The following is a 57,671-nucleotide window of genomic DNA, read 5'->3' as shown; positions in this document are numbered from 1 at the left end:
GAAATGCTCTTCTCTGAAAAAGCAAAATATACCACCCTTACCCGCGCGTTTAGCGGCCGCCTGGGCCGGGGTATCAGCAACCGCATCTCCGCAGCCACCATCGGTAAAGAAGATCAAATACTTCCATTTCCATTACAACGGCAGTTCATGTCTTCCCTTCGGAAAGGAGCAATAGACAAACAAAAATGGGATATGTTATTCTTCTGGGGCGGGCAAATAGCGCCTATTCTAAAACATAGGAAAGCAGCCGTTTTGATGGAAGCATTGATAAAAGAAGCAACCGCATTGTTCACGACATAAAATTCATTCATTCATTTCCAAATAGGCTGCCCGGGTTTTCTTTGGCAGCTTTCTCACTACCTGCTCCAATGAATGTTTAATCCAATATTTCACTGTTTTATCATTCATATCTCCGTTCAGCGTAATACTGTTCCAATACTTTTTATTAAAATGCCATGCAGCCTCAACACTTCTGTATCGTTCACGCAGCTCTATGGCCTCATCAGGATCACATTTAACAGAGATTTTCAACGAAGCATCATCCATAGGAATTACGGCAAACCATTTGTCATATATTCTGAAAATAAGATACTTATCCCCAAATGGCATGTACTCCGTCGCACCTTTTAATGAAAGGCAATATGCCTGTAATTGTTCAATATTCATACCTACAGGTTTAATATTCAGTTAAATGATTGCCGATATGCCACGGGGGTAACATTCGTTTTATTCTTAAACATTTTATTAAATGACTGCGCATATCCAAATCCCAGACTATAGGCAATTTCACTCACGGAAAGGTTCGTCGTTGTCAGCATATCCTTTGCCGTTTCTATCAGCTTATCCTGAATATGCTGCTGGGTACTTTGTCCTGTCAGGTTCCTGAGCAGATCACTCAGGTATTTGGGAGATAAATGTAGCCTGTCAGAAAAATACTGAACAGCAGGAATGCCATTCGCCCGAAGACTTTCATCTTCAAAATATGCCGTCAGTAATTTTTCAAATTTAGTCAGCACATCATTACTGGCGGCTTTCCTTGTGATGAACTGCCGGTTATAGAAACGGTTACAATAATTCAACAATTGCTCTACCTGGGAGATCAATATATCCTGACTGAATTTATCAATATTGAAATGATATTCCTGACGGATGGCATTCATTATTCGTTCGATGATAGCAGACTCTTCTTCAGAAAGGTGTAAAGCCTCATGCATCTGATAGGAGAAAAAACCGAAATCCTTCATCCTGGCAGCCAACGCATACCCCCGCATAAAATCAGGATGAATAAGCAATGTCCATCCTTTTAATTGCAGATTTTCAGACAATGCTGAAACAATTACCTGCCTGGGGCCATGAAACACCATCACACCATCATCAAAATCATAATAATGCTGTCCGTATTTCATGGTACCTTCATATCCGCATTTTCTGCTGACAGCATAGAAATCATACACTTTCGACTTTAATTTCTCATCTGAAAAACTCCTGATGTCTGCATGGTCTATTACGCTGAATAAAGGATGTCTGGGCTTATCTATTCCCAACAGTCTGTGGTATTCAGCAATTGTTTTTATATGGTAAGGTATCTCATGGCTCATTATACAGCATTTTCAATCTTAATTTAGCTATAAATTGGTGGACATGGTAATTGATTTATAAGCCTCAAATTCTTTCAGGTCCTGTTCTCTTTTATCCATAATCATCTTATATGCATCAGGCCCCAGTATTAAATGAACGGGAGGATTTTCCATATGACTGAGACGCACCAATGCCGCTACCAGTTTGCCAGGATCTCCGGGTTGCGTTCCTGCTCTGGCCGACATTCCCTGCAACACCTTGTAGCTTTCATATTCACCTATAGGATGCCGGGTATAGGTTAAGGAACCTTCTTCCAGGAAATTTGTTCTGAAAGACCCCGGCAATACTACCGTTGCCCTCACCCCAAAAGGCGCCACTTCCTGCGCCAGGGCTTCTGTCAGGCCCACCATACCAAATTTGGAAGCAGCATAACTCCCTATATTCCCTACTGCAACGTATCCTCCGGCTGATGCTATATTAATGATATGCCCCGATCGCTGCTTCCGCAAATGAGCCATGGCAGCCCTGATTACATTCGCCGTACCAAATAAATTTACATCCATAGCCCTTCTGAACTCCTGATCTGTCAGCTCTTCCATACTTCCAACAAACGCGAAACCAGCATTGTTTACAACGATATCCAAACCGCCAAAATGAGCGACAGTACGGTTGATGGCCTCAGTAACAGCATCGCTGTCAGTAATATCCAAAAATATTGGCAAAAAGCGCTCACTGGCATCCTCTCCTACGGCTGATATCAATTGTTGCAAATTCCTGGAAGCTGCTGCTACGCAATATCCTTCCTGTAATAGCAATCTTGTTAATAGCAACCCTATTCCTTTTGAGGCCCCGGTAATAAACCAAACCTGTGTACTATTCATAAAATATTTTTTTTCGGTAATACAAAGTTGGCACATTGTTTTTTCCGATGATTATCCGGATTACCGGAATATGTATCCGGATAGCCCTATACTGAAAAAAGCCCCGTAGGGCTTTTCACACATTAATTTCCACGCGCCAGCTGCACTTCAATATCTATCCAGACATCTTCCCCTACCAGCACACCACCTGTCTCCAAAGCCGCATTCCAGTTAAGTCCCCATTCTTTGCGGTTTATCTTCCCTTCGATATTAAAAACCGCTTTTTCATTGCCCCATGGATCTTTCACGATACCATTGAATTCTACATACAACTTCACCTGCCTGGTAATACCTTTGATCGTGAGGTCGCCATAAAGGTAATAGTCATTGCCTTTATCCACCTTTTCATAGGTATTTCCTTTGAAGGTAATTTCCTTGAAATTTTCCACATCAAAAAAGTCAGCGCTTTTCAGATGCTCATCCCTTTTACTATCGTTGGTGCTGATAGAAGCAGGATTAAGCCAGAAATCAATTTCAGCGGTAAGAAAATCATATCCTGTAGTATAGATACTTGCATCATATTCATTAAAATGTCCTCTGACATTGGTAAACATGAGGTGTTTAACTTTAAAGCCGATCTGGCTGTGCATGGGATCTATCACCCATTTTGTCTGTGTAGGTATGTCCTGCGTTTGCATAATTTTATTTTATGTAGATGAATAATTATTGATTTTATTGTGCTTGCTGTTCATATTTTATGTGGCCATATTTCCCTTCATAGAAATCATTATAGGCCGTTGCGATTTCCTTTTGTGTATTCATCACAAAAGGCCCCTGCGCCACTATTGGCTCTGTATAAGGCGCTCCTCCAAACACAATAGCGGTAAGCAGACTATCCGTAACATTTTGTATGTCGATCTCACCTGCTGCAGTATCAAACACTAACAACTGCTGTTCCCTGTATGCAACATCATTGATAACGGCACCGGATACAGGCAGAAACAAGGCATACTCTCTACCTTCCAAAGCGTTTAATGAAAAAGATTTACCAGCCTCCAGCTGGATATGATAGATAAACTGCTCGCTGTAGGCCGGAATAGGCGATGTCTGTTGTAGGTATTCTCCGGCAACAACTTTCAGCCATCCGGCGTTATCCGCCAATGCTATTTTAGGCATTTCAGCTGCCTGCACCGGCCGGTAATCCGGCTGTTCGGCTTTATTTTTAGCAGGGAGGTTTACCCAAAACTGAAAACCGTGGGTAAGCCCGTCGTTCGTATTGGGATCAGGATTCATCGCCTCATCATGGATAATACCGGTGCCGGCTTTCATCCACTGCGCTCCGCCGGAATATACTTTCGCATGATGACCATTGCTATCGAAGTGGTCCGCTTCTCCGTTCAGCACATAGGTTAGCGTGGCTATACCGCGATGAGGGTGGGCGCCGCTGCCGTTCACGAACTTCCGGGGCTCATCAGCAGCGTGAAACACTGGTGGCACATAATCCAGGAAAACAAAAGGTCCCACTGCCCGCACTTCATGATCAGGAAGTACCCGATAGATTTTATATTCGCCAACATCAGCCCTGTGGCCTTGCTTTATGTTTATTACTTGCTTTTTCATGATATTTCTTTTTGTGTGTAAGTAAAATTGACCATACAAAGATGCGATGGATGCGGGGCCGGAAACGATGACAAATCGTATAAAAGGTTGTTGATAAATATCAACGTTTCCAGCCCCACAAGCTGCTATGGATGTGTATTGTAATAACCACCGAAATATTTCACCGGCGACCATGCGGGCTGTATTTCAGGAAGCCGTGGTGCAAGACCTGCATAATTTTCTGTACCAAAAACCACACGTCCATCTACCACAGTAAGTACAGCAGAGATATTGCGGATCTCGTCTTCGGGCACCGTAAAATAATCAGCGCTGAGCAACACAAAATCTGCCAGGTTGCCGGGAGCGATTTTACCTTTTTCATTTTCCTGATGCTCAAACCAGGCAGCACCTAATGTATAGAGCCGCAAGGCTTCTTCTCTTGTCAGCCGGTTGTCAGCGGCCAGCACTTCTGTACCAGATACTGATTTACCGGTAACCATCCATCCGATGCCTATCCAGGGATTATAGGAAGAAGCACGAAAACCGTCTGTGGTCATGGCCACCGGGATCCCTTTTTCGAGAAGGCGGCGCAAAGGCGGTGTTTGCAATGCCTTTTCCCTGCTATAGGTTTTAATAAAGGCGTCTCCATGCAAAGCCATCTTATCATCCAGTGCAATACCGCCTCCCAGCCTTTTTACCCTGTCCATATTTTCAGGACTGATGGTTTCTGCATGTTCTATACTCCACCGCAGGCCATCTAAGGGCGTCTCCTGGTTTATTTTCTCCAAGGCATCCAGGAATGGCGTAATATTTTCATTGTAGCTGATATGCATCCGGAAAGGAATTCTTTTCTTTACCAGCTTACTCACATCTTCTTCTATATAATGGCGCATAGAATCAGGATTGATGATAAATGCCGGCATATCAAAATTCTCATGGTCGTGTAATTCCTGTCTCAGCACTTCTCCGGCACCTTCATACTCGTGTCCGTGCGCCATGGAGGGGTGCATATTCTCTCCCGGACTGATCGGTGTTTTTGTTACCATATTAATCTCTGCATCTACCAGGCTCCGACTGCTGGTGTCTCCAAATTGAAGATCAATAAACGGGAAACGGATGTTTAACTGATTATTGTTAATTAAGGTCTGTAGCGGAACATGTCCCTGTGGATAACCAACCATACTTGCGCCATCAATCACAGAGGTAATACCGAATCGATTGAGGTCGTTGATAACATACCTCAGTGAATTGACTTCTTCTTCAAAAGAAGGCTGCGGCGCAAAATACTCCATGGCTATGAAAGTAAAAGAGTAGCCATGTATGATCCCTGTATACCTGCCTTGCTGGTCCTTCTCCAGTACAGTCCCCGGATACATGGGAAACTTGTCAGTACCGATACCTACCGCCTTCATGGCCAGGTCATTGAGAAATGCCTGGTTATAGGCATATTGGACTATCAGAGGCCGGTCCGACACTGCTTTATTGAGTTCCGCCATCGTTGGGAACCTGTTTTCTTTAAACTGATACGGCGACCAGCCGCCTATTACTTTCACCCATTGTCCTGGTGGTGTTCTTTTAGCCTGTTCACTCAGCATCTCCAGGGCACGCTTCAGGGTAGGCACACCATCCCATCTGATGTTATAATTGTAGTTTTTTTCATTCAGTACGTGGACGTGAGCGTCATTAAGTCCAGGTATTAACCTTCTGCCATTGGCATCAATTAACCTGGTGTTGCTGTCTTTCAGCAGGAGAATATCTGCATCAGTACCAACGGCATATATTCTGCCTCTCTTTACTGCCAGGGCAGTAGCATTGGGTTGCGAGCGATTTTGTGTAGTGACCTTCGCATGATAGACGATCAGGTCTGCGCCAGTGAAGGGGCCTTGCGATTGCGCGGATGAGATAGTGGCAGATAGTATTGCCAGCGAGATTACAAATAGTATTTTCATTTTTCTTCCTTTTTAAAGCGACGGATAGTTTCAGGCCTTGGTAGCCCAGTTTTTTTCTTCTTCACCTTGTTTAGCCCAGTTGGGTAATGGGAAACCTTTTCTCTTATAAACTTCCACCAGGTATTCCGGGAAGATTTCGCGGGCGAAATTCGCTTCGGGTTTGGCCCAATCGCGGAACCATTCGGTAATCATCGCCACTGTATTATTAGGTACTGCCCCCGCCTGGATGAGTCGCGCCACTGCCATGTCATGTTCCTGCTTCGACCGGTCTCCTACTGCATCTTCAATAAACATCACTTCATAGCCTTCTGCCAGGGCTTCTACGGCAGGGTAAGTCAGACAAACAGAAGTCACAATACCTCCCATGACCAGCTTCTTACGCCCAGTAGCCTTAACTGCATTCACAAAAGCCTCATCTTCCCAGGCATTCATGGTTGTACGGTCAATTTCTTCAATGCCAGGCAAGGCATTTTTTAAAGCTGGAATAGTGGGTTTTTCTATCCCCATTTTTACGGCTACAGTACTTAATACAACGGGGATATTTAATTTGGTAGCCATTTGAGCCAGCGCTACTGCATTCAGCTCAATTAATTTCAAGTCCCTTTCATGGATATTATCCATCACTTCCGGTTGATAATCTATCAGGATAAGGGCGCTGTCTTCGGCTTTCCAGATGGCATTTGATTTCATAACATTATTTTTTGTAGTGAGAAATATGTGTGATTAATTCTCTACAAAGATGCTATGATGGCAAGGCTGGATACGATGACAAATCGTACAAAATACTGTTGATAAATATCAACAGACAGCTTTCTAAAAAACATAGAAAGCCCCCGCGCGATGCACGGGGGCTTTTAAACCTATTTAATAAAAACATTATTTAACGCTTAGTCCTTACCCGGCTAAGTGTTTCCTTGGTTACGCCAAGATAGGATGCAATAATATGTTGTGGGAAACGCTGTATAAATTCAGGGTAAGCATTCGCCAGTTCGGCATAGCGTTGTTCTACAGACATACTGATGGCCGCATTAATCCGTTTTTGAAAAGCAATGGAATGCATTTCATCCAGGTTGCGCGCCAGCTCATTCAAGGCAGGAATTGTATTAAATTCTACTACGCTGGCTTTGGTAATGGTAAGTATGTCAGTATCTTCCCAGGCGTCGATGTTATATTTGGAAGGGGTCAGCATGGCAAAACTTTCACGATCCCCTGCCCACCAGTTTTCAATATAAAGGCGAACGATATGTTCATTCCCTTTGTCATCCACGCTGTATTGCCGCATGGCGCCTTTCACGATAAACCCCATATACTTGCTTACATCACCTTCCTGCAGGAAATACTGGCGTTTGCGTATCCTGCGAGGCGTAAAGATATTTTTAATGATATCTATATCACTGTCTGTCAGCGGTGTTGATGTATGGGTATTTATGTACTGAATAAGGGCCTCGTGCATTGCGGTTTAAATAAATAAATGGTGAACAAACCTGATTAACCTACAAAATAGGAAATTTTAATCATTTTGCCCATGGTCTGTCAGGAAGGCTCATAGACAAGTTCCACCACGCCGGATTTAAAAACACGGGTGCCTGTCAGCTTCAGATTGATTCGTTCCTTTACCTCTTCAAACAATGGCTTGCCTGCGCCAAGTACCACCGGATGTACATACATTTTATAGACATCAATCAGTCCGGCTTGTATGAAGGTTTTAATAAGGTTTGCTCCGCCATACAGCCAGATATCCTTTCCTGCCTGCTGTTTGATGGCAGTCACTTTTTCAACGATGTTATCGCTGATTAAGGTAGCATGTGGGTACTCTCTTTGCTGCCTTGAAAAAACATATTTCTGTTTGGCATGAATACGGTTCCAAACAGCTGTCTCATCAGCACTGGCATCAGAAGCCGGCAGATAATTCCCCCATGCATCATAACTTACACGGCCATAGAAAATCGTATCAATATCTGACAGAAAACCTTCAAAGTTCATATCGTCTTCCAGTATACACCAGTCAACTTCTCCGTTAGGCCCTTCAATAAACCCATCTAAGGTCACAGCTAAGTTCAGTACTATTTTTTTCATGCTATCAGTTTTAACAAAAGTAATTACAAGACAGTATATATCTTTTGGAAAAAAGCGACAAAATCATAATTGAGCAGGGGTGTGTCCGGTATAATATTTCATTTCATTTGTGAAATGTGCCTGATCATAAAATCCGCATTCAAAAGAAATATCTGCAAGGCTATGCTTGTTATTGTCGGCTTTCATCATTGCCAGTGCAGACTGGAAGCGGATGATATTTACATATTCTTTGGGGGGCAGTCCGATGTGCGTATTAAACAGCCTTTCCAGCTTCCGCGGGGTGATAAAGTTTTTTTTAGTAAGATCATATATGCTTATTTTCCCTTTGGAGAGATGAATTTCCTGCAGAACAGATTGTAGTACCGGATTCATATCCAATTTCCTGTCCAGGAAATAGCTATTAAGATACCTGACAGGATCTGTATATATCTTCCCAATCTCAAAGGAATGGGCTACATCGAAAATAGTTGTATAATTGACTAATTCCTGTTGCGGAATATATTTGTATAAAGATGAAAAAGCAGCAGGCTTAAAGCAAACACCTAACAGGTGTGTCTGCTTATCTATAAAACTATCTTTAAATGAATGCATGGCGCCAACCACATACGTTTTGCCATGTTCCATGATAGTCTGGCCGTTATCAGTCTGGCAAGACTCACCAAGATTTACAATAATCCCGGGACAACCATCCGGGAAGATTCGCTCCCATTGGCCGTCTGTATCATCCCCTTGTAATTCCCAGAAAGAATGAATATGGGATGATAAAGTGGAAATAGGTGTTGTCTCTGCATATTTCATTAATGGAAAAGTTTACTATTATATTCCAGCAACGCGGCCTGTAATCTTGCTACTGTCGGAAAATTCCTCTTCACATCTTCCCTCAACAAAATACATCCCGGTGCTTTCTAATAAATCATGGGTGATCATATCAGGCTCGTAGGCTGTAACATGAATCCCCCCATATTGGCATAAAGTAAAAGCCATCTTTTCATTTGTATCACAGAAAAAAATAAATGCAGGAGCTCCCGCATCACAGCGTCCTATCCAGAACATGATGTCAATCAGCGCAGGCATGTCAGTTAAACTTAATCTGAATGCTTCTTTATAAGCCAAATCCCGGGTGATATGATGAAACTTGCTGACCGCCTGTTGAAACGGTTCAAATTTATTGCCAGGGTTCCCGACAAATCGCTGTTTCACTTCTGCCATTACGATTAAATCGCTTATCTGAAGTCGGGTACATATCTTTGTGAGCTTTTCCGCAATAGCAGCTGTAAATGTATTAATATTATCGTGATCGAACGTAATAACGCTATTATGTTTGATAATATCAGCAGGTACCAGGTCTATCGCATCATGCATTTCGATATACCGTTGTTTATCATCGGCTGTTTCAAACAAATCATCCGCATCAAACATAGACTGCTGCATGTTTATAATCTGGGCAGTCAATTTCCTGTAATTATCAAATACGTATTGTCGGGTAATTAGTTCGATCATAGGTTAATAATTTGTATTGTAAATTTCAAGGTAATAGATTTTAACGCAGATACAAAAAACATTTCTGAACCACCAGATAACTTTTCCACAAAATCAAAAAAGATGTGACAAAAATATCCGGATAACTTTCATCGGTTATTTTAGTTTTGCGACTCTATCTACCACAAAAATCCACATAATGGCAAAAGCTAATAATCTGCATATTTTATCTGTTTTAAAGAACCGCAATTATATGCTTTACATTGGCGGAAAAACGATCTCGCAACTAGGTACCTGGATGCAGCGTACAGCTGTCGTATGGCTGGTATATTCCATCACACATTCTTCTGCCTTGCTGGGTGTAACTGTTTTTGTGGAAACATTTCCTTCATTTCTTCTCTCCATTGTTGGCGGTGTTGCTGCCGACAGATGGAACCGTTATAAAATAATACAGATAACCCAGATCGCCTCCATGATACAATCGGTGATACTTGCGCTGATGGTATTTCTCGGACACCCGATTATCTGGTTAATACTGGCACTAAGCGTACTACTTGGTATTATCAATGCATTTGACATACCCGCACGGCAAACACTGCTAAACGATGTAGTAACGGATAAAAATGATTTGCCCAGCGCCATCTCCTTTTCTGCTGCCACCGCCAGCATAGCTCAGTTATTAGGGCCGGCACTTTCAGGAATTGTACTGAATGCATTTGGTGCTTCCGTTTGCTTTATCAGCAATGCCGCTACTTTTATAGCGGTCATTATCTCATTACACTTCATGGATTTACCGACGTATGTCCCGAAAAAATCGGATAAGAAAGTCCTGGGTGATTTTGCAGAAGGCTTTAAGTATATCATCGCCAATCCAAATATTGGTATGATTATCTTGCGTATGGCACTGATCAGCTTATTGGTATTACCTTTCAGTACTTTATTACCCGTATTTGCCAAAGTAATATTTAAGGGAGATGCCTCCACATATGGCTATATCAATAGCGTTATAGGGATAGGCGCGGTGATCTGTACCGTTTTCCTTACTACCCGCCGCCCTGATGCCGACATGAAAAAGCTGCTGTTCGTAAGTACTTTATTATTGGGGGCTGGATTAATCGTGTTTTCACAGCTAAACAGCTTTCCTGTAGCAATTCCATTTATCTTGCTTGCCGGTATCGGCACTGTCTCCCAGTTTAATATTTCTAATATTATTGTACAGTCAGAAGCAGCCCCTGAGTTCCGTGGGCGCTCCATCAGCATATTTTTAATGGCCGCTTTCGGCATGATGCCTATCGGTAGCCTGCTCATCGGAATGGTATCAGAACATACCGGCGCGCCAGCAACCGTTCTGGCAGCCGGGATATTTGCATTTATTATTGCACTGGCTTTTGCCTGGATATCGGTAAAAAAGCTTAAAAAAGCCACTACAGAGGATATGGTTGAAAGTATTTAATTTTATGTTATTTCATAAAGTTGCCAGAACATAATCTGATCAATTTGGTTATAGGTATCAATATTTCGTTTTCCTACTGAACCTTTAAAACCTTAAAATTACAATTATGGCAACATGGAAAATTGATCCGGTACATAGTGATATTGAATTCAAAATCAGGCATCTGATGATCACTAATGTAACTGGCTACTTTAATAAATACGATGCTACCGTAGAGAGCAACAACGACGACTTTTCAGATGCTAAAATCTACTTCTCTGCCGATGTAGATGGCATCTCTACAAAAAACGAACAGCGCGACCAGCATTTACAGTCCGAGGACTTCTTTCATGCGGCCCAGCACCCTAAAATAACTTTTGAATCTACCAATATTAAAAAAGTAGATGAAGAGGAATATAAAATCAGTGGAGATATTACCATGCGTGGTGTTACCAAACCGGTGGATTTAAATGTCACCTACAGTGGCATTGTAAAAGACCCTTATGGTCAGACCAAAGCCGGTTTTGAGCTTAGTGGCAAGCTAAACAGAAAAGACTTCGGCATCACTTTCAATGCCGCAACAGATAGCGGCGGCGTAATGCTGAGTGATGAGGTTAAGTTTTATGCAGATGTACAATTGATTAAACAATAATATTTTCTTACTAACCCATATAAACAATAAAGCCTCCGATCGGAGGCTTTATTGTTTATATGTTACTTCTTTTTAAAATCAAACCCGATATTAGTAATGTTCTCCCGATATAAATCACTATCACCCCCAAAAACCACATATCCGTTTTCTGCAGCCGCTTTAAGCGACGAAGCAATCACCTCCTGGTTATGTCTCGCCTGCTCTCTGCTTAAAAATACTTCATACTGCCCCTCGGGTTCCTCCATAAATACATCCGTCCATAATCCAATCCCATAGCCCAACTGCCCCCATCGTCATAGGATATATATAATATCACACAACGATTGTCCGGGTAGATGAATGTATTATCTTCATACCTCATCTTGTAAGATAAACTTACTACAGACAAGACGCCACCTATTTCACTTTCTTCTTTCACAGAGGCATTTTCAAACCATTTATCAATAGACATTTCAGCCGAGTCTTCTATACTCCAGTAACCTTCTTCAAAAACAGAGGTAAAGCCTATTATTTCAAGCCAGGGAAAAAAGGACATGAAACGGTATAGCTCCTTCAGGAAGATGGAGGTAGTCACCACATCATAGGAGGCCACCGTCCTAACATCCCATGACCCTACATGGTAACAATGCAATATTTTTGCTGGTGTCAAAAAGAATTCTTCTGTTACAGCAAGGTATGATGACTGTTTTTCTATCAGTGCAACCATCAGGGTATAGGTCTTAAATAATTTCTTTCAACTGAGATAAATGCCGGATAGTATAATTTGGTTTTACTGGCAGAAGATTATGTTGATCACCAGGGTTATACCAGCAGGTGGCTATATTACAGCCAGCCGCACCTGTGATGTCTGCCTCCAGACTATCTCCCACGAACAGTATTTCTTCACTTTTCAGTTTACTACGCGTCATTACCTCTTCAAAAAAGCGGCTATCAGGCTTCTCGAATCCTACATTATCTGATACATAGAGATCAGCAAATGACTGGAAGAGCCCTGCTAATTTCAGGCGGCTCTGCTGCATGGCCAGGAAGCCATTAGAAGCTACATACAATGGATATTTAGGGCTTAAATACTTTACCACTTCCAATGCTGATGGTTCCAGCGCATACTCATTGAATAAATTCTGCTGATACTGCTCTTTCATCTCCTCCGCCGAAGCATCAATGTGCAAACGCTCAAAGAACTGACCAAACCTGATATCTGTTATTTCCTGCACGGAGATTAAACGTTGTTTCTGTTTAGCCCACAGTGCCTGGTCCATCTCACGGAAAACTTCGAAAATATTCTCATTAAACGTTAGCCCCTGTGCATCGAAAGCCTTTGAAAGTGCAAGTCTGCTAGAGGTTTTAAAGGTTAATAAAGTATCATCTACATCAAAAAAAATCGCTTTATACATATTAAATTTTCGCTTTATCACTACCTGAAATGAGTATGCAAAACTAAGAAAATACCCGGTCAAAAGAAAGCCTCATCTATCGGGCAGACGAGGCTTTACAGGTATCCTTTCTGAGGGCCATAATTTTTACTGTGAGATTTCTTTTGCTAAATACTCCTTCTCGCGCATTTTTAAGTGTTCCAGTATATATTCACCAGGAAAGCCTTTAGATTGAAGCCACTTAATCTTCATTATATCATTGGTAAGAAGCTTGTACGCCAAAAAGCCTTCATCCACATCACCGGGAAAGGAAAAGCGATAGGCCCATTTATATAATAAATTTTCCGGTTCTAACTCCATCGCCTTCTTTTGAAAAGCAATAGCTAACGTAGTATCCTCTAAACCAAAATACCATTCAGCGATATGGAGAATTTTTCCAATAAAAAATAAATACTCCGCATTATCCGAAAATTTCTCCTTTGATCTGTTGAACCATTTTTGAAGTAAATATTCCATACCAGCCTGTTCTTCATCGGGGTAATCTTCTTCTACTAAAATATTATGGAATATATAGATCCCTCTAATGTTTAATTCAACATCGTTAAGATTTTCTGTTAACAGTTCATCTACTAACCGTACCGCCGACTTCCAATCTCTCTTTTTATGAAAGCCAAAGTCATTTTCTATGTTCGTTAAACTTTCTTTCCAATTCATCAATAGGTGCTATTTTTTTCAGATATGCTGCTTCTATTCCTGATCACCCCATTTTTCAGCTGGGACTCGTTCGGTAAAATCAGCGTACGCATAGGTAGCGTATTCGGCAATATGCCGTGTATATTCTGTCATGGAATCGATCTTATCTCAGAAGAAATCTATTAATTTCTTAAAATCGTTAATTAAAAAGGTAGCACCTTGTTCACGAAGCTGGGTTTCGCTATGGTTGCCATAAGTTACACCACAGGTGGCACATCCGGCTCGCTGTCCCATCTCTATATCGAAAATAGTATCTCCCACTACCAGCGCCGCTTCAGGCTGGGTTTTAGTAATTTCCAGGATACGCAAAACCATATCTGGTGCAGGCTTCTTATTTTCCACGTCCTGCTCTCCAAATACCAAAGCAATATATGCTGAAATCTCCAGCTTCTCCAGTAATACCTGGAGTGCTTCTTTGCCTTTGCTGGAGGCCACTGTAATAGATATACCTTTGGAAAACAACGACTGCAGGGTATTTTTCACATTGGGGTAAAGCACCACCATTCCGGCGCTGATTGGGTTATAATGAGCCCTGTAAATACCGATCGCCTTATCCAGACTCACTTCATCAGTTATACCTAACGCTTTGATAAATGTCTCCCGGATGGGAAGACCAATCAGATATTGTACGTCTTCATCCCTGATATTACCGAGCCCCAGCTCTTTTGCAGTTAGCTGAACAGTTTTAATAATACTGCTCCTGGTGTCAGCAATGGTTCCGTCGAAGTCTAATATCAGTGTTTTCATAATAAACGTGGTCTATCACTATTCCGGTGAAAACAGAGGAATTATCATTCAGGTTATCCAAGCAAATCTGGCTCATATGTCCTTACGATCTCCACTATTTTCAGTCCTGTTTTTATAAGGTTTTCGGGCAACCCGGATTCACCGTTCATTATACTTTGTGCAATTGCGACAGAAGCAGATTGCTGACGGCTGTTTAACAAACCGGAATCCCTTCCCCATTTACCAACGGCCTGCCACTGTCCAAAAGTAAAGTTAATGAGACTTTCTTCTTCAAACCTTCTTTGTTCTTCCTGCCCATTAGCTTCTATTTCACTTGCTCTTAATTTTTTTTCAGCCAGACTTAATATATCTGCCTTTATATCTTGCAAATCAACATTGAATCTCTTATCTCTGACAACAAACCAGCACCCCTCTTTTTTGGCCCATTCTCCAAATAATGCACCGGGAGCATTTTGCTTAATAAATGCTTCTATTTGCTGTAACAAATCATACAATAATTTTTGAAGATTTGCTGAGATATTCTGGGCCTTCCAGATCTTTCTGAAATCTATTCTGTTATTTGTTTTATGACATAGCCAGGCAATAGCATAAGGAACGGAAATATATCTCATATCACCTATGGCGTTAGGTTTGGTTCCGTAAATCTTCTCTGCTTTCCGGAATAATATTGCCTTACCTATCAGCTCCTCAAAAAATAATGAATTTGGAAATCCCGGGAGATTATAGGCAATAAATTGAGAATAACTTTTCTGACTACCTCTCACAACCATATGCGGTCCTGATGTTAGCTTAGTACCATTATAAATTTCCTGGCAAACATTTATATACTTTGCCAATTCTTCCTTTGTAAATAATTGCGACCTTGGATTTATTTGATCAAAATTCTGTATTTTTCTTTTTGGCGAACCATATTTTGGTCTCTCATTTTTATACTGTCCCCTGGCTCGTTCATAAAACCACTTCGTTTGTAATGCTTGTCCTCTGGCTGGAGGAGCCCAAATACTTCGTGATAGTTTTTCGATCTCAATATGAAACGGTGTATTTGAACTTAGGTCAGATATAGAAACTTTATTCTGTGTATTGGCGTATTCTGCAATGCGACTGACAGTCTTACTGAATTTTTCTTCATCCCCTATTACAGATATTTTCATTTGAACATACACATTAGAAAGGTCGACTTTATCCTTCACTGAAGTATGATAAATTGCTGCAGTAGTCTGTCCACCATTCACAATCTGAAGATCATCAATGGTTTCAATTAGCAGCCCTTCGTCTGATAATTTTAACCTTACTCCATTTGCTGTCGCCGCAATTCCATTATTGAACGCAAGAAACATATGTGGCTCATTCATAATAGTAGAACGTATTCCCTTATTTACCTTACCAGTAAATTGCAAAAATGCCCTTACATTCTGCTCAAGAAGCCTGGCCCCATATTTCTCATAAGTTGCAGCAAGAGCTGCAGCTGGAATAATTGCAAGATAGGATTGATATTCCGGGTTATTTATGTTTGCTTTTATGCAGGGTACCTTAAAGCCTCCTTTAAGGAAATCTATAGCAATTGGGGTACGTTCTTTTTTCGTTATGTTATACAGATAATTAATATCAACGATTTTAAAAAAAACCGGCCATGCAAATAATTCTCTTTCATCAGGTAGGTCACCTTTAAAAAAGCCATTCGTGAGAATGGTTACATTTAACCTTACCAGTTTCTTTCGCAGATCTTCAGATTCGCTAATAGTTCTGGCAAAATCGAAGATTTCGGTAGATTCTTCCAGATCCTGAGCATATCCAGAGGACTGTACCTTTTTAAAAAAGTTAACCGCAAGTTTGGCAGCACTTTCGATTTCCTGCTTCGAAATTCTCTGTATAGGATCTGAGTGTACAAATCTGGTTATAAATAAGTCAATTGTTTCATAATTATCAGAGATAGCATATGCATTTATCTTATGTTTATTGCGAGGTACAATACACTCATCGAATGCTACATGGTAATTCTCTGTTTCCCCACTTTCTGAAAGAAGACTTAAGGCATGATTGGTAAATATTTGTTCCAGAAATGCACCATCCTCAGCATCAATCTGCTCTCCTTCCAACTCTTGCATTAATTGTTTATAATACGCATGAAGATCTATTTGTTCCATAGCTCAAATTTAAATTAGGTCCGATAGTTTTACACCCTCTTCAGTAAAAACACAATCATAAATAAAATTCTCATCTGATTTCCTATCCTTTCCGCAATCAAAAATAACGGAATCACAAAGTTTGCGCAGTGTACCATACTCAAATTGCATTACTTCAATTTTTCCATATTCGGTAACTTTATAGAGAGACCTGCATCTTGCATTAAAAAGCATTCGAAAGTTTTCATATTGAAAGTACCTGATATTGTCCAAAGCCTCGAACCGATAACAGCAGCACTGACTAGCCCCATTGTCTATCATACAATATAACTGGATAGATTCAACTCCGTCAATTGGAAGTATAATCTTCGAATTAATTTTTTCAATTTCTTCAAGAATTGCAAAAGCAGTCATAAGCTCTCGCTTGAAAACCGAAGAAGTAAAATCATCATGAGAAAGCGGATTTAACAGCCTGTTCTTGACCGCGCCTAATTCATCCAAAAAAGGGAATGGAATATTATATTGATTTACCAGACTTTGAAATTGATTAATAAGGCTCTGAAGGTTCGCAAATTTCAGAGGGTTAATTAACTGACCATCTTGTGGCTCTTTCACCCTAAAAGACCAGACATCATCATTTTGCACCATATCAAATCTATTCCTGGCCAATATAATGGAGCCATTATCGATTCCACCCTTCTCAACTCCCGGATATAATAAATTACCAGGCAAAACACTTCTCAATATTCGCTCAAACTCCTTTCTCAGATAATTGGCACTGGCCGGATAGTCGCAATGAATGAAGTGAAAACGAGCCCGTTCTTTATAAGAGTCGGAATTCCGGATGAAGGGTCTATCCGGCTGTTGAGCATGATTATCGACATAAAATTCAATATGCTTCCATCCCTTTCTCAGATAACTCTTTGCTACCCCAAACCATTCCCTGTCATATGTCGTCAAAAAAACCTGGAAATCCTTAAAAGATGTTCCATCTCCAAGATTATCAGCTAATAAGATATCTATTAATGGTAATCTGTTTGACATATCCAGCCCAATAAATATATCATCCAAAAATAGAATCCTGATACTTGAAGGAGGTAGATTAAGTAAATGAGCAAGATAAACAGAGATTGCCATCGACGTTAGTCTTGCCTCATTAAGAAAATCATGGTGCTTAGAAATATTTGTATCAAAAAAGCTGATATCAAAGGATATTTCAGGATTGATCAATATGCCATCTTCAATCCTGCAATCATTATACTTAATACAAATATTACATTCTCTGTGAAACCTGGCGAGTAGTAAATTAGCTTTCTGCTGCAGACTTTCAAATATTGAGTCAAGATTGATATTGTAATCGTCTATATCAGTATCATCTTTCTTTTCCAATATCTTCTGCCACAATTCTCCAACAGAAATCTTATTTGAAGGTTTTTTGGGAGCGGGAATTTCAAGGTGACTGAAAAGTCCGTTTTTTCCAAGAAAAAAAGAGACAAAATCCGGAGCATCATCATTATCCCGGAAATGTAACTTTAACAAATCCCGATAACTAATAAAACCGCTAAGTATACCTGCCTCCTTAATAAGCTGACTGCTTGTAGTGTTAGTCAGATCTTCGTCGGAAGAGAAAAAAATATCCTGCCCGTCATCCAATTGCATGTGAACGCATGGCGGATCAGATACATTCTCCTGACGAAAAAACAGATTCTTGCTAAAAGTATGTCCCAAAGTCCTTCCAGACAGAAACACATCCTTAAGCGCTCGGTAAAGCGATGATTTTCCACTGCCATTCTCCCCATATATCAACAAATTTTCTCCCTCAGGCAGCTCTATTCTATATCGATCCTTTTCCTCATCGTTGTGATTCAGAAAAGCACGATAGTTACTAACGTGAATGGATTTAATTTTCATTTTGGGTCAGCTACAGATTCCTGTATATGTAGTTAATTTTATCAATTGTCGTAACTGCGTATACCGCTTTTTTGATAGCACTATCAGGCCTGTTCATTGTTTCATAGAATTCCTGAAGTTGCTTCAGACTATTATCAAAAGGGGGCAACATCGTGAGCTCAGAAAGAACTGACAGATTCGATTCCTTAAATTCCTCTGGAAAATAAATCTCAAATATCGCAGCATCCAGAACGTTAATAAAGTAGGAAGACAATTTGCTTGACTCACGGGTATTATAGGTTGAATTCAGCATTTGAATTCCCCAAACAAGAGACATAATCCCTACATTATCCGATCCACTTCTGTCAATAGGAAATTGTCTTACAAGCTCACCTGTTTCAGCATTGGTTTCAGGGTTCAAGCTAATAACATAGTATGCAAAAAATACTGAGTTTAACAATGCACACAAATATGGCGCGGGTATATCAGCAATTCCGATCTGAATACAGTCATCATCTATCATGTATTTTCCAGAACACAATCCAAAGGCCTGACCAGAATATATACGAGGGGCAATAACCATATCTTCCTCTATAACTGCAGTATCTGGATCCGCTATCCAAAAATCGGGACTTCTATTAACATAATACCTCGATATATCCTCAGCTCTGAAGTACGGGATACTATCATCTGGTTTCACGTTCATAGGTATTGCGGTAGGCTGTCCTGTCATTCGTGGCGAGGCACTGAACCTAACTTTAACTCCTCGTTTGAAAAACTCATCCTGCCCAAGTAACTTATTAACTCCCCCTTTGTTTTCCAGAAAACTATCCAGAGATTCCTTGGTCGTATACTGCTTATCATCACTGATAATACCATCATCCTCCACATCTCTTTCATCAAGTTCTTCCGGATAATCCAATTCTTTGAGGAATTGCTCGTTGACCGCATATTCAATAGGAACATCTTTGATAATTTGAGGAAAGCTAATTGCCAACCCTGCAAGAGGCACATCTGCAACAGAAGCCTTGTCCTTGTCTGGCTTGTTATCAAGCAGATAAATAAGCAGAAGCGCATTTGATGGCCTTCTGACTGCCCTGATGAGCGGAGGTGACGGGATTTCCGTTAACCTGCCATTTCCTGAGTCTTCCGCAATCTTTTGGGCTCTTCTTATCTCTTCATCAGTCAAATCAATGTATTCATGACGAGGGTCGATAAGTCGTGACTGTGTTATTACATAATCTGTATCGTCACCAACATCTGCCCTTGAAGTTAAACCAATTTTAACCAGGTTGTTGATCGGAACCAGAGAAGCATCTTTTGTATTATTAATCAGGACGATTGTCCAGTTGCATAAATGATTTTTCTCTACCTGGGCAGTAATATATCTTGTGATAAGTACCTTATTAAATGAAGGTTGATCTGTAGTGTAGGCATTTAAAAAATCAATAACCAGATCAACATTATTTTCCTGGCTCCATACGAAGTGATTTCTAAAGGCCGGATCAGAATTCCGAAGCTTCCCTGGTACGCCAAGGTCATTTATCAACTGAATTGTTCGGTTATAATTCTGAAGCTGACGCTGCCTGTCTCCTTTTTTGAATTTATATGTTTCGATGAGCCTTCCTGAAAAACTCAAGGTCATTATCTTTCTGTAGCCAAATTTATTAGCTGCTGTTATTACCAACGCCCCAGGATGTGTCCTGACTTTAAGTCCGTAATCCTGTGGACTACGTCCCAGATCACTCATATGATCAAACTCGGCACGCATTTCTTCTGTCGCAACGGTTATATGACGATACCACTGAATCATTTCACTACTTGTAAAAAGCCTGCATAAATCCAGATACCCGGGCCTGTACCCAAACCACCGTCCCATTTGCATCAGCGTATCATACATTTTGGAAGCACGTAAAAAATAACTAATGGTGAGACCTTCCAATGTAAGACCACGTGACAATTTATTTCCTCCTATCGCAATAACTGACATACCGGATTCACGGTTGTCATAATAATCCAAAGGGCGGATATTCTTATGTTCAAGCCCCTCGATTCTTTTGTCTCCATGTATCGCCCTTACTTCAATTTTAGATACTGCAGGATGCAGATGCGGTAAGAGATCAAGCCACTCTATGACCGTTATGTTGGCATCGTTTACAAGCCTTTCCTCAATTACCTGTTTGGTTTTGGGCATAAATTCATCACGCCAGCATATTTCAAGCTCTCTCAAAAAGTATGGATCATTAAGTTCTACTTTCCCCGCATAATCCTTTACTACTTCAAGTACAATGTTTGCAATTCTATCCTGCCAGGATACAAATCTTGACATATGAATCAGCATCGAATTATGCTCCTTAAACTGCCCCCTTGCCCTTCTTGCCGCGCATACCAGGAAAAAATATTTTATTGCTTTCTTCAGAGTTGGAGGAATATCTTCCATTCTCGTGTCTGCCTGTTTCTTCTCCGGATTAAATGGCTTATGGCCTTCTTTTATATATGGCAGATAGTCAGTTACAATCTCATAAAGTCTGACAAACTCCTTTTCGGTAGTTAACCCATTTCCTATATTGATTGAAAAAATTTTTTCAGGACCAACATAGTTTGAAGGAGCCGGTATATTAATGATAAAATTCTTGGGGAAAATATCATCTCCCATTGAGAATGATAAATTATTTACATTTAATAACCCTTTTTCATCGTCTCGCGCGCCTCCTGGCTTAATAAAAATATTTGCAAACGGGGTTGCTGTATATCCGATATATACACTTTGCTCAAATAGTTTAATCAGCGCTCTTATACATCCATTTATTCCGGAAACCTTACTTTTACTGATATTAATGGATGCATTATCCGCCTCATCATCAATGATAAGCAATGGGACATTCCTGATCAGCTTAAGGTTATCACTCATTGTTTCACCACGACCATATAACCAGCTGAGGAGGTTTTTTAAAACAGTAGCGTTTTTCTTAACCGTAATGATAATAGGGTCATTTCCCCGAATATTTACTCCCGCCTTTTCTGAAGCCTGGCGACTAAAATCTCCGTCAATAGCATTTGTTGTGAGTGAATGTGCGACTACTTCAGGCGGAAACTTCCCCACTCCGATTCTGTTATTTGTTAAATTCAGACTTCGCGCCAATTGTGTATCAAAGCCTAGAAAACCTTCATCAATCCTTAGCTGGGTTTGGGATCTCAAACTATTGTGTACGCCGGCCAAAACAATAATAATCTTATAGCCAACATCAGCCGCTTTGCATATGAGCCCTATGTAATTTCCGGTTTTTCCGGACTGCACCTGCCCCACAATCAACCCACGTTTATCATATCGTTCTGCTGTTCCCGGAGCTGGTAATCTGTCTAGAATATCATCAGTGAGATTATCCAACTTATTAATTGTATCCGGCGCATAATTTTTCTTCTCCAGGAGGCGCCTGTAGCGATTCCAGAAGCGCCACTGAAATGCAGCCCTGGCATTTTTCACCCACGGCTCCGGACGGCTACTGTCATCCAGTGCTTTGTATTGGTTTGAAAACACAGCATACATCGATTCCAGCTCCTTTTGCAGCTTTTCCCTGTCCACATTTTCCAGATTAAATAAAGGACCTACTCTATCCAATGTATTACGAATAGATTCAGCATTAACAGCTTCAATCTCATCAGAAAGCAGGTTTAAACAAATACTTTTTGCCTTGCCATAGTTATTACTCATAGACTCGCAATTATTTCCGGATACTCATTAAAAGGTTCAATCATAAAAAGTTGCGACCTGGCATCATCTGAACTACACGTCTTCATTAGTGACTGATATATTTCCAGCATAATCTCCTTTAGCTCATTCAGTCTCTCTCCTTCGAAGGGCCTTGAAACCGTGTTCTCAGAACCAGGCTGCTGTATATTCACTGGCACTGTCTCTTCAAGAAGCTTCAGTATTTTCATAAAATCCTGTGGCTGCGCGTTGACTATAATGGGGTGATGTCTGTTGATTTCGTAAAACCTATTGCCAAACTTCTGCTTCTCCATCCAAACTGGCTGGAAATCAAAACTGGAAGTTCCTCTATTTCGAATAATTGCCCCTTTATTTGTGAATACACCCGAAGATCTAGAACATACAGCATTCGCATATGCCTTTAACCTGTTAATATATCCCGGAGGAAATCTTGCAGTCGATTTCTTGATATCAATCTGCCATTCGGCATCCAGAGAAGCAGGAAAGTCCAGCGAGATCCGTGCCAGTCTATACATTGGGTTCTTCCGCAAAAGACCAAGCCAGCTCCCCCCGATAAGTAGTCGCTTATTCCGGTAAATGTAAAAACCCTGCTGGCCATTCCACCCCTTCCCCCCCTCCATTCTGTTAAACTCATTTACTGTTAGTCTGGATTGGTGCGGAAGAATGAATCCCCTGAGTTTAGTTCCCGATAGATCAAGTATTTCTTCTGGTAAATGTTGAGTTGCAGAATGTTCTGTCAGGAATGGATTCCAGGGTTCAATCTCTCTGCCACGCAGATAGATTTTAACCTGCCTGTCTTCAATAAACCTATGAAAAACCATTGCGAGATGATCTTTCGCCTTAAGTAAAGCCGCTTCTAAATTTCTGCTTATTTTTTCATAGCTGCCGGCTTTAAAGTCAATTATCCTATCTAATTTCTTCCAGAGAACCGTTGTGCCTTTTTCCCGACTGCCAAACCTGTTGACCCAATCACCTTCGGGCATATATTCCAAAAGCTCCCATTTTTTAGAAACATTACAAATAAAGTCCAGGTCCCATGTCAAATATGCAGCCTGCTCACCGTTCTTCTTTGACATTACTGATAAACTTTTACATTGAGATAGTGATGCCGTTTTCAATCCCATCCCAAACCGGCCTAAATCATCCAAAAGACGCTCATCATCAGGTATTCTGCTACCTAGTCTCATAGCCTCTTCCAATTCCAGATCATTCATTCCACGACCATCATCTTCAATCGAAATAAAAGATTCCTGGTCTGAATAATTGAAATCAATCCAGATATTCTTTGCTTCTGCTGAGATAGAGTTATCAAGTATATCAGCAAGGGCTGCTCCAAGGGTATAACCTACCGCACGTAAGGAATTTAACATTCGGGGCGCCACAGGATCAGCTATACGGGTCTTATAACGGGAATAATCCTCTTTCATTACAATGATAATTATAACATATATAGGAAATTCATTTATAAATCTATCTTGTAAGTTATTTATTCAGTTTACACCTACCCTATTTATCTAAAATAACTGATTTTACCGGGTAATGACAAACACAATCAGACAATTAATGAAATACATCCTGAACAATCTGGGCAATCTGCCACGCCAGATAGGGAGGTACAGCATTTCCCACCTGATGGTATTGTTGGGTGCGCTCTCCACAGAAATAATAATTATCGGGGAAAGTTTGAATTCTGGCTGCTTCTCTAACGGTCAGTGTACGGCACTGTAACGAGTCGTAATGAATAAAATAGTGACCATCTTTTGCTATATGACTCGTAATTGTTGTAGCCGCAGCATTAGGAACCTGTACTCTGAAACGATCTGCAAATTTACCTGAATCAGCATTTTCATGATCAGGCAATAAGTCTGCTCCGGCTTTCTTGTAATCTTCCATTCTGGGGAAAGAACCATTTAACGCTGTATATTTCGCAGCAAACAGATACCGCTTCAGGTCCTGTACCAGGTGCTTTCGGGATACATGCTGTAATACACCATTCAATCGGGGATCCGCATACCACTTCTTTAAAAGGTGTCCCACTCTCAGGTTACTTTTTGCGGAAACACAAAACTCAGTCCCAAGTCCTGATGGATATTCAATAATATCTGAATCCGGCTCAATTCCAAGTATTCTGTTTACTTGCTTTGTATATTTATGAATATATTTTAACCAATTTTCGTCATTATCCTCTACAGTACTATAATGCCTCTTCTTAACCTCATTACCTTCATTATTTTTAATTGTGGTAATATGCGAAAATTTCTTTGTCATCCCACTTCGTATGGAAGGCAGATTACCTATTACAGATTGTAAAGTTATCTCTTCTGTCCGTTGTAAAGTTTTTTCCGGAGCCCGGACATCCTCTCTGATTCCAAGTAATATTACCCTATGTCTTTTCTGAGGCACTCCATAATCTTCTGCTTTTATTATAAAATCCTTAGGAGCAAAAGTAGGAGCACCACTATACATATCATACTGTGAAGCCTTGGTTGTGAGGGAATATATGCGGTATTTTGAAGCCTTTTTCTTCCCCACAACAGCCTCTCCTTCTGACTGACAGGCCGCTACCGGATCTGACAAATCCTTAAGTATCCTGCCAAATATATATTCCTCCTCAGTTTGAGCAGACAACAATCCTTTCACGTTCTCCATCACAAAAACAGCAGGATTATGAACGGCTATAATCCGCAAATACTCCTTATAAAGACCTACTCTTTTATCCTTAGTCTCATCAAGTTTTTTCTCCTGCCTTCTTGATCGACCTGCCAGAGAATATGCCTGACATGGCGGCCCCCCAATTAATACCCAGTCACCGGCATCCTTCAACATCTTCGTGATCCGCTTATCTATTTCTTCGTTACTAACTCCATTTGTATCACTTTCGTCAGGCTCACCCAATGTTGCACACCAGGCTTCTGCCTTAGCATGGTCAGCCTCCTCTGGAAACGCATCATATAATTCATCCAGAGAAATCTCCCCACGCACAAATGCATAATATTCTTCCGGAGCTTTCCCTACGGGAAATTGCCGGAAAAAGCTTCTCAGCTGCAATGTCTGATGCGCATGGTAGTCCTTCTCAATCGATAATTTAATTTTAAAAACCCTTTCTTTATTCTGATCAAGTACTGATGAAAATCCTTCACCTAATCCTCCCGGCCCTGCGAAAATGTCAATAATTGGTATCATTAGATCTTATATAGTACGATTTATATCCTGGATTATACTTAAGTAAAGATTGTTCAATGTTGCTGGCTGGTTTCCTTTCTTCAATTCACATTCCCAAACTACAACCACTTTCCATCCAGATGCCTGTAGTTTCTCAATTGCGGCCAGGTCATTAGATTTATTCTTCTCAATTTTATCAGTCCACCATTCGGTTTTTGTTTTGGGTATAACAAAATACCTGCATCCGGAATGACCATGCCAGAAACACCCGTTAATAAAAAGTACTGTCTTTTTTCCAGGGAATACCAAATCCGGTTTGCCTGATAACTTTTTGTCATGCAGCCTATACCTCAGACCTTTAGAAAAAAGAAACCTTCTCACTATCATTTCAGGTTTGGTATCCTTCCCCTTGATTTTACTCATGTTGTAGCTCCTGCGCTCTCTGGAATGCACGTCTGCCATATCTCCTCAATTGATAACAGTTTCAGTAGTTTAATGCTAAAATAAACTTTTACCGATTAAAATCCTGCATTTGAAACAATCAACATTGACGATTTTATGCAAAAAGAGAAAGGGGATAATCATAAAATGATTACCCCCTTTCTAAATTTCTGCGGAGAGTCAGGGATTCGAACCCCGGGACCTGTTACAGTCAACAGTTTTCAAGACTGCCGCAATCGACCGCTCTGCCAACTCTCCTGATGGAGCGCAAAGGTATGAAACGAATCGATATCACCAAAATAATTTTGAAAAATATTCTTAAATCCGCTACCACACTGCTTTGCGCCTCAAACAAAGGATGTACGAACCAGGCATTTTATCTATTTCCTGTCTGTTTTATGTGGGTCTTCGTGTATGGCTATGACTGATTCATCACTCTTACCTCCTGGCCCGTACTTCCTGAGTATCTTATTTCCAGCCGCCGCCAAGGGCACGGTATAAGTCTACCATGGCAGACAAACGCTCCCTGTCGATGCTGGCCTGATTTAATTCTGATTCCAGCGACCTGCTCTGCGCAGTAATCACTTCGAGGTAGTTAGCCATTCCACTGCGAAACAGCATCTGTGCCTGGCTGATTGCCTTCTCGGTGGTCTGCACCTGAACCGCTACCAGCTCCTGACGTACTTTCACCTTGTCCAGCTTTACCAATGCATCACTTACTTCACCAATCGCATTCAATGCCGACTGTCGGAAAGTAATCGCTGCCTGGTCACGTTCTATCCTGGCCACCTCTAATTGCGTTTTTAAAGCCCTTTTCTGGAAGATCGGCTGCGTAAGCCCTCCTGCCACTGTACCGAATAAAGAGGCCGGAATATTGAACCAATTGCTGGTTTTAAAGGAATTTAACCCGCCACTGCCGGTAATCGTCAGCTGAGGGTACATATTACCCTGTGCCGCCCCTACTCTCGCATTAGCTGCCACCAACCCCATTTCATTTGCTCTCACATCCGGACGACGACTGATCATATCCGCCGGAATACCAGTAGGCAAACTTTCAGGTACTACGAAATCACGCAGCTTACGGTCACGCGCCACTTTGCCAGGCAATTCCCCAGTCAGGATCTGAATGGCATTCTCCTGGATGGCAATAGCCTGCTCCAGCTGAGGTACCAGCAACGCCGCGGTCTGCTGTTGGGATAAAGCCTGCTGAATAGCCAGCTCCGTCACCTCACCGGCAGTCTTCTGCAGTCGCATTACCTGCACGATGGTATCACTCAGGGCCACATTCTTCTGCGCCACCTCCAGCTGCTTGTCCAGCATCAGCAAATTGAAATAGCTGTTGGCTATACCGGCAACAATGCTCGTCTGAACAGCATGTGCCCCTTCATAGGTTTGCAGGTAACTAGCCAGCGCCGCTTCTTTCTGACGACGGATCTTTCCCCAGATATCTATCTCCCACGACATATTCACGCCAAGGGTATAATCTTCTATATGATCTCCCAATCCGAAGTTGGTCATACTTACCCCATTCAAACTATTCTTGGACGGGAAACTGGTAGAACCACTCAGGTTACCGGTAAAAGACGGCAACCAGTTCACTTTCGCCTGTTTCAGATACTGCTGCGCTGCATCTGTACGCTTCATCGCCAGCTGCAAATCCAGGTTACCCTTTACTGCCTTATCTATCAACGACTGCAATACCGGATCGGTAAAAAATTGTCTCCACTCCATCCCTGCTATACTGCTGTCTGACGGCGCTGCGCCGTTAAACTGCGCAGGCAGCGGCATCGGGGGCCGCTCATAATTGCGACCCACCCGACATGCTGCTAAACCTACAACTAAGGAGAACAACAAAAAGTAAAATAAGCTATATCTTGTTTTCATTTTTCTTTTTATCTAATTCTGATAATCGATAATGCTAATATTCTAGTGTACCAGCTCTGCTTTATGTGCTGCTTCCACTTCCTCTATCGGCTTACGGCTGATTTTCTCTTGCAGGAACTGGAAGATTACAAACAGCACAGGTATGATGAATACACCCAGGACTACCCCGGTAAACATACCACCTACAGTACTCCAACCAATTGAATGGTTTCCTTTGGCAGATGCACCTTGGGTAAAGATTAATGGCAACATACCAACAATGAAGGCAAAGGAAGTCATCAAGATCGGACGAAGACGAAGCTGTGCTGCTTCCAGGGCAGCGTCAATAAGCTTATAGCCCGCCTTTCTGCGTTGCAGCGCAAACTCCACGATCAGGATCGCATTTTTAGCTAATAATCCTATCAGCATGATCATACCAATTTGTACGTAGATATTGCCCTCTATACCGCTAAAGCCGATGAAACTATATACACCTAATATACCTGTAGGTACAGTAAGGATTACCGCCAGTGGCAGGATATAGCTTTCATACTGTGCAGCCAGCAGGAAGAATACGAACAATACACTCAATAAAAACACGAACGCAGTTTGGTTCCCTGCTCTTATCTCTTCTCTTGTAATACCCGTAAACTCATAGGCATATCCTTGTGGTAATGCCTTTTTCGATACTTCTCCAATGGCTTTAATTACATCACCGGTACTATAACCTGGTTTTGGTGTGGCATTAATGGTAACAGCAGTATACAGGTTGTTTCTTGTAACTGTTTCCGGGCCATATACACGTGTGAATTTGGCCACTGTACTTACCGGCACCATTGTACCCAGGTTGTTCTTTACATAAATAGCATCCAATGAACCTTTATCCATCCGGTATGACACATCTGCCTGCGCCATTACGCGGCTATATTTACCGAAACGGTTAAAGTCCGACACAAAACTACTACCATAGTAAGTTTGCAGTGTACCCAACAGATCACCAACAGATACACCCAATTGTTTCACTTTTATTTCATCTATATCAATTGTGTATTGTGGATTACCTGTATTAAAAGTAGTGAACGCACTTGCCACTTCCGGCCGCTGACTTAACGCCCCAACAAAACCCCATGCGGTTCCTGCTAATTTCTCCAGCGATCCGTTTGTTCTGTCTTGCAGCATCATTTCTACCCCGCTCACATTACCGAAACCTTGGATGGTTGGAAAGCCAACAAAGAATGTCAAGGCATCATGTACCTGCATTGATTTGCCTAACAAACCACCTGCAATGGCAGTAGGGTCTTTTACAACACCTCTCTCCTTACGATCTTTTAACCTTACGAATATCGCAGCATTAGGAGAAGCATTCGCATTTGTTACGAAGTTCATCCCATTGGCAGCCCATACATCGCTCACACCTTCATCGTGCATCACAATTTTACTAATCTGGTTCGTTGCATTCTCCGTTCTGCTAAGTGAACTACCTGGAGGTGTTTGGGTAATACCCACTACGAATCCCTGGTCCTCGTCCGGAATAAACCCGGTAGGTGTTGTTTTGATCAGCCAAACTGTAGCAACCACCACAAGCAATAATCCGGTAATGGCCACCCACCTGTTTCTCAACAGGAATTTGATGCTCCGTATATACCTTGCCGTCATGGCATTAAAAGCAGTATTAAACGCATCGAAGAAGCGGGCACCAAAACCTTTTTTATGTCCACCTTCACCTATATGCTGGTTCTTTAAGAATAAAGCACACAACGCAGGACTGAGTGTTAACGCATTCACCGCAGAAATAAAAATAGCAATGGCCAGTGTAAAGGCGAACTGTTTATAGAATACCCCCGCAGGACCTTGTACGAAACTCACAGGTACAAACACGGCTGCCATCACCAATGTTATCGAAACAATCGCACCGGATATCTCACCCATCGTTTTAACTGTTGCCTCTCTTGCCGGTAGATGCTCTCGTTCCATCGTGGAGTGTACCGCCTCTACAACCACAATGGCATCATCCACCACAATACCGATAGCCAGTACCAGTGCGAACAATGTAAGCAGGTTAATGCTAAAGCCAAATAATTGTAAGAAGAAGAAGGTACCTATAATAGAAACAGGTACAGCAATTACCGGGATCAATGTAGAGCGCAGATCTTGCAGGAAAATGAAAACCACGATGGCTACCAGGATGAACGCAATGATCAGTGTTTCTTTTACCTGGTCTATAGATGCATCCAAAAACTCTTTCGAGTTATACATGATCTTAAACTTCATACCATCGGGTAACGCCTTATCAAATACTCCAATCTGTCGTTCCAGTTCAGTAAGAATTTCATTGGCATTGGAACCCGGTGTCTGCACAATACCAAAACCAGTAGCTGGTTTGCCATCGAGCAAATTCGAAGCAGTATAAGTATAGCCGCCAAGTTCAACCCTGGCCAAATCTTTAAGACGAAGAACAGAACCATCGTTTTTTGCCTTAATCACCATATTTTCATACTCTTCCGGCTTATTTAACTTCCCCTTGTATTTAATAATATACTCGAAAGATTCTTTACTACTTTGTCCCAAACGTCCTGGTGCCGCTTCTACGTTCTGATCTTTGATCGCATTCATCACTTCAGCAGTAGAAAGATTATTCGCAACAAGTCTGTCTGGTTTCAGCCAGATACGCATCGAGTAGTCTTTCGACCCAAATGGCTGTACCTGTGCCACCCCTGGTATACGTTGTAACTGAGGGATGATATTAATTCTTGCATAGTTATTTAAGAACAGTTCGTTATACTTAACGCTATCTTCACTATATATCGCCACAAACATCAGGAAGCTGCTCTGCACTTTCTGTGTAGAAAGGCCGGCTTGTAATACTTCCGGAGGTAGCTGGCTATTCGCTTTAGATACGCGGTTTTGTACGTTTACTGCCGCAATATCCGGATCCGTTCCTTGTTTAAAATAAACTGTCAGGATGTAGCTACCATCGTTGTTGGAGTTGGAGGTCATGTAAGTCATGTTCTCCACACCATTTACCGATTCTTCTATCGGAGTAGCAACTGTACGGGCTATTACCTCCCCGTTCGCACCGGGGTAATTGGCTATTACCTGTACCGATGGCGGCGCAATCTCAGGAAATAAAGCCGTAGGCAGGGAGAACAAAGACAACCCTCCCAGCATAACCAATATGATAGAAATAACCGTTGATAACACCGGCCTTTCAATAAATCGTTTTAACATAAATAACAATTATGTGATGCGGTATGTCCGCGCGCATACAACCAGTGCATGTGTATAACAACACTGCCTGTAGCGCAATTTGAATAATGTTTTGTATAAACGTTCTTAACACTGGCGTGCTTTCACGCTTACTTATTTTAAAGCAATGGCTTTGCTTTCAACAAACTATCTATAGATACCATCTGTGGCTGAATAACAACACCATCTTTTAAACCACCCATCATCATGGTAGATTGAGAAGATAATACAATCTTATCCCCCTCCTTTACGCCATCCGTAACAAAATAATAATTAGACGTTTTGCCGGAAATGGTAAGTGGTTTTGTAACGATTTTATTACTATCGGCCACGGTATAAATGAATACTTTGTCCTGCAATTCAAACGTGGCCTCCTGAGGAATTACCAATGCAGAAGCATGTAACGTAGGTACTCTCACTTTACCGGTACTTCCACTTCTAAGTATTCCCTGTGCATTAGGAAAGCTGGCACGTAAACTAATTGCACCAATAGTTTTGTCAAACTGCCCTTCCACTGTTTCAACTTTTCCTTTTTCAGGATAAACACTGCCATCTGCCAGGATTAATTCCACCTCTGGCATTCCTTTTACTTTTTCAGCAACACTATTACCTGGATATTTTTCCTTGAATTTGAGGAAATCGGTTTCACTTAAAGAAAAGTAAACACGCATGTCCTTTACTTCAGAAATAGTAGTCAATGCGCCTGCCATTCCTCGGCCAATAAGGCTTCCTGTTTTAAAGGGAATACTACCTACATAACCATCGCTGGGTGCAGTAATATTGGTGAACCCAAGATTGATACGGGCGGCTTCCACCTGGGCCTGTGCCTGGGCAACATTGGCTTTCGCTGAATTGTAACTTGCTTCCGCCGATTTTAATTGAACATCTGATACCACATTATTACTAAGTAGCGGTTTCAATTTATCAACGTTGATTTGTGCATTCTCTAATGCCGCTGTTGCAGCTTGTAAATTTGCAGTGGCATTGTTGAGTTGCTCTACATATGGCCTTCTGTCGATTGTGAAAAGTGTTTGACCTTTTCTAACGTAATCGCCTTCATCTATTGATATATTCGTCAGATAACCGTCTACCTGCGGTCTTATTTCCACATCACGGGTTCCTTCTACCGAAGCAGAAAAATCCTGAAACGTTGTAGCCGGTAATGTAACGGCTTTAATCACAGGTAATGCCGCTGGTGGCGGTACATCTGTTTTTGCCTGTGATGTACTGCATCCAGACAATACTGAAAGAACTATAAAGCTATAAAGTAGGCCTGCCGGCAATGATGTTAATGTTGATCTCAATGGTTTCATACTACATTTTTTTGACGACTAAAAATAAAATCCCCCCTTGCGACTCAGGCCAATAAAAGGCAGCCTTGCTTCGCAGCAATCAATATCAATGACAGCATTCGGGCGTGAGAATACAGCAGGGACAATTGCATAGCAGTACACCTGTGACGTGCATAAACTTTACGGGCACAAAGCTTATACATCCAGTGTAATACTATCCTGTACGCAGAACTATTCAGTTATGTGCATAGTTATACGAACGAGTACAGCAATAAGTTACTCCTGTAAGTGAATTAATTAAGCAATTCTGAAGGTATGCGGTTTTTCTCCGCTAAAAACTTTTCATGGCTTTCAATTTTAAAATGACGTACGGGCAGCGTCATTATTTTAATTTCACGATGCAAAAATAGAAAATTATAAATCTAAACGATTTAAATTTTTACGGGTTTAATTGTACTTTTCACGGCTTTCTCGTTGAAACACTGCCGGAGTTTGTCCGGTATGCTTCTTAAAAAACCGGTTAAAATAGGCATCGTCCTCAAAATTCAGGTGCGCAGCAATCTGCTTCACAGAGTGTTCTCCCCAATACAGTAACCGTTTTGCTTCCAGAATACGCTTCTCATCTATCACGTATTTCGCATTTCTTCCCATCAGGGCTTTTACGGTATCATTGAGGTGTCCGGGTGTAACAAATAACATTTCAGCATAATCCGAAACCTGCGGCTTCTCCCGATAATGCTGGTCTACCAGTACTTTAAACTGGCGGGCCATATTATATTGACTGCTTTCTACATTCAGCCAGATCTTATCGGATTCACGGGTAACGGGCTCGGATATACGACCACATGCTATAATAAAGGCATTCAGCAGGTTACGTATAATCTCCTCTCTCCGGATACGGCTACTCTCATATTCCCGCTCAATCAGATGGGCATATGAGAGTAACTCCTCCAGTTGTTCTTCATTTAAGGGAATAACCCCGGAACCAAAAATACAGCGCCAGCAGCTCACCACTCCCAACAACTCGGATGCGAGGAACTCCTCGGTAAAATAGATACAGATAGCCTCACAGTCTGGCGACATCCGGTGCAGGTGCACCTGATCAGGCTCCATCAGCATAATCGCCGGTGCGGTTACCTCATGCTGCCTGAAATCCACCGACTGGTGAATACTACCTTTTATAATAATATCTATACTATACCCCGTGTGTCGATGTGGTATGGCAAATTCTTCCGCCACAGGATCATCTCCTGTCATCCTGCACATCAGGAAAGGAAAATCATCTGTACAATCTTCCAAACGATAAACGGGTATTTGTTGCGGTTTGCTGGCTACTTCCATCTCTGGTCTTTTTTATTGGTTTCCCTCTTCGGCAATCTTTTCCTGGACAACCACCAGGTCGCTCAACTTAACATTGATAGGAATTTTTCCCAACTGAACGATCGCACGCTTATCACGGATCTCGATCAGTTTACCTACCTGCCTGTTAGTGAGAATCTTCACCTGGTCGCCTACCTGGGCATTTCCGCCCACTTCCTGGAACTTGTCCTGTACTTTCTTATCTAACTTTTCGTTAATCTGTTTCTCACGACGTCGGAACAACAATATCTCTGCCTGCTTCATCACTTTCTCGCGGTCGTCATTTTTCTCTGCTCGCTTCCATTCTACCACGATCTGTTTCAGCTTACGCTCCATATCTTTCAGATACTGCAGGTCATCTTCCTTAATTTTATTCTGCAATTTAAGAAAGGTTATCTGCTGATTCTTGCGTTCCTTATCCGCCAGGATCTCATACTCCTTCTTCAGCCTTTCATTCTCCTTCAGCAGTTTCTGGAGGTCTTTCTCCTTACCTTCTACTTTCTGCAGGTCCTGCTCGGCTTTGTTCAGGAGCTTATCCAGTTGAAAATGACCTTCATCCACCAGTTTCTTGGCCCTGTTAATCAGGGAAGGATGAAGCCCGATACGCTCCGCAATGGAAAACGTATAGGAACTTCCCGGCTTTCCGACGATCAGTTTATACATCGGTAACAGGTTCTGTTCGTCAAAGCCCATGGCCCCGTTGATGATTCCTTTCACTTTGTTGGCCATCACTTTCAGGTTCAGATAGTGCGTGGTAACGATACCGAACGCATGTTTCTTCGCCAGTTCTTCCATGATTACCTCCGCAAAGGCGCCACCCAGGTTAGGATCGGAACCGCTACCTAATTCATCTATAAAGAACAATGTTCTGCCATTGGCGTTTTCCATGAAATATTTCATGTTTTTGAGGTGAGAAGAATAAGTACTCAACTCAAATTCCAATGACTGTGTATCCCCGATATGGATCATCAGTTGTTTGAAGATGCCTAACTGGGATGTCGGGTGCACCGGCACCAGCAAGCCTGCCTGCAGCATCAGCTGTATCAGTCCTACTGTTTTCAGTGTCACCGTTTTACCGCCGGCATTCGGTCCGCTGATCACCAGGATATGATTATCCTTGTCCAGCGTAATATTTACCGGAATAGTAGGCTTACTGTTCCTGCGGTTATACAACAGCAACAACGGATGGTAAGCCTGTACGAGATGTACCTCCGCATGTGGTACCAGCATCGGGAAGTTACCGTCCATATCCAGTGCCAGCTTGGCTTTAGCACGGATAAAATCGTAAATCCCCAGGATGTCATGATAGCTGTTCAGCAAAACACTGTAGTTACTCAGGTTGGCAGTCAGCTGTTTGAGGATACGGTACACTTCTCTGCTTTCTTCACGCTCCAGCGACTGTACTTCACTGTTCAGTTCGATGGTATCTTCCGGCTCCAGGAAGGTGGTTTTTCCGGTATCGGATTCACCATGGATAATGCCTTTTACCTGGCGTTTATATTCCGCGTAAATGGCTACCACACGGCGTCCGTTAAGGAAAGCCTCCTGCTGGTCGGCGAGGTAGTTCGACTTATGCAATTTCTGCAAAACGCGGTCAAAAACCTTGCGTAACTCACTACGTTTACGGAAAAGTGACATTCGGATCTTAGCCAGGTCCTGGCTCGCATTGTCCCTTACCTGTCCTACCTCATCTACCACTTCATCGATCAGCGCGGTAATTTTTTTCTCGTAATACGTATCCTTTATTACCTGGTGCAGGCCACTGTATTGCAGCTTGCGGTCATGGTCAAAGAAACGTGTAATACTGTGCATACTCTCCGATAAGCGGCGGATATGTATGACTTGTTCTCCGGATAAAACAGCCCCCTGAATAGATAATAATCTTAATTCTGTTTTCAGGTTCAACACAAAATCATTCGGAAAATGTTCTTGCAGAAGGGTGAGCTGTTTATATTCGTGTGCCTGTTGTAAGGCTGTTCTGACATAATCTATATGCGTGTGCAGTCGGAGTTCTGAAGCCATTTGCTTACCAAGCTCCGTTTTACAGTGCTCCGAGAGAAGCTCCTGTACTTTATCAAATTCCAACTGCATTAAGGCAGATTCAGGAAAGTATTTCAATTTAGTCTTCGTTTAATCATCATTAGACCATCCATCCAACATGCTGCTACTCACGTCGGTTGATAGTCTGAAAAATTCATTTACAATTTCAGTTTGCTTAATAGGATAAAAGACTGCGGCAGCTGGCCCGGCAACAAACGGGTACGGGGGCATCCCTTTACATTCTTAGTCAAAAAGAATGTTAAAGTTACTGAACTTGTGGTTCTTTTGTATCATTTTACACGTAAATAAAATTTACGTTATGAATTTAGGCCGCTATAACGTCTTACATTTATATTAGATCATCGCCGGTAAATTTAATTTTATGCGAAAATACTTATTATTCGTTCTACTGCTAACAATGGCGCTGTCTGCATGCGCTCAGAATAAAAAAACTAAATCTGCTGCTAAAGAAAAAGTCAACGAAGATATGGAATTAAAAAATAACCCCCATCTTCAGGCTGCAACTTTTGGCGCAGGATGCTTCTGGTGTTCCGAAGCACAGTTTCAGACCCTGGAAGGGGTAGTAAAGGTAGAATCCGGATTTTCAGGTGGTACTGTACCCAATCCTTCCTATGAAGATGTTTGTACCGGCACCACCGGCCATGCAGAAGTCATCGAAGTGACCTACGATACGACTAAAATCAGCTACGATGAGTTATTACAGGCATTCTGGGTAAGCCACGACCCTACCCAGCTAAACCGTCAGGGCAACGACGTAGGTACCCAATATCGCTCTGTTATCTTCTACCATAACCAGGAACAAAAAGAAAAAGCAGAATATTACAAAAAGAAACTGCAGGAATCCGGCGCCTGGAGCAAGCCCATCGTGACCGAAATTGCACCTTTTAAAGTTTTTTATAAAGCGGAAGATTATCACCAGAATTATTACAATCAGAATGGTAATGAACCTTATTGCCACTATGTAATTCAGCCTAAACTTGAAAAATTTAAAAAAGTATTCGCTGATCACCTTAAAAAGCAGTAAATATTTCGGGAACAATCCCGAAATGTTTTATTATCTTCCGTAAGTTATAAAAACTGATATACCATTAATGAGCACTGTAAAAGACCTTGCCTCAACCGCATGTCCGTACTGCGGTAGTAATGATATTATTCGCGCTATACCAGAACAAAACAGCTCAGACGCGATTCTCGTCTGCAGACATTGCCAACGTGTGGTGGTGCCCGGTCACTCTTCCAACGCCAGCCGCAAAGCTATTACTGAACAAGCGATCAATCTCTGCCTTTCCCATGGCCTTATCCATGGTATCCAGTACTATCTTACCGAAAACAACAAGATCCCTGGCCAAAAAATGGAACTTAGACAGGCTAAAAATGACCTGGAAGGCCTCCTTGCTTCCCGCGGCCTCACCAATGCCATCAAAAAGCCCAGTAAAAACGGCTGTGTAATTACCCTTATCGTGCTGGCACTGATTTTAGCATCGGTTATCTATTTCTTTACCCGCCACTGATTTCGGTAAGCGCGACTTTATTCGTATCTTCGTACTGTAACATCACAAATTACAGAATGAATAACGGCAGATTTCCCATATCACTTCATATTCTGACCCTGCTCGCCAGGGCCAAAGGGGAATTATTGCCCTCCGATCTCATCGCTGGCAGTATTAACTGTAACCCCGTACTGGTACGTAAAGAAATCAGTAACCTCCGCAACCATGGCCTTATAGAAAGCAAGGAAGGTAAAAACGGCGGCGCCACACTCGCCAAACCAGCCGAAACCATCCTGCTAGCCGATATTTATAATGCCGTAAAACAGTCTTCCCTCCTGGGAAACAGCAGAAATATGCCTAATCCGGACTGCTCCGTAGGAAAACAAATAAACCTGCATCTTGATAACCTTTATGCCGAAGTAGAAGGCGCGCTTATTAAGAAATTACAGCATATCTCCCTGGACGACTTCAGCAGCCAGTTCGAATAAATAACCCTCTTCACGAAAATCATCTCCCCGGAAAAAACATCACCCGCCAACTGCTCCGAACCAATGGATACGGCACAATGTTATTTGGATAGCCTAAACGTTGCAGCAGTATGGATCTACACGATTTCAGGAATATTAGCGACCGGTTTACCAATACCGATGAAATGCCGGTAATGTTCATCGGACATGGTAACCCCATGAATGGGATTGCTGACAATGCCTTTACGAGAGCATTGGGAACGATGAGCAAGTCCCTGCCCATGAAACCCCGCGCCATACTGGTAATTTCTGCGCACTGGCTCACCAGTGGCACCCATGTACTGGTATCACTACAACCCAAAACCATACACGATTTTGGCGGATTCCCGGAAGCGCTGTACCAGGTACAGTACCCGGCACCAGGCGCACCGGAACTGGCCATAGAAACAGGAAAACTCATCACCAGTACCGACGTTGTTGAAGATAACCACTGGGGGCTGGATCATGGCGCATGGACCATTCTACGGCATATGTACCCTGCCGCCGACATCCCTGTCTACCAACTGAGTATCGATTATCATCAACCACCTGAATACCATTTTAAACTGGCAGCGGAGCTAAAGGCACTACGAAAAAAGGGGGTACTGATCATTGGAAGTGGTAATATCGTCCATAACCTATACCAGATCGTCTTTTCACTGCATGCAAAACCCTTCGACTGGGCTATCTCCTTCGATGAAACCGTTAAAAAGAAATTGCAGCAAGGCGCTTTTAATGAGCTGGTCAACTACCAGCAACTTGGCCGGGAGGCCGCGCTGGCCATCCCAACCAATGATCATTATCTGCCAATGCTTTATACGCTGGGGTTAATAAATAAAGGGGAAGATATTCGTTTTACCTATGAAGAAATACAGAACGCCAGCATCAGCATGCGCTGCTTCCAGACGGTGTAATCGCTTATCAGTCCAACGTTTTCAGGCTCTTCGCCGGATTGGTCAGTGCCGATTTCCAGGCATAAAAACTCACTGTCAGCAATGCCATTAACAACACCGACGTAGCCGTGATAATAAATATGCCAAGTCCAGGCTGAATATGATAGGCAAAATGCTGCAACCAGGTATTCATCATCCAGACAGACAACGGCACCGCGATAACAATGGCCACTATCAATAGCTTCAGGTAATCCTGCGATAACAGGCCTACAATGCTGATCGTAGAAGCACCCAACACTTTCCGTACACCAATTTCCTTGAGACGCTGAGAAGCCATGAATGCCGCCAATCCCAATAAACCCAGGCAGGCAATAAACAGGGCTAATATGGTAAAAATCATGAAAAGCTTTTCCTGCCTGCGTTCTGCCACATATTGCTTCGCAAAATTCTGGTCCAGGAAGCTGTAGGAAAAGTCATGCTCCCGGTCGAAATCTTTATAAACACTTTCTATATATTTAAGTGCACCAGGGATATCTTCCTTACTCACCTTAACATACAGGTTATCCTCCATGGTTTGTTGCGGCGCCATTTCAAGCACCAGCGGTGCTATTTTATGTTGAAGCGAATAGGTATGAAAATCCTTTACTACGCCTATAACGTTGCAGGATACACGCGTGCCTTTGTTGTCAATTTTCTGCTCTACTCTTTTACCGATGGGGTCCTTCCAACCCATTTTCTTCACAAGGGTTTCATTTACTATCACGGTATTGTACCTGTCGGCATTCCCTGTATCTGAAAAGTTTCGACCCATGGCAATCTTTATATCCATTATTTTCACAAAATCTGCATCTACAAATAAATTCTGTGCAAGAAGGCTGGATTCAGAAATTTTGCCATCCTGTTCAAAAAAATATCCATGAGAACCGATATCATTGCCACCGACAGGATTACTGGCTGCGGCTACACCTAATATCAGTCTGTTACTCAGCAGTTGTTGCTTCATCGCCGGAATCCTGTATCTGGAAGCCTCCGAAGGCAGATGAAAGGATAATGTCTGATCGGAATTGAAACCCAGATCAGTATGTGTTACATAACTGAGTTGCCGGTAAGCTACAACAGCACTGGCAGCGAGCATAATGGCCGCACTAAACTGAAATACTACCAGCACTTTTCTGAAAATCCCCTGAGAACGATTGCCAGCAAGGCCTTTCAGGGATGTAACAGGCCTGAACCCGGATATCACCAGCGCCGGATATATTCCTGCCAGCAAACTTGTGCTAAGTACAATGGTTACCATTGCCAGCCATGATTTCAGCACGCCAAAGTCCCACAAACTGAAAGTAGTTCCGGTAATCTGATTGAAGGCTGGCAATGACAGCCAGACGATCCCCATGGCGATGATGCCGGCAAACGTCACCATCACCAGCGACTCTGCCAGGAACATACCAGCTACCTGCCACCTGAAGGAACCCAATACTTTCCGCAGGCCTACTTCCTTCGTGCGTAAGGCTGCCCTTGCCGTAGCGAGGTTCATGTAATTAATGCAGGCAATCAGCAAAATCAGTATGGCGGCGGAAAGGAAGATGTAAACGTAGGTAACATTACCATTAGGGCCAAGCTCATAATCCAGGTTGGAATGCAGGTGAATATCATGGATGGGCTGTAAAATCATATGATAGCTGACACCATCGCCCATGTGATCTTTCAGGTAACGATCATAAAAGCCAGCCAGCTTTTTTGTCAATGTATTAATATCCGCACCTGGCTTAAGTAAGAGATAGGTATATAGATTAAAATTCTGCCAGCCATCTGCGTCGAAGCCTGGTGCCAGCGGCCTTACCGCCTGGAACTGCATATGCGAATTGTGTGGGAGGTCTTCAATAACACCGGTGACGCGGCAAACCGCCGGCGCTCCGGCCACGATGGTTTTACCCATCGCATTTTCAGGACTGCCAAAGAGTTTCGAGGCGGTTTCTCTTGTAATCACCATGGCATCAGGCGTCGAGAGCGCTGATGCCGCAGTTCCTGCTATAAAATGATATTGGAAGATGTTGAAAAATACCGGATCAGTAAAAAATACGGAAGGCAGTTCAAACCGTTTATTATTCACTTCGAAGGTGCCGCCACCATCGGATAGTATACGTGTCATAGATTGCACCTCTTCGTAATCCCGTTGCAACACGGGGCCAAAGGGTGCGGAGGTTACCGCCACATTCATACTTCCGCCAGTCCAGTTAACCGTATTTACTGCACGATAGATGCGTTGCTGTTGCGGCAGAAAATTTTCATAGCTGGTTTCGTGCTGTACATAAAGTAATAGCAGCCAACAGGAAGATAGCCCAACCGCCAATCCTGCAATGTTGATCAGCGTAAACAGCTTATACCGTATAAGGTTACGCCAGGCGATAGTGATATAATTGCGAAACATGGGGATACATTAAAAGTTTGAAAGCAAATAACAACTGTTTTAATACTCTCCTCCAATGCACCTGTAATGCCAGCTTCTTCTTAATTAAATATCAAAAAACAGCATATACTCATTTAAATACATATGTTCATTTCAGGACATTATATGTACGATTATATGCCAATCAAATTTTCAGGAATTCTCCTTCCTGTTGTACCACCTGGCTGTCGATATTGGCGACAACGGCCTTCAGCATATCGGCTTTCATTTCTTCTGTCATTCTGCTGAAGCCAAACATTCTGGCAATAAAAGGAACCGTGGCTTCCGGTTGTATGGCCACGGCATTGCGGACCACCTTTTCCAGCGCTACGCCTACTTCTTCCACCGAAATATAATTCACTTTTCTGGCGGAGGCTGGCAGCTCACTACGGTCACGCACCAACGGCGCAGGTAAATCAATATGCCACAGGAATTGTCCTTTTATTTTGATCCGTTTACCGGCATCTGCATGGCGAACGGCATGGCGCAGCACTTCACGGATACGTGGCCCTACGCGGGTTACACCGGCAGCTTCTACCATCCGGCGGGCAACCTCATCAAAATGCACAGGGCTTTCTACTTCCACTACCTGCTGGATCCAGCTGCACAATAGTCCGATAGGCGTTTGGTGTAGCTCCTGTTCTTTTATTTCTTCTGGCAGCGTGGCCATTTTATATAATGGGGTTTCTTCAGCTGTTGCGACCACTGCTTCCCGCTCCATTTCCAGGTCCTGTTGCACTATTTCTGCTTCCTTATCAGCCGAAACCCTTGCCTGTTTTGCTTCTTCTATGGCCTGCTCCAATCGGGCCAGCTCTGCTTCCGGATGATGGAACCAGTCTGTACTCCAGATGCGATGGATACGCCATCCCATATTCTCCAGCACCTGCTGGCGGAGCCGGTCCCTGTCTCTTGCAGATCTGGCGCTATGATAAGCTGCGCCATCGCATTCGATTCCCAGCAAATACCTGCCGGGATATGCAGGATCTACGATGGCAAGATCTATATAAAAACCTTTTGCTCCTACTTGTTTACGCACGGTATGCCCCCGGGCTGTCAGCATGGCGGCCACATTTTCCTCGAAAGGACTGTCGGCAGGTTTCGTTGTTTCTTCCGCATAGTTCAGGCGACCATACTGGGCGAAATACAGGAAGTTTTTCAGCGCCTTTATACCGAAGCTTTGCGTTCTGTTCAGGTCAATATCATCAGCAGTAATATTGGTAAATACTTCACAGCGGAATTTGGCGCGGGTAATCAATACGTTGAGTCGTCGTTCTCCGCCTTCATTGTTCAGTGGTCCGAAGGACATGGCTACATAACCTTCTTCCGTACGGCCATAGCCGATGGAAATGTAAATAACATCCCGCTCATCCCCCTGTACATTTTCAAGGTTTTTGATGAAGAATGGCTCATCATGGTGACTGTTAAAAAAACCTTCCAGTTCAGGGTGCTGTTTTCTTTTAAGCTCTATAGCATCACTGATAGCCTGGCGCTGCGAGGTACTGAAAGCCACCACACCTAAACTCTGCTGCGGACAGGTTCTGGCATGTTCTATAACAGCATCGGCTACACGCTCCGCCTCTTTCGGGTTGGTACGGGTTTTTCCTCTGTCGTAGTATGTTTCAGGAAGATGATGGTATACGAGTCCGGCTTTATCTTTTGTACCTGGCCCCGGGAATATCACCAGTTTATTATCGTAGAATTCGTGGTTGGACAACGTGATCAGTGATTCGTGGCGACTTCTGTAATGCCAGCGGAGCATACGTTGCGGAGCTCCCTGGGCATCACAGAGGCCCAGAATGCTTTGCATGTCTGCAGTTACGTTCTCTTCATCATCGGTGTCTGTATTGAGCGTATCGAAGAAGCTCGTTGGTGGCAACTGCCTGGTATCACCAACCACTACCAGCTGTTTACCACGCAGTATGGCGCCCAGTGCATCCACAGGGCGTACCTGGCTGGCCTCATCGAAGATAACGAGGTCAAAATCTACGGCGTCTGGCGGTAAGAAATTAGCAATAGACATCGGGCTCATCATAAATACAGGTTTGATAGCCTGTATAGCCCAGCCTGCCGCCTGCATCAGCTTGCGGATAGGCATATGCCTGGCTTTTTTGTTGAATTCTGTTTTGAGGATGTTTACCTGCCCGCCGGCATCTGCCTTGGGCATTTGCTCCCAATGGTGAAGGGCGGCGCGCACTCTGTTATATTGCAGTTGCAGCATATCCAGGCGCTGGAATTGTTTTATCAGTTCTTCGTGGGAAGACCTGCTGAAGCGACGCAGCCCAGGTTGTGTTCTGACAGCTTCACCTATCAGGTGTTCGTACCAGCTGCGCAGCAAGGCCGTCTTCAGCCATTTTCCGGCTTCGGGCCATTCCAGGGAGGAATTGATGAGACAATCCAGATTTTCCTGTTTAGCCGTTACTGTTATATTATTCCAGGAGATAAGGTATTTGATTTCCGGCAGTTTTTCCAGCCAGGTATTTAATTGTATAAGCTGTTGCTCAAATGTTTTAACCATCAGTCCTGCCGGCATGGCTAACACCTGTAGCAGTTCATGCAGCTGATAAACAGCCTGTTGCAGCTTTTGACGGAGCATATTTTCATCCTTTCCGGCAAGAACAGGGTCTGCCTGGCGGGAGAGGCAGTCCAGCACTGCTTTATGCAATGTGCCTGCATTGATTCGTTTATGCACATCCGTTAGATAGGCGGTCCCTTTCTCCAGTAGTCCCCAGTTGGATTTAAGTTTTTCCCAACGGCTGCCAAACAGTGATTCTGCCAATGATGTACTTTCTTTCACACTTGCTTCCAGGCGGCGAAAAGCCATGATATCATCAACGTATTGGAGCCTGACGGTATTATCATCGGGTAGCCCCTGTTTGCAAAGGGCTGCTAGTTTCTTTTTGCTACGGCGATAGCTTCCGATAAGGAATTTATACCACTTTTCGCCATTGGCCAGCAAATCTTCCCTTACTTCCAGCATGTCCTGCTCCCAGGCTTCAGGAATCAGGATCTCCTGGTACGACTGCTGTAATGCAACAGCAGCCTGCCCGGTCTCCAATAATTCATGGATGGCTGTTTCCTGATGGAGCCACCCGGAATTAGCGGCGTTCATGCCTTTAATATCAGGTTGTGCTGCAATGACCTGGCAAATATCTGCGAGGTCAGTAACTGCGGCAGCGCTTTCCGGAACAGCCAGTTGCAGATGTCCGGCTACCTCACAGGCAGCTTGTACCAGCACCTGAACGACCGCTATGCTTTTTTGTAAAATATCTCTTACGCGCTCCTGTTCATGCGGAAGCAAACTCTGTAGCTGTGACCCATAAAATGGAGAGGCTGCAGGGATACCAATTTCGTTGAGACATGCCTGTATGCGTTCAGACAGTGCGACTGCCTTATTGGCAACCGACATATCCCAGTTTTTTATATCGGGAATGGCTATACGAGGAAGGTCAGCTTCCCTGATCTGCTCTTTTAGTTGCAGGAGATTACCGATAACCTGTTGGGGTGTATACCCGCTGTTCTGCACAGGGGTATTGATAGCCATACAGTAATCATTCAGCTCTGCCCTCGTTTTCTCCAGGAGCTCCAGTTCCGTCTGCAATTTACCAGCAGTAGGTTTGCCCAGTTCCAATACTTTCTTCAGTTCCTGGTGCAGGGTTTTCTTATTGGCTTTATGGCTATGTAGTTCAAGACAGGCTTCCCCTAGATATATGTTATCCAGTCTGCGTTTTACTACTTCCAGCGCCGCCAGCTTTTCGGCAACAAAGAGTACTTTTTTTCCTCTGCCGATAGCATCTGCGATAATGTTGGTAATCGTCTGGGATTTACCTGTACCCGGAGGCCCCTGTATTACCAGGTTTCGGCCTTCCTGCACCGCCAGCATGGCAAGGATCTGAGAACTGTCTGCATCTACCACCTGGAACAGGTTATTCGCTGTAGTTTCAGTATCGATGAAGCTGTCCTCTGATATATCAGCATGTTCGTGTCTGAATCCGTTGCCAAACAGGCTGCTGATCACAGGATGTTCTTCAGGGGACTGCCCTTCCGGCCAGTTATTGGCTTCCAGATCATTATAGATCATGAATTTCCCAAAGGAGAAAAATCCCAGCTCCACCGCATCAGTAATCACTTCCCATCTATCAAAATCAGCTACTGCAGCGGCTATACGTTGCAGGTAGTCGTTAATATCCACATCTTCCGTATCGGGCAGGTCTGGAATGCTGATGCCGAAGTCTGTCTTCATTTTAGCCTGAAGAGAGATATTTTCGCCAACTTCTTCCAGGGTGTATTTGAGCCTGAATCTTTCCCCGACGTTGCTGCGATCCAGCGACACCGGGATGAGGATCAGTGGCGCCAGTCTTGCTTCCTGGCTGCTTTCACTTTCATACCATTGCAGCATGCCCAGGGAGATATAGAGGATATTCACCCCTTGTTCTTCCAGGTTCGTTCTTGCGGCATAGTAGGTATTCAGCAGCTTATGCTGTAGTGTCGCATTATTTTCGTTGGTTTGAAGCTTGGTGTCGGTATAACCATCTTTCAGGGCCACCGCAGCAGCTTCGGTCATTACCGGCTCCTGTGGGAGTTCCTGTTGTGCTAATTCCTTAGCTGTTCTGCCGCTGAAGGTCATACTCTTACCTTCTTTCACGAGCAGATTGTAGATGGCAGCGGACTGCTCCTGCACAATGTGCAATCCTTTACCAGTGGGTAACTTGTAATTCAACAAAGGATTTCTGAGGCCCAGATCCAGTAATTCTTTACGGGAAGCTTCGAGCCTGGCTAATATACTTCCGGTCATAACAGCAGTGAGAAACTGTAAATTTAAAGTTTATTTCCTAAAACGCTGAAGGATATACGGGAAGTATGCAACCGATGATAAATAAGACAGGAAAATGATCTTATTTCCAGTCTACGATAGGTTGTTTAGGTGGGGCCATGTAATTGGGCGGAGCCAGTTCTGCCCAGTAGCCATTGCTGTGATATGGCATACCAGCCTTTGCGAAATCCGGAATCATATACTCCAGACCTTCCAACGATTCGCCCCTCGCCTTTCGGTTTGCGATAATTGCCTCATACTCCGGCCATAATACAACCCAGGGTTTGGATACGCCCCAGGTAGCGGTAAACCACGTCGGGCGTGGCTTATCTTTTTCGATATTCATTCCAAGATTCTTTCGGAAGTTGATAGTCCAGGTAAGCGAATAGTGATGTGAAGGATCTAACATCTTCTTTCTGATTTTCTTTGTTAATCGCTTGATGATTATTTTTTCAAATATTCTTTCTAAAAACATGTTTTTACTTATTTAACAGATAAAGAAATAGGCATATAATAAATGCAGGCATGCTAAATACAACCAAAAAAAATGAGTTAGCATACAACGATTTCTTCTTATTGAATATGCGCTCTAAATCTTTCATGGACTTCTCCATATCTTCCAGATACTCATTTATCAATTTTCGATCAATTTCCTGAATCAGTGGTATTTCATTTGGTGGGGTATCTCTTTCTTTAGATTTCCTCAATTCGATATGATAAGCCTCCGGGTCTGGCAGAAATACATCACCCACGGGCTGCAAAAAAAAGATCGCCATAATAACTGACCCCACGAACAGGCTGATGAAAACAATAAAGGATAACAACCATACAATACCAGGCAATGATGACTGAATAACCTGCCTGACCATAGGCGTAAGAGACACAGAAATACCACTATAAAACAACATCAGTATAGCATATTTATTCATTACCAGATTATACGCTACACTATAAGCAGCAAAGCGTTTTTCTGTTATCTCAATAACATATTCCGGATTATAAAATGATTTCATGGGTAACAAACTTTGTAATATTTAATAAACTAAAAATCCTTCTATTGATCTGGCTTGCGCTTGTATCTTATTGGTTCATCATCAAATAACTTAAAGTGTCTGTAAGGATCGAAATCTTCTACTGTGTATCCTGCCTCTTCATATTCCGGCCATAACACGATCCACGGCTCGCAGATGCGCCATGTATCTACAAATGTTATCGGATCCTGATCATATTTACCGGTTTTACTACCCAGACCTCTCAAAAAATTCATTCGCCATGTCAGGGAATAATGATGCCTGGGATTTAGCATATTTTTTTTTATCTTCTTTGTAAGATATTTCCTCAGCGGCTTCTCAATTAATCTGGTCAGAAAATCCATATATTATCAATTATAAGTACTTAAGAATCAAACTAAACATGCACAGCACACTACTGGCAATTGCGGAAGCAAAAGCATACATATAAAACTTGCTTTTCCGTTTCACCACACCTTCCATACCTATCGTTATATAGGCAAGCTCAGTTATATATTTCTCCAGCAACAGACTATCAATCTCTTCAGTTAACGGGATCTGAATACTGGAAACACTTCCATGCAATTCAATTTTTCCGGCATGATAATATTCTGCCGGATTCGGCAACAGCGTATCCGTTTCCGGGAACACCATAAACACAGCAAACGAAACCGACACAAAAAACAGTATGACAAAAAGCATGAACAGGAATACCACCACAACAGCAACATGTGCCTCCTGCAAAATAGCTCTGGCCAAAGGGCCTGCCGCAATAAATACGCCGGAATAAATAATCATCAATGTTGAAATATTTTTCACCAGTATCTGATAAGCCGATACATATTCAGCAAAACACTTCTCCATCGCTTCAATAATATAATCCCTGCTATAAAATGATTTCATGGGTAACAAACTTTGGTATCTCAAAAATAAAAGACTCTACTTAAAAACAACTGTATTCATTTCATTCATTATTAAATGATCTGTTCATTATCATTCGGGGAAAAATATTCTTAAAATAATAGTAAGATATGCAAACTGACACATAGCATAATCAGCGTCCAGCCATAACATTAATTTATCCAGATCACCTGCCATAATAATGATTGATAATTATTAACGATATTGTATCCGCAATACGAAAACCATGAATCAATATCCTGAAGAAATCACCCGCTTCCATCATACACTCGATAGCCTGCAGGGCATTAATGATGTTTGTAGCGGAATAGACAATCTGGAAGAAATAAAAAAAGCTGACCTGAGCAACCCGGCCTTTGCCCACCTTCCAGCCGGAACCCTGTTAAGAACAGACGGTGGCCTCCCCGGAGAAGTAATGTTACAATTCGAATTTACTATTGACAAATCGTCGGAAAGCCTGAATTCCCTGGAGTTTATCTCATGGTTCATCCGCGACCAGGCACGCAGCGGCACTTTAATACAATTACGCACCTTTGCATTACCTCCGCAAACACCCGATGGTATCCAACTCGGACAAACCTTAAAATTTCATATTGATCTCTTTATTGAAAACGCCCCGGCATCATTACAACCCATTCTGGAACGGGTGAACAACATAAACAATTCAATGGCGACCTTTATCCGGTTATATAATATTCCTACCAAATCAATAAAACAATAATCTAATCCTGTGAAAAAAACGATTACCCTGGCGGGTTTCCTGCTATTTACGATTTTCTGTAGCGCACAAACAAAAACTACTATCATCTATAATTTTACTGGCGCTGTCAGCAAATATCCGATAGAAATGCAATTGCAGATCACCCCGGCAACCAACACCGTTGATGGAGAATACTACTACCTGAAAAGCGGCATCGGCGCCAAACTGGATGTAAAAGGACTTAAAAAATCCGGAGATTCCATCCTGCTAACAGAAGAAAACTTCCGCATACGTGACAAAAACAATAAATTCCTTGTCACCGGCTCCTTTAGCCTGCAAGGAAAAGATACACTTACCGGAACCTGGAAAAATGAAAAGACAGGCGCAATCCTTCCTGTTAAACTCACCATGCGGGAAAAAATAAATCTGCTGCAACCTGCTGATTTCAATTTCAAAATGAAAACCTATCAGGGCAAAATGACGGATGCAGGCAACCACGAAAGAATGTACACCAAAAGTAATCAGCTCGACATCTATCGAAATAATAAACTCCTGCAAATAATCAACGGATATGATGAATGCCTCTCCGAAAACAGCGCGGAAGTCATCATGGAAGACCTTAACTTCGACGGATACCTCGATATAAAAATACCTGTATACTTCCCTGAACGCACTAAATACGACGGTTCATTCGTCTACTTTATCTACAATAAATCCACCGGAAAATTTGAAAAAAACAAACAATTAATTGACCTGGAATACCTGACATTTGATCCGGTAAAAAAAGAAATTTACCGCTATGATGAAGGCCCTGATACTATTGTCAAGAACTATTATAAATGGAAAGATGGTAAAGTGTACCTGGCCAGAACAGAAAAAGATAACTAAAAACTGACTGTCTGCAGATACACAATGTAAATTGCCACAGCATTTACTTTACATTAGTTATCTGCAGACTCTCCAGCATTTTTTTATAAACCGGCTCCCATGTCCTGGCATCGTCTCTTCTGTACGACATCATCACCATATACTTCCTGTCATTATTCTGAAATTCATACATATCTACTACCACATAAGGATTATTTTTTAACTGGCGTAAATATGAAATCCTGAAACATTTATTGCCATTTACAACTGCCGGCGCTGTAGTAATCCAGTTCACCAGCTTTAATCCATCCCTGTTTGCAGCAAACTTTGCAGTCATAGCCTCCTTAATTACCTGTATATCCTGGGCACTAATATTAGGAGGCTGTGATAATTTCCCAAACTCACCAGGCCGCCCCATGGTAGTAGTTATTGTCACCCTGGCATATGAAGAAAATGCGTTCTTAGTTCCCAAATTAAGCCCCTTCTGCTGAAAAACTATCTTATCACCACTAACTTCAATTCCTTTCGCTTTTAGCTTATCAGTCTCCTGCTGCCTGTATAATCCGTCCTGCAACTCCATTAAATCCGGGACCAGTATAGTACCAAGACCAGTTATCTGATACTTTTCATACTTAGTTTGAGCAAAGGTTTTATTACAACAGATTAACAGGAGTATTAAAATAATATTTTTCATCTTGTTCAAGTTTTGAATAGGCGTAGGTCTGATTTAAATACAGCAGCGAATATATTAAATATATTCATATTACATTTTGCAGATAAATCATCCTGTAAATCCAGGAGATTGTTTGTATTTTAAGACATTCAACCAGCGATTTCGACAGTAGATATCAACGAAAAGTGAACAAATGAAAAGAAGACAATTCCTCCGTCAATCTGGCCTTGCGGCAGCCGGATTACTCACCTTGCAATTGCCGGGACTGGGTTTCGGTAAACAGCCTTATCACGGTGTCATGAAGCCCGTTCATAATATTCCAGGCATCAAAGCGATAGACCCTGCATGGATCAAAAGTCTGTATGAGCGCGGGAAACCAACCACCTACCACAAGGAGCTGAATGAACTGAAGTATATCGGCATGCCCGCCGGCGGACTACACACCGGCACCGTATACCTCGGTGGAGACGGAAGATTATGGTTGTGGAGTATCTATAACGACGAGAGAGAAGGTATTGATCCTAAAACGGTCCTCTGGTATGATGGCACCCAGGAACGAAAAATCCGGAGCCGCGATGGCGCCAGCTATCTAGAACCTGCCCTGGCAGCCAATAAAAGAATACTTGAACAGGGATTTGCCATTCAGATCAGACAGGGCAATCAAACCTGGATAAAAGAACTGAAAGAAGAAGACTGGGAACAGGTAAGCTTTGAAGCCTCCTACCCCGTTGCGGTTATCACGTTTAACGATCCTGCCGTTCCTGTGGAAATAAAGATGCAGGCAGGTGGAATATTCATCCCCCTGGATGCCGATAACAGCGCACTGCCCGCCACCGTGTTCGATATTAATATCCGAAACAAAACAACACAGCCGCTGGAAGCCAGTATTTGTGGGTGGTTTGAAAATGGCGCCAGGAAACTAACCGCCAGTACCGATGGCCGCAAACATAATACAGTCCTTAGGCATGACAGCACGATCCTTTCTTCGTTTCATCCCAACAATACCGACACCGCCAGTTATCCGGATGAAGGTACTACAGGCTTAACCTACATTGGGCATGATGCACTTTTCCATACCAATGCTGCCATCTGGCCGGTTACAAACGAATTATTCACTGCTGAAAATGATAAAACTGCTGATAGCGCTGCTGATGAAAAACTTGTGGCTGCCATCAGCACAGCCGCTGCCAGCATTCAGGCTGGAAAAGCGTTACAGGAGCAATTTGTATTAACCTGGCATTTCAATCATCCACTTAAATCAACCAGCAAATTAAAAGATGCTGCAGATGGATATTACTACGGCAGCAGGTTCAAAAATGCCGGCGAAGTAGCAGCTTATATACGTCAGCATTTCAGAGAGCTCTGGGGCACAACAATACAGTGGCGGGATACATATTACGATTCGACACTTCCATATTGGTTCCTGGAAAGAACCTTCCTCAATATCGGCACCCTTGCTACAGCCAATACCTACCGTTTTAAATCTGGCCGTTTCTGGGGATGGGAAGGAGTGAATACCTGTGCAGGTACCTGCACACATGTCTGGCAGTATGCACAATCAGCCGGCAGAATATTCCCGTCACTGGAACGCGACACGCGCCAACGTACAGACCTTGGCATTGCGATGGACCCCAACGGCGGCATTATTTTCAGGGCTGAATATGAAAACAGACCCGCAATAGACGGACAGGCAGGCACCATCTTACGCATTTACCGCGAACACCAGATGAGTGCGGATAATAGCTTCTTATCTGCCAACTGGCCACAGGTAAAGAAAGCAGTGGTATTTATGTTGCAGCAGGATAAAAATAACGACGGCCTGACAGATACACCCATGGAGAACACATTAGATGCCGTATGGGAAGGCGAAATCGCATGGATAGCGGGTTTATGCATTGCTGCAGCCAAAGCGGCCCAGCTCATGGCAGAAGAAATGAAAGACAAGGCATTCACCGCCACCTGCAAAACCTATGTAGAGAAAGGATGCAGGAATATGTCCGCATATCTTTTCAATGGTGAATATTTCATTCATCGCCCGGATGCTGTACAAGGCCGCAAAAAACTAGGCAGCTACAATACCTGTCATATAGATCAGGTATTGGGCCAAAGCTGGGCATGGCAGGTAGGCCTGGGAAGATTATGGGATAAGGAACAAACGTTGTCTGCACTACGTTCCCTGTGGAAATACAATTTCGCTACGGATGTAGGGCCATATATCAGTACCCACCAGGGCGGCAGACCCTATGCGCTGAATGGCGAAGCTGGCATGATCATGAACACCAATCCCCATAATGAAGATAAACCTTACGGGGAAGACGTTACCTGGCAATTAGGATATTTCCATGAATGCATGTCAGGTTTCGAACACCAGGTAGCCAGTCATATGATGGCGGAAGGCATGACGGATGAAGCACTTATTCTTACCAAAGCCATACACGACAGGTACCACGGCGCTAAACGTAACCCCTTCAATGAAATTGAATGCAGCGACCATTACGCCCGTGCGATGGCCAGCTACGGCACATTTATCACCGCCTGCGGCTTTGAATATCACGGACCTAAAGGAGAAATGAAATTCAGACCCGCATTTAATGCATATAATTTCCACGCTCCGTTTACCGCTGCCGAAGGCTGGGGAACCTATACCCAACAGCTATCTAAAGAAAAAACTTCACATACCATTGCCGTAAAATATGGCAAGGTAAAAATCAATACGCTTTACCTGGATGCCCGGGAAGTAAGCACCCTGAAGAAAATCAAGGGAAGTCTGGGAGATAGGGAGCTAAAGGTTTTATGGAAACAGGAACAGGGGCAGCTGGTAATTCATTTTCCCGAAGGAATTCATATTCTCCCGGATGAAGTACTGAAGATTGAATCGGGTATTTAAGCAATTTTAGGCAAAAGTCAGCCCACAGGTTAGTAATTTATAATGGATTGATCTCAAAGATGTATCCATTATTTTTTTAGTTGAATGTTTGATTTCCTTATGGTTTGGAAAGCTTAGCAAACCATGTCTGTTCATTCTTTCAAACATATTAAATATTTAAAAAAACATCAAATGCGTAGAAATACGCATTGTAAAAAATAAATATTTTATAATTTTGCCACTCATAATAAGAACCATCACCCCTTGCTGTTGACCCGGCAGATTCTTTATACCTAAACTATTTATCTCTAAAAGAAGAACATGAAACCAATTCGGTTTTTAGTGTTGTTTTGTTGTCTGTTGTCAACAAGGCTCGTAGCACAAGACCCCCATTTTTCACAGTATTTCACCTCCCCCATGACCCTGAATCCAGCGCTCACCGGCAATAAGGTCGATGACTGGCGACTTGCTTTAAATGCACGTTCTCAGTGGTGGGGGGATGCCATCAAACCTTACTACACGGTTACAGCCTCCCTGGAGAAAAGCTTTACTACCGGCAACAGCAACCTGGGCATAGGTGGCAGTGTATTAAGCGATCAATCTAATGGTGGCATTTTAAAAAACAACTATTTCTCATTCTCTGCGGCCTATCACCTGGCCCTGGATCCAGCGGCACATCATTTATTGAGTGCCGGATTAACAGGCACCTATGCTAACCGCATACTGGATGCGAGCAAATTCCTCTACCAATCGCAGCTGGGCAGCATGGGTTTTCAGCGCGATCTACCTGCGAATGATGCGGTAAATCTCCAGAAAAACAGCTACCTCGACGTCAGCGCTGGCATGAGCTACAGTTACAACAACGAGCACTATGGCTTGTCCGCTGGAGCTGCCCTGTTTCATGTTGCCAAGCCCAAAGAAGGCGCCTACAACAGCATGGAATATAATATCCCCCGCAAAGTAAACGCACAGCTGGGCGGCTGGATCAACACCGGCGGCAACAATGAACTGCACGTAAGCAGTATTGCTGAATTCCAGGGTGGAAACAGTATCTACACACTGGGAGGCGTATACAAAATTGGTATGGACGATGGCCTGCTACACAGTATCAACCTGGGTCTGTGGGAGCGTTTCGGCGACGCCCTGTATCCCTACTTTGGTATTGAAACAGCGCGATGGATGGCAGGTATCACCTATGATTATGTGCAATCCGGACTAAAAAATTATCAGTCTGTACAGAGTATGGAGCTGTCTTTTGTATGGCAGTTTGGTAAAAGAAATACTTCAGGTACTCGCTCTGGTGTACTCAATTACTAAGTAACTACTCATGGAAGTGTGCAGCGTCAGTAAATCTGGCTCTGCAGGAATTCTTTGTTTGCTTCAATCAAAAATCAATGAAAAAATATTTACTCTTTATAATGCTCTTTTGCGGTGTTGTATCACAGGTGATGGCCGCCACGCCGGATGCCAACGGGATATTGTACGTAAAAAAGGGTGCTACCGGCACCGGCGATAGCTGGTCTAACGCCATAGGCGAAGTGGCCGATGCTTTGAATGCCGCAGATTTGATCAACGCTGCGAATGCGGGTACCGTAAAACAGATATGGGTAAGCGGTGGCATCTATTATCCGGCCTATCTGCCCGGTACAATTACAGGCACTTCCGGTACCCGTGACTATTCATTCCCTATCATCAAAAATGTAGAAGTATATGGCGGATTTGCCGGAAACGAAACGGCACTATCACAAAGAAACCTGGGGCTGGTGGAAAATACCAGCATTCTGAGTGGTGATTATGGTATAAAAGGCAATTATACCGATAACTTTTATCACGTAGTGGTTTCGTTGGGAAATGTGGGCAGTGCAGCTTTAAATGGATTTACTATCATCGCAGGTTCGGCTAACGCTACTAGTACCCTTGGAATAAAGAACAATAATGGTTACAGTGGGGCTATCAACCGTAACTATGGTGCCGGAATTTATTGTTCAACTTCTAACCCAAAGTTGCAGAACCTTTATATCAGGGGCAACATGGCATCATTTTTTGGAGCAGGAATTTACGCTGACCAGTCACCTGTAATCATCAATACCGTTATAGCCGGAAATTATGGAGACGAAGGTGCAGGTATCTATTGCGCTGGTATATCAAGTCCGTCTGTCATCAACTCAGCTATCTGCAGTAATTATTGTACAATTAATAGCAGCACCGGCGCAGGTATCTGTATAACTGTAAACGCCACCTGTATTATCCGGAATACTGTTATCACTGGAAACAGGAATTCTTCGTCCGCAGTAAGCAATATCAGGAAATACAATACCGGCAGTTCATTTGATATCAAAAACAGTTTCATTGAAGGGGCGACAGCAGATGCGGCAAACGGCATCCTGGGTGGCACAACAGATCCAATGCTGGTGAATCCCGTAATACCTTCCATTACCACCTCGGTTAACAACGGTGGTGTTTACCGGTTAAAAGCCGGAAGTCCGCTGATCAATGCAGGTAGCAATAGCTTCTTTACAGATCCAGGACCCGCTGTAGATCTGGCAGGCAGTACTCGTATGGAGGGTACGATCGATATTGGCCCGTATGAATATACCACCAGTACTACAGCACCGTCCATCCTGTATGTCAAAAAAGGTAGCAACGGCGATGGGAGCAGCTGGAGTAACGCGATGGGAGAAGTAGCAGATGCATTGCGTGCAGCCAATCTGAACACGCAGACAAGCGAGATCTGGGTTGCAGGCGGTAATTACAATCCTAAATATAATGTCTCAGACCTGGATCCAGACGGAGTATTTCCCTCAGAGGCCTGCTTTACTATATTGAAAAATATTAAAATATACGGCGGTTTTGCCGGCACGGAGTCATCGCTGGCAGAGCGAAATCTAAAGCTGACAGAAAACAAAACAGTCTTGAACGGAGATTTGGGCTCGTCCGTAAGAGCGAACCATATAATTATGTTGGTAAACCCGGGCACTACCATATTGGATGGCCTGACTATCACTAATGCATACGCATCGCAGTCCGGCACGTACACCATGAATGGCTATACCATTAACAAGTACCATGGCGGCGGAATTGCTCAATATTCCGGTACGTTAAATTTATCCAATATGGATATTTACAGTAATGCGCTTAATACCTCATTCGGATCTGGCGGAGGAATATTCAGTACAACTGCCGGAACTACATTAACCATCAATAATAGCAGGATTAGCGGCAACCAGGCTAATCAGGGCGGTGGAATTTACACGATCAATACAGCCACCACCGCCACACTAAAGAACGTATTGATATCCGGAAACTACAGTTATTCAAGTGGATGTGGTATTTCTATAGCTTCCGGGTCCTTAACGCTTATTAATAACACGATAAGTGGTAATTATTCCAACAGTGGCGGTGCAGCAATTAATGCTACGGGAACATCAACTTTCCTTGTAAATGTTTATAACAGTATCATATACAACAACAATAATGCAGAAATTAGCACCGTCGGTCCGACGCTTACTTACCAGTATAGTCTTATAAAAGGCAAGGGAGTAACGGCAAATAGCCCTCTTAACGGTAATGTGGCTACTCCTGATTTTGTATCGCCGCTTGCACCCGGTCTAGCGCCTAATGCCGGAGGTGATTACCGGCTCAAAGTTAGCAGTGTGGCTGTTAATGCCGGAAATAACTCACTTTTTACAGGCTTAGATGCAAATTCCACAGATCTGGCAGGAAACGCAAGGGTGCTTGATTATGCCAGCAATGGCATAATAGATCTTGGTGCATATGAATATTCACCCGAACTGCCTGCACAAACGATCAATCCTATCAGTGATGTTACAAAGGTTTATGGAGATGCCCCTTTCGACCCCGGAGCTACGGCTACCTCTAATCTCACGGTAACATATACTTCCTCCGATAACAGCATTGCTACTGCCTACCTGGATGCAGCTGATAGTAAATGGAAGATAAAATTACTAAAAGCGGGTACTGTAACAATTACAGCCAATCAGGCCGGTGACGCCAGCAATGCTGCCGCCACACCGGTACCATTCACACTTACCATCAATAAGGCAGCGCTAACCGTTACTGCCAAAGACCTGACCATGGGTTACAATGGCCTACCTTTTAGCGGCGGCAATGGTGTAACTATGTCCGGCTTTGTAAACAGCGAAACAGAAACAGCAGTAACCGGCACACCGACCTATAGCGGTAATGCGCAATCAGCTACTAACGTTGGAAGCTATACGATTACTCCTGGCGGATTATCAACAGACAATTACACGATCACTTACGCTGATGGTGCCTTAACCATCAATCCGGCAGCAATCATCGTAACTGCCAACGCTGCCACCAAAACATATAATGGCTTGCCATACATTGGAGGCAACGGCGTTACTATTACTGGTTTGGTAAATAACGAAAGCAATACTGTCGTTACAGGCACACCGGTTTATACAGGCAACGCGCAAAACGCTACTAACGCCGGCACCTACACGATTACGCCTTCAGGATTAACAGCTGCCAACTATACAATCACTTATGCTGATGGTGCCTTAACCATCAACCCGGCAGCAATTACCGTAACTGCCAACGCTGCCACCAAAACATATAATGGCTTGCCATACATTGGAGGCAACGGCGTTACTATTGCTGGTTTGGTAAATAACGAAAGCAATACTGTCGTTACAGGCACACCGGTTTATTCGGGCAACGCGCAAAACGCTACTAACGCCGGCACCTACACGATTACGCCTTCAGGATTAACAGCTGCCAACTATACAATCACTTATGCTGATGGTGCCTTAACCATCAACCCGGCAGCAATTACCGTAA

45 protein-coding genes and 1 tRNA gene (1 of these 46 running past the window's edge) are annotated in these 57,671 nt (G+C 43.0%); 12 read left to right on the top strand and 34 right to left on the bottom strand.

The annotated features are described in order from the left end of the window. Positions 1-300: the end of a nitronate monooxygenase family protein gene (locus F3J22_RS14505; RefSeq protein ID WP_167018574.1), read on the top strand. It extends 771 nt beyond the left edge of the window; 300 of the gene's 1,071 nt are visible here — the last part of the coding sequence; the start codon falls outside the window, past its left edge; its stop codon occupies positions 298-300. Positions 301-303: 3 nt separating this feature from the next. Here F3J22_RS14505 and F3J22_RS14500 read toward each other — a convergent pair whose 3' ends face one another. From F3J22_RS14500 to F3J22_RS14450, 11 genes are all read right to left on the bottom strand, one after another. After that, positions 304-666 (bottom strand): MmcQ/YjbR family DNA-binding protein, encoded by a 363-nt coding sequence (locus tag F3J22_RS14500; protein WP_167018573.1) that lies wholly within the window; start codon positions 664-666, stop codon positions 304-306. 17 nt (positions 667-683) lie between these two features. After that, positions 684-1,598, bottom strand: coding sequence for an AraC family transcriptional regulator (locus tag F3J22_RS14495; RefSeq protein WP_167018572.1), 915 nt, complete (start codon positions 1,596-1,598; stop codon positions 684-686). Between the two features lie 27 nt (positions 1,599-1,625). Beyond that, the gene (locus F3J22_RS14490) at positions 1,626-2,459 is read right to left on the bottom strand and encodes an SDR family NAD(P)-dependent oxidoreductase (protein ID WP_167018571.1); all 834 of its coding nucleotides are present in this window, start codon (positions 2,457-2,459) and stop codon (positions 1,626-1,628) included. 122 nt (positions 2,460-2,581) lie between these two features. Then, a complete protein-coding gene (locus tag F3J22_RS14485; protein WP_167018570.1) occupies positions 2,582-3,136 on the bottom strand; it encodes a YceI family protein in 555 nt (184 codons plus the stop codon). Between the two features lie 34 nt (positions 3,137-3,170). Then, a complete protein-coding gene (locus F3J22_RS14480) occupies positions 3,171-4,058 on the bottom strand; it encodes a pirin family protein (protein ID WP_167018569.1) in 888 nt (295 codons plus the stop codon). Positions 4,059-4,183: 125 nt separating this feature from the next. Further along, positions 4,184-5,986 (bottom strand): amidohydrolase, encoded by a 1,803-nt coding sequence (locus F3J22_RS14475; RefSeq protein WP_167018568.1) that lies wholly within the window; start codon positions 5,984-5,986, stop codon positions 4,184-4,186. Between the two features lie 30 nt (positions 5,987-6,016). Further along, on the bottom strand, positions 6,017-6,676 hold the full coding sequence (locus F3J22_RS14470; protein WP_167018567.1) for an isochorismatase family protein: 660 nt from the start codon (positions 6,674-6,676) through the stop codon (positions 6,017-6,019). A gap of 190 nt (positions 6,677-6,866) precedes the next feature. Next, positions 6,867-7,439: a Crp/Fnr family transcriptional regulator gene (locus tag F3J22_RS14465; protein ID WP_167018565.1), complete on the bottom strand. Its 573-nt coding sequence runs from the start codon at positions 7,437-7,439 to the stop codon at positions 6,867-6,869. 80 nt (positions 7,440-7,519) lie between these two features. Further along, positions 7,520-8,062, bottom strand: coding sequence for a dihydrofolate reductase family protein (locus tag F3J22_RS14460; protein WP_167018562.1), 543 nt, complete (start codon positions 8,060-8,062; stop codon positions 7,520-7,522). Positions 8,063-8,125: 63 nt separating this feature from the next. Further along, positions 8,126-8,860, bottom strand: coding sequence for a helix-turn-helix domain-containing protein (locus tag F3J22_RS14455; RefSeq protein ID WP_167018560.1), 735 nt, complete (start codon positions 8,858-8,860; stop codon positions 8,126-8,128). Positions 8,861-8,878: 18 nt separating this feature from the next. After that, on the bottom strand, positions 8,879-9,562 hold the full coding sequence (locus tag F3J22_RS14450) for a hypothetical protein (RefSeq protein ID WP_167018558.1): 684 nt from the start codon (positions 9,560-9,562) through the stop codon (positions 8,879-8,881). Between the two features lie 178 nt (positions 9,563-9,740). Between F3J22_RS14450 and F3J22_RS14445 the strand changes: the two genes are divergently transcribed. Then, complete coding sequence (locus F3J22_RS14445) at positions 9,741-10,994, top strand: MFS transporter (RefSeq protein ID WP_167018556.1); 1,254 nt, start codon at positions 9,741-9,743, stop codon at positions 10,992-10,994. A 106-nt stretch (positions 10,995-11,100) separates the two neighbouring features. Continuing rightward, positions 11,101-11,625 (top strand): YceI family protein, encoded by a 525-nt coding sequence (locus tag F3J22_RS14440; protein ID WP_167018554.1) that lies wholly within the window; start codon positions 11,101-11,103, stop codon positions 11,623-11,625. A gap of 208 nt (positions 11,626-11,833) precedes the next feature. Here F3J22_RS14440 and F3J22_RS14435 read toward each other — a convergent pair whose 3' ends face one another. The 16 genes from F3J22_RS14435 to F3J22_RS14360 all read right to left on the bottom strand — a co-directional run bounded on the left by F3J22_RS14435 (position 11,834) and on the right by F3J22_RS14360 (position 35,695). Continuing rightward, positions 11,834-12,331, bottom strand: coding sequence for a hypothetical protein (locus F3J22_RS14435; protein WP_167018553.1), 498 nt, complete (start codon positions 12,329-12,331; stop codon positions 11,834-11,836). 13 nt (positions 12,332-12,344) lie between these two features. Then, entirely contained in the window at positions 12,345-13,019 is a 675-nt protein-coding gene (locus F3J22_RS14430) for a YjjG family noncanonical pyrimidine nucleotidase (protein WP_167018551.1), read from the bottom strand. A gap of 126 nt (positions 13,020-13,145) precedes the next feature. Beyond that, positions 13,146-13,712 (bottom strand): hypothetical protein, encoded by a 567-nt coding sequence (locus F3J22_RS14425; protein ID WP_205195315.1) that lies wholly within the window; start codon positions 13,710-13,712, stop codon positions 13,146-13,148. 147 nt (positions 13,713-13,859) lie between these two features. Continuing rightward, positions 13,860-14,498: an HAD family hydrolase gene (locus F3J22_RS14420; RefSeq protein WP_167018547.1), complete on the bottom strand. Its 639-nt coding sequence runs from the start codon at positions 14,496-14,498 to the stop codon at positions 13,860-13,862. A gap of 53 nt (positions 14,499-14,551) precedes the next feature. Then, positions 14,552-16,642 (bottom strand): AIPR family protein, encoded by a 2,091-nt coding sequence (locus F3J22_RS14415; RefSeq protein WP_167018545.1) that lies wholly within the window; start codon positions 16,640-16,642, stop codon positions 14,552-14,554. Positions 16,643-16,651: 9 nt separating this feature from the next. Then, the gene (locus F3J22_RS14410; protein WP_167018543.1) at positions 16,652-18,532 is read right to left on the bottom strand and encodes an AAA family ATPase; all 1,881 of its coding nucleotides are present in this window, start codon (positions 18,530-18,532) and stop codon (positions 16,652-16,654) included. A gap of 10 nt (positions 18,533-18,542) precedes the next feature. Beyond that, positions 18,543-22,223 carry a Z1 domain-containing protein gene (locus F3J22_RS14405; RefSeq protein ID WP_167018542.1) on the bottom strand — a complete coding sequence of 1,227 codons (3,681 nt, stop codon included), beginning with the start codon at positions 22,221-22,223 and terminating at the stop codon, positions 18,543-18,545. Next, on the bottom strand, positions 22,220-23,668 hold the full coding sequence (locus tag F3J22_RS14400) for an ATP-binding protein (RefSeq protein WP_167018540.1): 1,449 nt from the start codon (positions 23,666-23,668) through the stop codon (positions 22,220-22,222). Before F3J22_RS14400 ends, F3J22_RS14405 begins: the two co-directional genes overlap by 4 nt. Positions 23,669-23,801: 133 nt before the next feature. Further along, positions 23,802-25,424, bottom strand: a complete 1,623-nt coding sequence (locus F3J22_RS14395; protein ID WP_167018538.1) for a DNA cytosine methyltransferase — start codon at positions 25,422-25,424, stop codon at positions 23,802-23,804. 6 nt (positions 25,425-25,430) lie between these two features. After that, on the bottom strand, positions 25,431-25,865 hold the full coding sequence (locus F3J22_RS14390; RefSeq protein WP_167018536.1) for a very short patch repair endonuclease: 435 nt from the start codon (positions 25,863-25,865) through the stop codon (positions 25,431-25,433). A gap of 152 nt (positions 25,866-26,017) precedes the next feature. Further along, positions 26,018-26,102, bottom strand: a tRNA-Ser gene (locus F3J22_RS14385). A 210-nt stretch (positions 26,103-26,312) separates the two neighbouring features. After that, complete coding sequence (locus tag F3J22_RS14380; protein WP_167018534.1) at positions 26,313-27,728, bottom strand: efflux transporter outer membrane subunit; 1,416 nt, start codon at positions 27,726-27,728, stop codon at positions 26,313-26,315. A gap of 42 nt (positions 27,729-27,770) precedes the next feature. Beyond that, positions 27,771-30,935 (bottom strand): efflux RND transporter permease subunit, encoded by a 3,165-nt coding sequence (locus F3J22_RS14375; protein ID WP_167018532.1) that lies wholly within the window; start codon positions 30,933-30,935, stop codon positions 27,771-27,773. A gap of 137 nt (positions 30,936-31,072) precedes the next feature. Continuing rightward, entirely contained in the window at positions 31,073-32,266 is a 1,194-nt protein-coding gene (locus F3J22_RS14370) for an efflux RND transporter periplasmic adaptor subunit (protein WP_167018530.1), read from the bottom strand. A gap of 426 nt (positions 32,267-32,692) precedes the next feature. Beyond that, positions 32,693-33,586, bottom strand: coding sequence for a helix-turn-helix domain-containing protein (locus F3J22_RS14365; RefSeq protein ID WP_167018528.1), 894 nt, complete (start codon positions 33,584-33,586; stop codon positions 32,693-32,695). Positions 33,587-33,598: 12 nt separating this feature from the next. Beyond that, positions 33,599-35,695, bottom strand: a complete 2,097-nt coding sequence (locus F3J22_RS14360; protein ID WP_240155105.1) for an endonuclease MutS2 — start codon at positions 35,693-35,695, stop codon at positions 33,599-33,601. Between the two features lie 331 nt (positions 35,696-36,026). Here F3J22_RS14360 and msrA point away from each other — a divergent pair, with 331 nt between their 5' ends. The 4 genes from msrA to ygiD all read left to right on the top strand — a co-directional run bounded on the left by msrA (position 36,027) and on the right by ygiD (position 38,575). After that, entirely contained in the window at positions 36,027-36,689 is a 663-nt protein-coding gene (gene msrA / locus F3J22_RS14355) for a peptide-methionine (S)-S-oxide reductase MsrA (RefSeq protein WP_167018524.1), read from the top strand. Positions 36,690-36,756: 67 nt separating this feature from the next. Continuing rightward, entirely contained in the window at positions 36,757-37,176 is a 420-nt protein-coding gene (locus tag F3J22_RS14350; RefSeq protein ID WP_167018522.1) for a hypothetical protein, read from the top strand. A gap of 56 nt (positions 37,177-37,232) precedes the next feature. After that, positions 37,233-37,643 carry an Rrf2 family transcriptional regulator gene (locus F3J22_RS14345; RefSeq protein ID WP_167018520.1) on the top strand — a complete coding sequence of 137 codons (411 nt, stop codon included), beginning with the start codon at positions 37,233-37,235 and terminating at the stop codon, positions 37,641-37,643. Positions 37,644-37,753: 110 nt separating this feature from the next. Next, complete coding sequence (gene ygiD / locus F3J22_RS14340; protein WP_167018518.1) at positions 37,754-38,575, top strand: 4,5-DOPA dioxygenase extradiol; 822 nt, start codon at positions 37,754-37,756, stop codon at positions 38,573-38,575. Between the two features lie 7 nt (positions 38,576-38,582). Here the strand turns inward: ygiD and F3J22_RS14335 are convergent, their stop codons facing one another. The 6 genes from F3J22_RS14335 to F3J22_RS14310 all read right to left on the bottom strand — a co-directional run bounded on the left by F3J22_RS14335 (position 38,583) and on the right by F3J22_RS14310 (position 47,639). Further along, the gene (locus F3J22_RS14335; protein WP_167018516.1) at positions 38,583-40,982 is read right to left on the bottom strand and encodes an ABC transporter permease; all 2,400 of its coding nucleotides are present in this window, start codon (positions 40,980-40,982) and stop codon (positions 38,583-38,585) included. A 163-nt stretch (positions 40,983-41,145) separates the two neighbouring features. Continuing rightward, positions 41,146-45,792: a DUF3320 domain-containing protein gene (locus tag F3J22_RS14330; RefSeq protein WP_167018514.1), complete on the bottom strand. Its 4,647-nt coding sequence runs from the start codon at positions 45,790-45,792 to the stop codon at positions 41,146-41,148. 100 nt (positions 45,793-45,892) lie between these two features. Next, positions 45,893-46,219, bottom strand: a complete 327-nt coding sequence (locus F3J22_RS14325; protein WP_167018512.1) for a hypothetical protein — start codon at positions 46,217-46,219, stop codon at positions 45,893-45,895. 70 nt (positions 46,220-46,289) lie between these two features. Next, entirely contained in the window at positions 46,290-46,823 is a 534-nt protein-coding gene (locus tag F3J22_RS14320) for a hypothetical protein (protein WP_167018511.1), read from the bottom strand. Positions 46,824-46,864: 41 nt separating this feature from the next. Further along, a complete protein-coding gene (locus tag F3J22_RS14315; RefSeq protein ID WP_167018508.1) occupies positions 46,865-47,185 on the bottom strand; it encodes a hypothetical protein in 321 nt (106 codons plus the stop codon). A gap of 10 nt (positions 47,186-47,195) precedes the next feature. Then, positions 47,196-47,639, bottom strand: coding sequence for a hypothetical protein (locus F3J22_RS14310; RefSeq protein WP_167018506.1), 444 nt, complete (start codon positions 47,637-47,639; stop codon positions 47,196-47,198). A 328-nt stretch (positions 47,640-47,967) separates the two neighbouring features. Between F3J22_RS14310 and F3J22_RS14305 the strand changes: the two genes are divergently transcribed. Together F3J22_RS14305 and F3J22_RS14300 are read left to right on the top strand one after the other, a co-directional pair. Continuing rightward, positions 47,968-48,462 carry a hypothetical protein gene (locus F3J22_RS14305; protein ID WP_167018504.1) on the top strand — a complete coding sequence of 165 codons (495 nt, stop codon included), beginning with the start codon at positions 47,968-47,970 and terminating at the stop codon, positions 48,460-48,462. 9 nt (positions 48,463-48,471) lie between these two features. Next, the gene (locus F3J22_RS14300; RefSeq protein WP_167018502.1) at positions 48,472-49,329 is read left to right on the top strand and encodes a hypothetical protein; all 858 of its coding nucleotides are present in this window, start codon (positions 48,472-48,474) and stop codon (positions 49,327-49,329) included. A 43-nt stretch (positions 49,330-49,372) separates the two neighbouring features. Here the strand turns inward: F3J22_RS14300 and F3J22_RS14295 are convergent, their stop codons facing one another. Beyond that, on the bottom strand, positions 49,373-50,002 hold the full coding sequence (locus F3J22_RS14295; protein WP_167018500.1) for a hypothetical protein: 630 nt from the start codon (positions 50,000-50,002) through the stop codon (positions 49,373-49,375). A 172-nt stretch (positions 50,003-50,174) separates the two neighbouring features. Here F3J22_RS14295 and F3J22_RS14290 point away from each other — a divergent pair, with 172 nt between their 5' ends. The 3 genes from F3J22_RS14290 to F3J22_RS14280 all read left to right on the top strand — a co-directional run. Beyond that, positions 50,175-52,868: a GH116 family glycosyl hydrolase gene (locus F3J22_RS14290; protein WP_167018498.1), complete on the top strand. Its 2,694-nt coding sequence runs from the start codon at positions 50,175-50,177 to the stop codon at positions 52,866-52,868. Between the two features lie 300 nt (positions 52,869-53,168). Continuing rightward, positions 53,169-54,164, top strand: a complete 996-nt coding sequence (locus tag F3J22_RS14285; protein WP_167018496.1) for a PorP/SprF family type IX secretion system membrane protein — start codon at positions 53,169-53,171, stop codon at positions 54,162-54,164. A gap of 77 nt (positions 54,165-54,241) precedes the next feature. Continuing rightward, on the top strand, positions 54,242-57,671 hold a 3,430-nt coding region (locus tag F3J22_RS14280; protein ID WP_167018494.1), incomplete at its 3' end, for an S-layer family protein.

Source organism: Chitinophaga sp. Cy-1792 (assembly GCF_011752935.1).
Lineage (GTDB): Bacteria > Bacteroidota > Bacteroidia > Chitinophagales > Chitinophagaceae > Chitinophaga.
This window is presented reverse-complemented; position numbering and strand designations above follow the sequence as displayed.

Bases quoted from the DNA above. Each gene is read 5' to 3' on its own strand.
- F3J22_RS14380 (WP_167018534.1), bottom strand. From the start codon at position 27,728: ATGAAAACAAGATATAGCTTATTTTACTTTTTGTTGTTCTCCTTAGTT.
- F3J22_RS14420 (WP_167018547.1), bottom strand. From the start codon at position 14,498: ATGAAAACACTGATATTAGACTTCGACGGAACCATTGCTGACACCAGG.
- F3J22_RS14450 (WP_167018558.1), bottom strand. From the start codon at position 9,562: ATGATCGAACTAATTACCCGACAATACGTATTTGATAATTACAGGAAA.
- F3J22_RS14400 (WP_167018540.1), bottom strand. From the start codon at position 23,668: ATGAAAGAGGATTATTCCCGTTATAAGACCCGTATAGCTGATCCTGTG.
- F3J22_RS14375 (WP_167018532.1), bottom strand. From the start codon at position 30,935: ATGTTAAAACGATTTATTGAAAGGCCGGTGTTATCAACGGTTATTTCT.
- F3J22_RS14295 (WP_167018500.1), bottom strand. From the start codon at position 50,002: ATGAAAAATATTATTTTAATACTCCTGTTAATCTGTTGTAATAAAACC.
- F3J22_RS14365 (WP_167018528.1), bottom strand. From the start codon at position 33,586: ATGGAAGTAGCCAGCAAACCGCAACAAATACCCGTTTATCGTTTGGAA.
- F3J22_RS14470 (WP_167018567.1), bottom strand. From the start codon at position 6,676: ATGAAATCAAATGCCATCTGGAAAGCCGAAGACAGCGCCCTTATCCTG.
- F3J22_RS14320 (WP_167018511.1), bottom strand. From the start codon at position 46,823: ATGAAATCATTTTATAATCCGGAATATGTTATTGAGATAACAGAAAAA.
- F3J22_RS14405 (WP_167018542.1), bottom strand. From the start codon at position 22,223: ATGAGTAATAACTATGGCAAGGCAAAAAGTATTTGTTTAAACCTGCTT.
- F3J22_RS14460 (WP_167018562.1), bottom strand. From the start codon at position 8,062: ATGAAAAAAATAGTACTGAACTTAGCTGTGACCTTAGATGGGTTTATT.
- F3J22_RS14425 (WP_205195315.1), bottom strand. From the start codon at position 13,712: ATGAATTGGAAAGAAAGTTTAACGAACATAGAAAATGACTTTGGCTTT.
- F3J22_RS14370 (WP_167018530.1), bottom strand. From the start codon at position 32,266: ATGAAACCATTGAGATCAACATTAACATCATTGCCGGCAGGCCTACTT.
- F3J22_RS14350 (WP_167018522.1), top strand. From the start codon at position 36,757: ATGAGCACTGTAAAAGACCTTGCCTCAACCGCATGTCCGTACTGCGGT.
- F3J22_RS14485 (WP_167018570.1), bottom strand. From the start codon at position 3,136: ATGCAAACGCAGGACATACCTACACAGACAAAATGGGTGATAGATCCC.
- F3J22_RS14435 (WP_167018553.1), bottom strand. From the start codon at position 12,331: ATGGTTGCACTGATAGAAAAACAGTCATCATACCTTGCTGTAACAGAA.
- F3J22_RS14290 (WP_167018498.1), top strand. From the start codon at position 50,175: ATGAAAAGAAGACAATTCCTCCGTCAATCTGGCCTTGCGGCAGCCGGA.
- F3J22_RS14415 (WP_167018545.1), bottom strand. From the start codon at position 16,642: ATGGAACAAATAGATCTTCATGCGTATTATAAACAATTAATGCAAGAG.
- F3J22_RS14500 (WP_167018573.1), bottom strand. From the start codon at position 666: ATGAATATTGAACAATTACAGGCATATTGCCTTTCATTAAAAGGTGCG.
- F3J22_RS14430 (WP_167018551.1), bottom strand. From the start codon at position 13,019: ATGTATAAAGCGATTTTTTTTGATGTAGATGATACTTTATTAACCTTT.
- F3J22_RS14445 (WP_167018556.1), top strand. From the start codon at position 9,741: ATGGCAAAAGCTAATAATCTGCATATTTTATCTGTTTTAAAGAACCGC.
- F3J22_RS14475 (WP_167018568.1), bottom strand. From the start codon at position 5,986: ATGAAAATACTATTTGTAATCTCGCTGGCAATACTATCTGCCACTATC.
- F3J22_RS14490 (WP_167018571.1), bottom strand. From the start codon at position 2,459: ATGAATAGTACACAGGTTTGGTTTATTACCGGGGCCTCAAAAGGAATA.
- F3J22_RS14335 (WP_167018516.1), bottom strand. From the start codon at position 40,982: ATGTTTCGCAATTATATCACTATCGCCTGGCGTAACCTTATACGGTAT.
- F3J22_RS14410 (WP_167018543.1), bottom strand. From the start codon at position 18,532: ATGAAAATTAAATCCATTCACGTTAGTAACTATCGTGCTTTTCTGAAT.
- F3J22_RS14345 (WP_167018520.1), top strand. From the start codon at position 37,233: ATGAATAACGGCAGATTTCCCATATCACTTCATATTCTGACCCTGCTC.
- F3J22_RS14440 (WP_167018554.1), top strand. From the start codon at position 11,101: ATGGCAACATGGAAAATTGATCCGGTACATAGTGATATTGAATTCAAA.
- F3J22_RS14330 (WP_167018514.1), bottom strand. From the start codon at position 45,792: ATGACCGGAAGTATATTAGCCAGGCTCGAAGCTTCCCGTAAAGAATTA.
- msrA (WP_167018524.1), top strand. From the start codon at position 36,027: ATGCGAAAATACTTATTATTCGTTCTACTGCTAACAATGGCGCTGTCT.
- F3J22_RS14495 (WP_167018572.1), bottom strand. From the start codon at position 1,598: ATGAGCCATGAGATACCTTACCATATAAAAACAATTGCTGAATACCAC.
- F3J22_RS14325 (WP_167018512.1), bottom strand. From the start codon at position 46,219: ATGTTAGATCCTTCACATCACTATTCGCTTACCTGGACTATCAACTTC.
- F3J22_RS14465 (WP_167018565.1), bottom strand. From the start codon at position 7,439: ATGCACGAGGCCCTTATTCAGTACATAAATACCCATACATCAACACCG.
- ygiD (WP_167018518.1), top strand. From the start codon at position 37,754: ATGGATCTACACGATTTCAGGAATATTAGCGACCGGTTTACCAATACC.
- F3J22_RS14315 (WP_167018508.1), bottom strand. From the start codon at position 47,185: ATGGATTTTCTGACCAGATTAATTGAGAAGCCGCTGAGGAAATATCTT.
- F3J22_RS14480 (WP_167018569.1), bottom strand. From the start codon at position 4,058: ATGAAAAAGCAAGTAATAAACATAAAGCAAGGCCACAGGGCTGATGTT.
- F3J22_RS14455 (WP_167018560.1), bottom strand. From the start codon at position 8,860: ATGAAATATGCAGAGACAACACCTATTTCCACTTTATCATCCCATATT.
- F3J22_RS14305 (WP_167018504.1), top strand. From the start codon at position 47,968: ATGAATCAATATCCTGAAGAAATCACCCGCTTCCATCATACACTCGAT.
- F3J22_RS14360 (WP_240155105.1), bottom strand. From the start codon at position 35,695: ATGCAGTTGGAATTTGATAAAGTACAGGAGCTTCTCTCGGAGCACTGT.
- F3J22_RS14285 (WP_167018496.1), top strand. From the start codon at position 53,169: ATGAAACCAATTCGGTTTTTAGTGTTGTTTTGTTGTCTGTTGTCAACA.
- F3J22_RS14395 (WP_167018538.1), bottom strand. From the start codon at position 25,424: ATGATACCAATTATTGACATTTTCGCAGGGCCGGGAGGATTAGGTGAA.
- F3J22_RS14390 (WP_167018536.1), bottom strand. From the start codon at position 25,865: ATGGCAGACGTGCATTCCAGAGAGCGCAGGAGCTACAACATGAGTAAA.